This is a genomic window from Humitalea rosea (assembly GCF_003253705.1).
Taxonomy (GTDB): Bacteria; Pseudomonadota; Alphaproteobacteria; order Acetobacterales; family Acetobacteraceae; genus Humitalea; species Humitalea rosea.
Map to the genome: position 1 here is coordinate 1 of NZ_QKYU01000024.1, position 55,856 is coordinate 55,856.

60 protein-coding genes and 1 tRNA gene (1 of these 61 running past the window's edge) are annotated in these 55,856 nt (G+C 67.6%); 26 read left to right on the top strand and 35 right to left on the bottom strand.

The features are described from left to right. Positions 1–89: 89 nt before the first annotated feature. Positions 90–467 (bottom strand): hypothetical protein, encoded by a 378-nt coding sequence (locus C8P66_RS18240; protein WP_111399724.1) that lies wholly within the window; start codon positions 465–467, stop codon positions 90–92. 326 nt (positions 468–793) lie between these two features. Here C8P66_RS18240 and C8P66_RS24480 point away from each other — a divergent pair, with 326 nt between their 5' ends. Beyond that, positions 794–3,688 (top strand): SEC-C metal-binding domain-containing protein, encoded by a 2,895-nt coding sequence (locus C8P66_RS24480; protein ID WP_245903659.1) that lies wholly within the window; start codon positions 794–796, stop codon positions 3,686–3,688. Positions 3,689–3,914: 226 nt separating this feature from the next. Here the strand turns inward: C8P66_RS24480 and C8P66_RS18250 are convergent, their stop codons facing one another. The 17 genes from C8P66_RS18250 to C8P66_RS18330 form a co-directional block, all read right to left on the bottom strand. Then, positions 3,915–4,868, bottom strand: coding sequence for a phage tail tube protein (locus tag C8P66_RS18250; protein WP_111399725.1), 954 nt, complete (start codon positions 4,866–4,868; stop codon positions 3,915–3,917). A gap of 21 nt (positions 4,869–4,889) precedes the next feature. Continuing rightward, on the bottom strand, positions 4,890–5,336 hold the full coding sequence (locus C8P66_RS18255) for a hypothetical protein (RefSeq protein WP_111399726.1): 447 nt from the start codon (positions 5,334–5,336) through the stop codon (positions 4,890–4,892). Continuing rightward, entirely contained in the window at positions 5,333–6,058 is a 726-nt protein-coding gene (locus C8P66_RS18260) for a DUF6441 family protein (RefSeq protein ID WP_111399727.1), read from the bottom strand. The genes C8P66_RS18255 and C8P66_RS18260 overlap by 4 nt, the downstream gene beginning before the upstream one ends. Before the next feature lie 3 nt (positions 6,059–6,061). Further along, positions 6,062–6,361: a hypothetical protein gene (locus C8P66_RS18265; RefSeq protein ID WP_111399728.1), complete on the bottom strand. Its 300-nt coding sequence runs from the start codon at positions 6,359–6,361 to the stop codon at positions 6,062–6,064. 10 nt (positions 6,362–6,371) lie between these two features. Then, on the bottom strand, positions 6,372–6,680 hold the full coding sequence (locus C8P66_RS18270; RefSeq protein WP_111399729.1) for a head-tail joining protein: 309 nt from the start codon (positions 6,678–6,680) through the stop codon (positions 6,372–6,374). Continuing rightward, positions 6,677–7,315, bottom strand: a complete 639-nt coding sequence (locus C8P66_RS18275) for a structural protein (protein ID WP_111399730.1) — start codon at positions 7,313–7,315, stop codon at positions 6,677–6,679. Before C8P66_RS18275 ends, C8P66_RS18270 begins: the two co-directional genes overlap by 4 nt. Next, positions 7,312–7,659, bottom strand: a complete 348-nt coding sequence (locus tag C8P66_RS18280) for a DUF2190 family protein (protein WP_111399731.1) — start codon at positions 7,657–7,659, stop codon at positions 7,312–7,314. Before C8P66_RS18280 ends, C8P66_RS18275 begins: the two co-directional genes overlap by 4 nt. Positions 7,660–7,741: 82 nt before the next feature. Continuing rightward, positions 7,742–9,817 (bottom strand): prohead protease/major capsid protein fusion protein, encoded by a 2,076-nt coding sequence (locus C8P66_RS18285; protein WP_111399732.1) that lies wholly within the window; start codon positions 9,815–9,817, stop codon positions 7,742–7,744. Between the two features lie 25 nt (positions 9,818–9,842). After that, complete coding sequence (locus C8P66_RS18290; RefSeq protein ID WP_111399733.1) at positions 9,843–11,336, bottom strand: ubiquitin-activating E1 FCCH domain-containing protein; 1,494 nt, start codon at positions 11,334–11,336, stop codon at positions 9,843–9,845. Next, positions 11,333–12,826 (bottom strand): phage portal protein, encoded by a 1,494-nt coding sequence (locus tag C8P66_RS18295; protein WP_111399734.1) that lies wholly within the window; start codon positions 12,824–12,826, stop codon positions 11,333–11,335. The genes C8P66_RS18290 and C8P66_RS18295 overlap by 4 nt, the downstream gene beginning before the upstream one ends. Then, positions 12,826–13,062 carry a phage head-tail joining protein gene (locus tag C8P66_RS18300; protein ID WP_075822868.1) on the bottom strand — a complete coding sequence of 79 codons (237 nt, stop codon included), beginning with the start codon at positions 13,060–13,062 and terminating at the stop codon, positions 12,826–12,828. The genes C8P66_RS18295 and C8P66_RS18300 overlap by 1 nt, the downstream gene beginning before the upstream one ends. A gap of 13 nt (positions 13,063–13,075) precedes the next feature. Then, positions 13,076–14,989 carry a phage terminase large subunit family protein gene (locus C8P66_RS18305; protein WP_111399735.1) on the bottom strand — a complete coding sequence of 638 codons (1,914 nt, stop codon included), beginning with the start codon at positions 14,987–14,989 and terminating at the stop codon, positions 13,076–13,078. 25 nt (positions 14,990–15,014) lie between these two features. After that, the gene (locus C8P66_RS18310) at positions 15,015–15,530 is read right to left on the bottom strand and encodes a MerR family transcriptional regulator (RefSeq protein ID WP_111399787.1); all 516 of its coding nucleotides are present in this window, start codon (positions 15,528–15,530) and stop codon (positions 15,015–15,017) included. A 90-nt stretch (positions 15,531–15,620) separates the two neighbouring features. Beyond that, positions 15,621–16,478, bottom strand: a complete 858-nt coding sequence (locus C8P66_RS24485) for a DUF3489 domain-containing protein (RefSeq protein ID WP_245903660.1) — start codon at positions 16,476–16,478, stop codon at positions 15,621–15,623. Positions 16,479–16,573: 95 nt separating this feature from the next. Then, positions 16,574–16,810, bottom strand: coding sequence for a hypothetical protein (locus C8P66_RS18320; RefSeq protein WP_111399789.1), 237 nt, complete (start codon positions 16,808–16,810; stop codon positions 16,574–16,576). Between the two features lie 100 nt (positions 16,811–16,910). Beyond that, complete coding sequence (locus tag C8P66_RS18325) at positions 16,911–18,179, bottom strand: site-specific DNA-methyltransferase (RefSeq protein WP_111399736.1); 1,269 nt, start codon at positions 18,177–18,179, stop codon at positions 16,911–16,913. After that, positions 18,169–19,638 (bottom strand): site-specific DNA-methyltransferase, encoded by a 1,470-nt coding sequence (locus tag C8P66_RS18330; RefSeq protein ID WP_111399737.1) that lies wholly within the window; start codon positions 19,636–19,638, stop codon positions 18,169–18,171. The genes C8P66_RS18325 and C8P66_RS18330 overlap by 11 nt, the downstream gene beginning before the upstream one ends. A 361-nt stretch (positions 19,639–19,999) precedes the next feature. Here C8P66_RS18330 and C8P66_RS18335 point away from each other — a divergent pair, with 361 nt between their 5' ends. Both C8P66_RS18335 and C8P66_RS18340 read left to right on the top strand, forming a co-directional pair. Then, positions 20,000–20,323, top strand: coding sequence for a type II toxin-antitoxin system TacA family antitoxin (locus C8P66_RS18335; protein ID WP_111399738.1), 324 nt, complete (start codon positions 20,000–20,002; stop codon positions 20,321–20,323). Further along, positions 20,320–20,823: a GNAT family N-acetyltransferase gene (locus tag C8P66_RS18340; protein WP_245903661.1), complete on the top strand. Its 504-nt coding sequence runs from the start codon at positions 20,320–20,322 to the stop codon at positions 20,821–20,823. Before C8P66_RS18335 ends, C8P66_RS18340 begins: the two co-directional genes overlap by 4 nt. Positions 20,824–20,826: 3 nt before the next feature. Here C8P66_RS18340 and C8P66_RS18345 read toward each other — a convergent pair whose 3' ends face one another. Together C8P66_RS18345 and C8P66_RS18350 are read right to left on the bottom strand one after the other, a co-directional pair. Beyond that, positions 20,827–21,381 carry a DUF6456 domain-containing protein gene (locus C8P66_RS18345; RefSeq protein ID WP_111399739.1) on the bottom strand — a complete coding sequence of 185 codons (555 nt, stop codon included), beginning with the start codon at positions 21,379–21,381 and terminating at the stop codon, positions 20,827–20,829. After that, positions 21,371–21,601, bottom strand: coding sequence for a hypothetical protein (locus C8P66_RS18350; RefSeq protein WP_111399740.1), 231 nt, complete (start codon positions 21,599–21,601; stop codon positions 21,371–21,373). Before C8P66_RS18350 ends, C8P66_RS18345 begins: the two co-directional genes overlap by 11 nt. Before the next feature lie 68 nt (positions 21,602–21,669). Between C8P66_RS18350 and C8P66_RS18355 the strand changes: the two genes are divergently transcribed. Both C8P66_RS18355 and C8P66_RS18360 read left to right on the top strand, forming a co-directional pair. Continuing rightward, complete coding sequence (locus tag C8P66_RS18355) at positions 21,670–21,951, top strand: BrnT family toxin (RefSeq protein ID WP_111399741.1); 282 nt, start codon at positions 21,670–21,672, stop codon at positions 21,949–21,951. Further along, entirely contained in the window at positions 21,941–22,252 is a 312-nt protein-coding gene (locus C8P66_RS18360; protein WP_245903662.1) for a helix-turn-helix domain-containing protein, read from the top strand. The genes C8P66_RS18355 and C8P66_RS18360 overlap by 11 nt, the downstream gene beginning before the upstream one ends. Positions 22,253–22,487: 235 nt before the next feature. Here the strand turns inward: C8P66_RS18360 and C8P66_RS18365 are convergent, their stop codons facing one another. From C8P66_RS18365 to C8P66_RS18420, 13 genes are all read right to left on the bottom strand, one after another. Next, entirely contained in the window at positions 22,488–24,788 is a 2,301-nt protein-coding gene (locus tag C8P66_RS18365) for a bifunctional DNA primase/polymerase (protein WP_158537299.1), read from the bottom strand. A gap of 17 nt (positions 24,789–24,805) precedes the next feature. Then, entirely contained in the window at positions 24,806–25,429 is a 624-nt protein-coding gene (locus C8P66_RS23635; protein ID WP_146422949.1) for a hypothetical protein, read from the bottom strand. After that, on the bottom strand, positions 25,426–25,650 hold the full coding sequence (locus C8P66_RS18375; protein ID WP_111399745.1) for a DUF6511 domain-containing protein: 225 nt from the start codon (positions 25,648–25,650) through the stop codon (positions 25,426–25,428). Before C8P66_RS18375 ends, C8P66_RS23635 begins: the two co-directional genes overlap by 4 nt. A 125-nt stretch (positions 25,651–25,775) precedes the next feature. After that, a complete protein-coding gene (locus C8P66_RS18380; protein WP_111399746.1) occupies positions 25,776–27,359 on the bottom strand; it encodes a DEAD/DEAH box helicase in 1,584 nt (527 codons plus the stop codon). Then, the gene (locus C8P66_RS18385) at positions 27,356–28,522 is read right to left on the bottom strand and encodes a PD-(D/E)XK nuclease family protein (RefSeq protein WP_245903663.1); all 1,167 of its coding nucleotides are present in this window, start codon (positions 28,520–28,522) and stop codon (positions 27,356–27,358) included. The genes C8P66_RS18380 and C8P66_RS18385 overlap by 4 nt, the downstream gene beginning before the upstream one ends. Further along, positions 28,515–29,054, bottom strand: a complete 540-nt coding sequence (locus C8P66_RS18390) for a DUF669 domain-containing protein (RefSeq protein ID WP_111399748.1) — start codon at positions 29,052–29,054, stop codon at positions 28,515–28,517. Before C8P66_RS18390 ends, C8P66_RS18385 begins: the two co-directional genes overlap by 8 nt. A 3-nt stretch (positions 29,055–29,057) precedes the next feature. Beyond that, positions 29,058–29,849, bottom strand: coding sequence for an ATP-binding protein (locus C8P66_RS18395; protein WP_111399749.1), 792 nt, complete (start codon positions 29,847–29,849; stop codon positions 29,058–29,060). Next, the gene (locus tag C8P66_RS18400) at positions 29,849–30,037 is read right to left on the bottom strand and encodes a hypothetical protein (RefSeq protein ID WP_111399750.1); all 189 of its coding nucleotides are present in this window, start codon (positions 30,035–30,037) and stop codon (positions 29,849–29,851) included. The genes C8P66_RS18395 and C8P66_RS18400 overlap by 1 nt, the downstream gene beginning before the upstream one ends. Next, the gene (locus C8P66_RS18405) at positions 30,037–30,546 is read right to left on the bottom strand and encodes a hypothetical protein (protein WP_158537300.1); all 510 of its coding nucleotides are present in this window, start codon (positions 30,544–30,546) and stop codon (positions 30,037–30,039) included. Before C8P66_RS18405 ends, C8P66_RS18400 begins: the two co-directional genes overlap by 1 nt. Further along, complete coding sequence (locus C8P66_RS24765; protein WP_281271359.1) at positions 30,543–30,671, bottom strand: hypothetical protein; 129 nt, start codon at positions 30,669–30,671, stop codon at positions 30,543–30,545. The genes C8P66_RS18405 and C8P66_RS24765 overlap by 4 nt, the downstream gene beginning before the upstream one ends. Next, a complete protein-coding gene (locus tag C8P66_RS18410) occupies positions 30,668–31,093 on the bottom strand; it encodes a hypothetical protein (RefSeq protein ID WP_111399752.1) in 426 nt (141 codons plus the stop codon). The genes C8P66_RS24765 and C8P66_RS18410 overlap by 4 nt, the downstream gene beginning before the upstream one ends. Positions 31,094–31,101: 8 nt before the next feature. Next, positions 31,102–31,485 (bottom strand): hypothetical protein, encoded by a 384-nt coding sequence (locus C8P66_RS18415; protein ID WP_245903664.1) that lies wholly within the window; start codon positions 31,483–31,485, stop codon positions 31,102–31,104. 41 nt (positions 31,486–31,526) lie between these two features. Continuing rightward, positions 31,527–32,135 (bottom strand): sigma factor, encoded by a 609-nt coding sequence (locus tag C8P66_RS18420; RefSeq protein WP_158537301.1) that lies wholly within the window; start codon positions 32,133–32,135, stop codon positions 31,527–31,529. 293 nt (positions 32,136–32,428) lie between these two features. Between C8P66_RS18420 and C8P66_RS18425 the strand changes: the two genes are divergently transcribed. From C8P66_RS18425 to C8P66_RS18495, 16 genes are all read left to right on the top strand, one after another. Then, positions 32,429–33,160, top strand: a complete 732-nt coding sequence (locus C8P66_RS18425) for a hypothetical protein (protein ID WP_111399754.1) — start codon at positions 32,429–32,431, stop codon at positions 33,158–33,160. After that, positions 33,157–33,444: a helix-turn-helix domain-containing protein gene (locus C8P66_RS18430; RefSeq protein ID WP_111399755.1), complete on the top strand. Its 288-nt coding sequence runs from the start codon at positions 33,157–33,159 to the stop codon at positions 33,442–33,444. Before C8P66_RS18425 ends, C8P66_RS18430 begins: the two co-directional genes overlap by 4 nt. Continuing rightward, positions 33,444–34,205, top strand: coding sequence for a hypothetical protein (locus C8P66_RS18435; protein WP_111399756.1), 762 nt, complete (start codon positions 33,444–33,446; stop codon positions 34,203–34,205). Before C8P66_RS18430 ends, C8P66_RS18435 begins: the two co-directional genes overlap by 1 nt. A gap of 232 nt (positions 34,206–34,437) precedes the next feature. Then, positions 34,438–34,944, top strand: coding sequence for a DUF2924 domain-containing protein (locus C8P66_RS18440; RefSeq protein WP_111399757.1), 507 nt, complete (start codon positions 34,438–34,440; stop codon positions 34,942–34,944). Positions 34,945–34,970: 26 nt separating this feature from the next. Continuing rightward, positions 34,971–36,290, top strand: a complete 1,320-nt coding sequence (locus C8P66_RS18445; protein WP_245903666.1) for a recombinase family protein — start codon at positions 34,971–34,973, stop codon at positions 36,288–36,290. Further along, entirely contained in the window at positions 36,287–36,685 is a 399-nt protein-coding gene (locus C8P66_RS18450; RefSeq protein WP_111399759.1) for a hypothetical protein, read from the top strand. The genes C8P66_RS18445 and C8P66_RS18450 overlap by 4 nt, the downstream gene beginning before the upstream one ends. Positions 36,686–37,086: 401 nt before the next feature. After that, positions 37,087–38,238, top strand: coding sequence for a cysteine desulfurase family protein (locus C8P66_RS18455; RefSeq protein WP_158537302.1), 1,152 nt, complete (start codon positions 37,087–37,089; stop codon positions 38,236–38,238). Further along, entirely contained in the window at positions 38,235–39,356 is a 1,122-nt protein-coding gene (dndC, locus tag C8P66_RS18460) for a DNA phosphorothioation system sulfurtransferase DndC (RefSeq protein WP_111399761.1), read from the top strand. Before C8P66_RS18455 ends, dndC begins: the two co-directional genes overlap by 4 nt. Beyond that, positions 39,353–41,599, top strand: coding sequence for an AAA family ATPase (locus tag C8P66_RS18465; RefSeq protein WP_111399762.1), 2,247 nt, complete (start codon positions 39,353–39,355; stop codon positions 41,597–41,599). Before dndC ends, C8P66_RS18465 begins: the two co-directional genes overlap by 4 nt. A gap of 81 nt (positions 41,600–41,680) precedes the next feature. Next, positions 41,681–42,115, top strand: coding sequence for a DndE family protein (locus tag C8P66_RS24825; protein ID WP_111399763.1), 435 nt, complete (start codon positions 41,681–41,683; stop codon positions 42,113–42,115). 52 nt (positions 42,116–42,167) lie between these two features. Further along, positions 42,168–42,386, top strand: a complete 219-nt coding sequence (locus C8P66_RS24830; RefSeq protein WP_111399764.1) for a DNA modification system-associated small protein — start codon at positions 42,168–42,170, stop codon at positions 42,384–42,386. Further along, positions 42,383–44,407 (top strand): AAA family ATPase, encoded by a 2,025-nt coding sequence (locus tag C8P66_RS18480; protein WP_111399765.1) that lies wholly within the window; start codon positions 42,383–42,385, stop codon positions 44,405–44,407. Before C8P66_RS24830 ends, C8P66_RS18480 begins: the two co-directional genes overlap by 4 nt. Position 44,408: 1 nt before the next feature. Next, positions 44,409–45,905: an FtsK/SpoIIIE domain-containing protein gene (locus tag C8P66_RS18485; RefSeq protein WP_146422951.1), complete on the top strand. Its 1,497-nt coding sequence runs from the start codon at positions 44,409–44,411 to the stop codon at positions 45,903–45,905. After that, on the top strand, positions 45,902–47,035 hold the full coding sequence (locus C8P66_RS18490; protein WP_158537303.1) for an AAA family ATPase: 1,134 nt from the start codon (positions 45,902–45,904) through the stop codon (positions 47,033–47,035). Before C8P66_RS18485 ends, C8P66_RS18490 begins: the two co-directional genes overlap by 4 nt. Positions 47,036–47,070: 35 nt before the next feature. Next, positions 47,071–47,946: a hypothetical protein gene (locus tag C8P66_RS23640; RefSeq protein ID WP_146422953.1), complete on the top strand. Its 876-nt coding sequence runs from the start codon at positions 47,071–47,073 to the stop codon at positions 47,944–47,946. A 214-nt stretch (positions 47,947–48,160) separates the two neighbouring features. After that, a complete protein-coding gene (locus tag C8P66_RS18495) occupies positions 48,161–50,116 on the top strand; it encodes a DNA phosphorothioation-associated putative methyltransferase (protein ID WP_158537304.1) in 1,956 nt (651 codons plus the stop codon). 303 nt (positions 50,117–50,419) lie between these two features. Here C8P66_RS18495 and C8P66_RS18500 read toward each other — a convergent pair. Further along, positions 50,420–50,509 (bottom strand) — tRNA-Ser (locus C8P66_RS18500). Between the two features lie 197 nt (positions 50,510–50,706). Between C8P66_RS18500 and C8P66_RS24490 the strand changes: the two genes are divergently transcribed. Next, positions 50,707–50,949 carry a transposase family protein gene (locus C8P66_RS24490; RefSeq protein ID WP_281271360.1) on the top strand — a complete coding sequence of 81 codons (243 nt, stop codon included), beginning with the start codon at positions 50,707–50,709 and terminating at the stop codon, positions 50,947–50,949. Then, complete coding sequence (locus C8P66_RS18510; protein ID WP_111399770.1) at positions 50,943–51,356, top strand: hypothetical protein; 414 nt, start codon at positions 50,943–50,945, stop codon at positions 51,354–51,356. The genes C8P66_RS24490 and C8P66_RS18510 overlap by 7 nt, the downstream gene beginning before the upstream one ends. A gap of 15 nt (positions 51,357–51,371) precedes the next feature. Here C8P66_RS18510 and C8P66_RS18515 read toward each other — a convergent pair whose 3' ends face one another. After that, entirely contained in the window at positions 51,372–51,860 is a 489-nt protein-coding gene (locus C8P66_RS18515; protein WP_111399771.1) for a hypothetical protein, read from the bottom strand. A gap of 508 nt (positions 51,861–52,368) precedes the next feature. Here C8P66_RS18515 and C8P66_RS18520 point away from each other — a divergent pair. The 3 genes from C8P66_RS18520 to C8P66_RS18530 form a co-directional block, all read left to right on the top strand. Then, the gene (locus C8P66_RS18520) at positions 52,369–53,709 is read left to right on the top strand and encodes an O-antigen ligase family protein (RefSeq protein ID WP_158537305.1); all 1,341 of its coding nucleotides are present in this window, start codon (positions 52,369–52,371) and stop codon (positions 53,707–53,709) included. Between the two features lie 11 nt (positions 53,710–53,720). Continuing rightward, a complete protein-coding gene (locus tag C8P66_RS18525) occupies positions 53,721–54,977 on the top strand; it encodes a lipopolysaccharide biosynthesis protein (protein WP_111399773.1) in 1,257 nt (418 codons plus the stop codon). Positions 54,978–55,116: 139 nt separating this feature from the next. Then, on the top strand, positions 55,117–55,856 hold the 5' portion of the coding sequence (locus C8P66_RS18530; protein WP_146422957.1) for a glycosyltransferase family protein. It continues 739 nt past the right edge of the window; 740 of the gene's 1,479 nt are visible here — the first part of the coding sequence; it begins with the start codon at positions 55,117–55,119; the stop codon falls past the right edge of the window.

The window sequence follows — 55,856 nt, forward strand, 5'->3', positions numbered from 1 at the left end:
GCGGGGGCGCGCAGCGCCCGCCTTGAACCGAACCGGGATCCCGGCAAGCATCAAAAGGCAGAACGACCATTGACCAGCAAGACAGTCGCTTAGCCGTTTCCCTCCAGGGCCACGGCAGCGACCGGGCCGGTGGCGCGGTCCCAGAAGGCGGCCGCCATCTCATCCATGTCCATCAGGCGCTCGACGGCCTCGGGGGAGAGCGGCAGCGGCTTGCCGGCTGCGTCGCCAATGCCCTCCCAGGCGGTGACGGCGTGGCGGGCGAGCGCCTTGACCAGGAAGGCGAATGCCAGGCCGCGCGCCATGTCGGGGTCGAGGTCGGTTTCCCCGGCCCGCAGTGCGCCGAGGCGGCGCGCGGATCCGGCCTGGGCGGCGGCCATGACGGCAGTGGTGACGGGGCGGATTTCCACGCGGACGCCGCGGGGAAGGTCGAGCCAGTACGGCTCGGTCGGGAGGTCGAGGGTGAGCATTGGGGGTCTCCATTTCGATGGTTCTTGGTGCCGATGCGGTCAGCCAGAAGCGGCAGTTGCAATCGCTTCAAGGCCGAGGCCTGCCATCGGCGCGGCGCTGCGTGATGGTCAGCAGCGCAGCACGAAGGCAAGAAATCCGGCTTTCGAGCCATTTCGGAATGTCGGCTCACGCTGAGGTTCGCTTGAAGAGTGGCGCGGAGACGACGGGCTATTCTTCGGGCAGGAACGTGCCAGGCGATCCACAGTCACGTCCTTGTCCGTGATCGACATGGCGTAACCGCCCATCTATTCAGAAGAAAACCATCTGTCTGATCACGAGGTACGCTGTGGCCAACGATTCCGAGGCCGCCAAATCGAGCGGCGCGAAAAATTTTGTTGAGGACGTCGCAGTCGTCGACGAGCGTCAACTTGTCCGTATTGAGGCCGTCCATCGCGGCTTTCTTTATCAGCACATCTATGGAGCGATCTGCCTTCTTCTGGCCGGGGCAAACGGCGTCGACCGGGTCATCGTGGAGCGCGATGAGGATGTGGAGATCGTGCTCCCGCATCGGCGGGTCTACATCCAGATCAAGACGCGGATCGGCAGTCTGAGCTTTGGAGATATCGAAGGCGCCCTTCAGCGCTTCGATGAGATCAGGCGCGAGCATGGCAAGGGCGCGCGAGATGGCGACGCGGGCTTCTTGATCGTATCTAACGCGGCGCCGTCGGGGCCGCTTCTGAAGAAGTTCGCCTCTGACGACTGGCCGAAGGACGTTCAGTTGCACTGGCCCGACGGTCCGGCACCAACGGACTCGTTCCTACCCGTGCCTCCGAAAAGTATCGGCGACGCAATCAGCACCTGCTCCACGCTCGCGGGCAAGTTGCCCTTCGCCTTGTTGAAGCCGGAGACGCTCACGTGGAAGCTCGCAAGCATCGTGATGTTCGCGTCGGCGGGAAGTCCGCCACGGCAGGATCATAGCTTCTCCCGCGAGGAGTTGACGGCGCTCTTCGAACAACTGGTCGTCCAGATGCAGGAGCTGCCAGCTCCGCCGCCAGTATACAGGGCGCAGATCGATGAGCCGGCGCTGCTTGGTGACCAGTGCGTCCGCATCGTCTCGGGCCTGTCGGGTGCCGGAAAGACGGCTTGGGTCGCAGAGGCGGCCCTGCATGCCCCACTTCCGGTAACGTACATCGACGTCGTCGACACGCCTGGACCGGCTCTCGCATCGGCTGTCACACGCGAGGTCGCCGCCAGAATATTCGGGCGGTCGGGCGGGAAGCTCGGTGAAATCCTGCTTCCTGGTGCCAGCGGCCTCGACACGCTCGGCGCGCTCAGCGTCAAGCTCGGTGAGGAGGGCGTCTATGTCCATGTTGTGATCGACAACGCGCACAGGGTCCCGGCATCCGACATCGAGGCGATCGTCGCCCGCGCGCCGCACCTCCGCTTCCTACTGCTCGCGCAGCCGGGTGCGGAGGTCATCGCTATGGAAGCAAGGCTGGCTGTCACGGCCGAGACATTGCATGGATGGGACGAGGATACGATCGCAGCAGCGCTGCACGACGCGGGATGCCAAGCCGATTTCGGCGACTGCCAGCGCCTGTCGCGCCTGACGGGTGGCTTGCCGTTCTACGTCCTCAACGCCGCCACGGTCGCTGCCCGGGAATACGGTGGATCGGTCCGAGCCTTCTGTGCGGATGTGGAGGCGCAGACCCACGTCGTGGAGACCGCACAGGAGATCATCCTGAAGCGCGCATTCGAGGGACTATCGGCGGAGGCCCGCGAGACGATCGCGATCCTGAGCTTGGCCGACGTCGCGCTTTCGCGGGACGAGGCCATGAAGCTTCTTCAAGGCGCTTCCGACATCGATGCCCGCGCGGGTGCCGCAAGATTGCGAGCCCTGCCGGCGACGGGTGCGCTCGAGCTTTTCGGCAATTCCGCTCTCAAGGTCCACGACGCCGTGCGCATGCTCGGACTCGCGGATCTTGCAGGGCGGGGCGGCGCGGCCGAGAGCAAAGCGAAGGCCGCCCTTCGCGAGGTGATCATCGTCTCGATCCGCAAGGATTGGAGCATAGCAAAACTGGGTCTTCTCATCCGCCTCTTCGGGCAGCTGGGAGACGCGAGGATCCTCGTCGGGTTCGCGACAGACGAATTGTTCCACGAGATGGGTGTTTGGCCGGAGATCGAGCCATTCTTGGTCGACATCGCAGCGAGCGCGGAAGCGGATCCTGAAACGCGTCTCTGGGCGCTGGATGGGCTCGTGTTCAACGACCTCAGGGAAGGGGCGTTCGAACCCGCCCGCGGTCGCATCGACGAGATGCAGGTCCTGGTCGAGGCAAACGGACTCGGCGAGGACGAGTGGTTGGCCTGGGGCATGAAACGCATGCTCCTCCGGTCGATGCTGGGGGACGCGAAAGGCGTCAATGAGATGCTCGGGATGGTCGAGCGGCGCATTTCGGCGAAAGCCGAGCATATGCGTGTGTTCCGCTACAACCGGGCGCTCGCCCTCTTCAAGCTCGGTGACAACACCACTGCCGTCGCCGCGGCTTCCGAACTGATCGAGGAGTATTACGGGGAGCTCGGTATCACCCCCGGAGATGTGATGGGGCGCAGTGCCGGGGAGCTGCGCCGGCAACTGCCCACAGTTCGGGACATCACCAATACGCTGAAGCATCTGGCCGACACACTCGACCTGCTAGCGCAGGCTGCCGGCAGGATGAGCCAGCGCTCTGTGTTGGCACGCATCCATGCGATGAAGTTCTATGAGCTCGCCCACGCGTTCGACTCGCTGGTGCGGGTTGGTCTCGATCTGGTCGACGAGCTTGTCTGGGTGAACGACTTCATCGGCGCCCGGCAGGTTCTTGAGCGGAGCATCTTCCCGATCATGCAGGGAGTTGGGCTCGCTTCACGCGTCATAGAGACTCGGGCGCTCTATGCGGTGGTCCTCGCCTATTGCGGCGACCACCAGGCCGCAGCCGATGAAGTGGCGCGTCTGCGGCCGTTTGAGGAGGCGATGGCACCGGGGCATCGTGAGGCGTTTCAGAACCAGAAGCGGCTCATCGAGAATGTGCGGCGGTTCGGCGGGCCGCGCCAGCAGGAGGTCAATATTCCCGCATCCCTGCAGGCGCTATTCGATCAGCGTCGTGGCGCGCCGAGGGTCGTCGAGCCGCGTAGGAAGGTCGGGCGCAACGAGCGCTGCCCGTGTGGCTCGGGCAAGAAATACAAGCAGTGCCACGGACGGTGACCGTCGCCCCAATTCATCCCTGAGCCATCGTGGCGGTCAGAATGTCTGCTACTGCCCGTCTAACGATCATAAACCGTCGGTTGCCTGACGGCCAAATCATGTTGTCGCGTGTGAGCCTAAACGGCCTGTCTCCTCAAGCCGCATCCAGGAGTGGAGCGGACGTCCGCTTGACTCGCGTGCGATAGTCGATTCTCGACCAAAGCGAACTCAATTAGGGCGATGGACGTCACGCATACTCCGTCCCCGCCTGCTGGTTCCGCAGCACCGCCGTCATCATCCGCGTTGCCGTGGCGTTGAACGCGGCCCTGAAATCGAAGCTGGCCTCCACGCCCGCCGGCCCTTCGATCGGCGTCTTGGCCAGCGCCAGATAGACCTCGTGCAGCGTGATGGTGAGGCTGCGGTTGGCGTCGATCGTGAAGGCCAGGGCGAATTCCGCCGAGGTGCCAGCCTGCGCCTGGGCCAGCAGCGTGGTGTTCTCGAAGCGCACGGTGATCTGGCCGGTGCAGCGGGCGATGCCAGGATCCACGCCCTCGACGCGACGATCGGCACGGATGGTCCGCACCGCCTCCATGCCGTTGGCGTAGGTGAGCCGCGCCCCGGTGACCTGCGCCAGCGCGGAACCGCTCCGCGTGATGGAGCCCTGCGCTTTGTTGAAGGCGGTATAGGCCGCGCTGGTCGGCGTGCCGCCTGACGTGGCGCCCGTGCGCACCGACCCTTGGCCGAGCAGCCCGAAGGTGGCCGTCGCGGCACCGGTCGGCGTGAAGTCCATCTCCAGCGTGTCGGCGCGCACGCCCGTGCACACGTCGAAGGACGGCACGTCCGGATAGCCGATCTCCATGGCGTTGGAGGGCAGCGACGCCGCCCCGGATGCGAAGGTGTGGGTGAAGTTGGTCGTGCCCGTGGTGGTCGGCGCGCCAAACAGAAGCCGCAGCCAGTGGCCGATGTTGATCAGATCGATCGGCACCACGGCCTGCCCGGCGACCGTCACCGTGTCGAGGAAGGGCGCCGCGGGATCCCGGTTGCTGCCGACGCCGATCACGTCGGCATCGAGCAGCGGCTGCTCGGCGCCGAGATCGCAGGACAGGAAGGGCATGCGCCGCCAATTGCCGCCTGGCGCGGTGCCGTAGGTGGATTCGGGAAAGGTCAGCAGGCGGCAATTCGCGCCGATGGCACGGGGCATGGGCGTTCTCCTGGACGGGGATCAGGCCAGCGGCGAGCCGGCGACAGTGAACCAGAGGGTGACGGTCATGGCGGCAGCGCGAGCCGCGGCAGCACCCTCGAACTCGACATCCTCGAAGGACGCACTGCCGGGCTGCGCCCACTCGACGGCGCCGCCCAGCGTGCGATTGGCGGCGATCGCCGCGGAAACATCGACCAGCAGCGCGTCGAGCAGGGTGTTGCGTGCGGCCGGGGTGGCGCCGGCGACGGTGATCTCGACCTCGGCGCGATGCTCGACCTGCCAGGCCAGCGGGGAGAGGATCGGGGTCTCCTCCACCGTCTCACCGTCGCGGACGACCACCAGGCCACCGGCGGGGATGCGCTGCGGGATTGTCTCGCCGCGCAGCACCAGCGGTGCCGGGTTCCTGGCCGCCAGCGACGTGAGCAGCCGGCTGTGCAGCGCGGCGATGGCCGTCTCCCGCGCGCTCATGCGGCCCTCCCGCTCTCACGTTCCCAGGCCGCCACGAAGCGGCCCGGAAGGCGGCGCAGCCCACGCTCAGCCGCACCCCGCACGTCGAGCCGCTTGGCGAGCTTCACCTGCGGCAGGAGCAGGAACATCGGCACCATCCCCTGTTCCAGCAGGCCGCGCGCCCAGGCCTCGCGCCCCTTGCGGTTGCCGGTGCCGACCTCGGTGACGCCGCCCGCCACCAATCGCGTCCGACGCCGCCGCCCGGTCTGCTCGCCTTGGCGCAGCGGCAGACACCACACGAAGCCCCGGCCTGACTTGAAGGGGCGCAGGAAGGCCTGGCCGGAGGCGACCATCTGCGCCGGCGTCACCCGCATGCCCTTCTCACCGCGACCGCGCCGTCCTCGGGCCGCGTTGAAGCCGGTCGGGATGGCCAGGAACTTGCCGCCACCCTTCGCGCGGATCAGCGCGCCGCGCTCGAAGGCATCGATGACGTTCGGCACCTTGGTGAACACCAGCCCCGCCGGCCGCAGCGATTGCCCGGACCGCGGGAAGATCATCGACCGCCAGGCATTGGCGATGCCGCGCGCGTTGCCCGAGAAGGCGGTGGTGACCTGCCGGCGGAGCTCGGCCTTCACCTGCTCGGTCTCGGCGCGGATCGCGGTCATCGCGGCGCGCTCGCCCGCGCGCACCTCGTCCGCCAGCAGCTTCCGCAGGTCCCCGACGATGCTGGCGCCGAGCCGCATGGATCAGCGTCCGCCAAATTTGCGGCTGAGGATCCGCAGCAGCAGGTCGTGCAGAGCCGCATAGCCGAGCGTCCCCGCCAACCACGCCACCGCGAACAACCACCAGCCATCGAGCTCGAAGGCATGGGCGATCAGCCAGGCGCCGGTGCCGAGGCTGCCGCCGGCCAGCGCGTGCAGCAGATAGGCGCGGGTCAGCAGTGGCCGGTCGGTGGTCGAGAAACGCGCCATCGCCCCAAGCGCGCCGAGCGCGCCGGCGAGCAACGCCTCGCCGACGATGCCGCCGATGCGTTCGGGGTCGATCATGGCGGTGCTCCTATCGGCGGCAGAAGACGCGCCAGGCGATGCCGGCGGCGTCAGGCTCGGCGTGCTGGACGGTCAGGGTGTCGGCGCCGAGCGTGAAAGTGTCGCCCGCCTCGACGATGGGCAGCACGGCGATGGCCACCGTCAGGACATCGCTGGCCTGGATCACGCTGGTGCCGAAGGCGTCGCCCAGCCGATCCGGCGCCGAGCGGACCACGCGGAGCAGGACCGGAGCCCCGGACCCGCCCGCGCGGTAGGTCGCATCAGCGCCGATGTTCGGATCCGCGGCCAGCGCATCCATGGCCGCGGCGAAGGCGCTCACGCTGGCAGCCGCAGCCGCCAGGCGAGCACGCCGACCACCGCCGCCACGATGACCGCGATGGCAACAGCCGGCGCCAGCGCGCCCAGCGCCTGGATGGCTGGTGCCGCCTGCGCCACCGCGGTGGCGATGCCCGCTGCGCCCACGAGGACCGCACCACGCCCGGTGCCGGTGACGGCCGCCACCTCGCGCAGGGTCACCGGCGGCGCCGGCGGCACCCCTGCGAGCGTCAGCGCGCGGTCGATAACCGCGGTCGGATAGCTCAGCCCCGCGCATTCATGATGGATGATGGCCTCGACCAGCGGCCGGAGGTGATCGTGCCGATTCAGATCGATCGCATCATCCGGCCCGACGCCGATACGCCGCGCCACTACGGCAACATAGGCCGCGGTATCGTTCTCCACCTTGGGCGCCCAGCGCTCGATGATCGCGCGCGGCGTGCGCAGCTTGTGCCGGTCCTGATAGGTAACCAGCAGCGCCGCCAGCGCGCGGATGCCGAACTCGTGGCTCGTGAAGCGGCAGAAGCGCCCGTCCGAGGGTGGCTCGGCCAGGCCCTGCCACGCATTGGCGGGGACGTGCTCGATGTTCCCCGGGTTGCGGTTGCGATAGCCCCGCGTGGCCGTCGGATCGGCGCTCATGTGCCGGACGCTGGAACGCGCAGCAGCACGGCGCGCACGGTGGTGTCCGCAACCAGCGCCGCCACGGTGGCGAGGCCCACCTGGAAGTTGCCGGTGGCGGTGGTGGTGAGGCGGCGGTTCGTGTTGTCCCAGAAGAGGCGAGCACCGGCGGTGATCGCCAGCGCCGGCTCCTTGGTGATGTCGAAGACGCCTTTGGTCTGGCATTCGATGACGGCGTTCTGCACGCCATCGATGGCGGCCACGCCGAAGAGCGCGCCGACCAAAACACCCTGGCCGGAGGTGACGCCGCCCGCATAGGGGACTGCGAGCGCCAGGCTGTCGCCCGGCTGCACATAGTTGCGCATGGGGATGAGGTCTCCACAAACGCAGAAGCCGCCCGATGGGGCGGCCTCTGCATGGGTTCACGATGGAAGGGAGGAGCCGGGATCAGGTGCCCGGATTGAACCAGGCGCCGCGCCAGTCGATGGCGCCGACGCCGAAGTCGAAGATCACGCTGACCTCCACGCCGTCGACGCCCTGGACATTGCCGGTGGTGACCTGCGGCCCCTCGGCGCCATTGAGGTAGCCGTAGACGTAGACCGGCGCGGCCATCGGATCCGAGAAGAGGTACCAGCGGTTGGCCGGGATCAGCGGCTCGACCAGCGGCTGCACGAAGCCGGCGTAGACGTTCGCGTTGCTGGTCTGGGTCGCCTGGACGGACACCGTGAGCTGCCGCGCGGCAAGCTCCTGGTTCGGCCCGACCAGCAGGCGCATCTGCGCACCCACCGCGATCGGCAGGCCGTCGAGGGTCTTCTGACGCATCACCGCGGCACGGCCGAGCGCCAGGTTCGGCAGGTCGAGCGCGGTGCCCGCACCCGCCTTGTTGGCTCGCGCGGCCGCCGTCCCGAAGACCGCGGCCGCGCCGGTGGTGAGCGTGGGGCCGTCGCCACCCGCGCTATTCACCAGCGCATAGGCCGTCGCATTCTCGAAGTCGGCGACACGCCGGCCGATCATGGAGGCGAAGTCAGTGAAGGCGCCCAGATCGTCATTCACCAGCATCTGGCGCGTGACGCGGATGCGCCGGGCGAAGGTCTGCAGGAACACGAGCTCCTGGCTCTCCGACATGGTGCCGGCCTGGACCTCGCCATTCTCCGACAGCGGCAGCAGCGTCGGGAAGTCGCCGACCCGCAGATGGCGGTGCGGCTTGAAGTCCCGAAAATCGCGGCGGAGGAACAGCGTGCGGTAGGTGGGCGCTGCCGGCGCGTAGGCAGCCAGCAGCATCTTGTTGGCCGCGGCCGAGAGCAGCGCGGGGAAGTCGCTGGTGGTGTGGAAGGCGCGCTCGGCCAGGATGGTCGGGTTGCGCGGGACGTTCCGCTCGCCCCGGGCGCGGAGCAGTTCCCCGATCATGTCGGAGGGCCGCCAGCCCAGGAACTCTGTGTGGCGGCCGGTCGCCGGCGCCTGGTAGCCGGGCATCGTGCGGGCGGCGAGCGCCTCGGCCATGGCGTCGAGGAGCTGCGACGGGTCCTCGTTGGATGGGCCGGTGTCGGGGCGCGCCGGCAGGGAGGGACGCGCGGCGCCGCTGGTGAAGGCCTCCCACAGCCGACCGCGCAGCACCTCGGGAGAGACGCGGTCGCGGATGGCGCCCTCCCGCATGGTGTCGAGCATGTCGGCGGTCACCAGGCCGCGGGCGGCGGCCAGCACCGGCTCATAGCCGGCGATGCGCTCGACCGCGGCACGCTCCGCCTCAGCCCGGATGGCATCGAGGTCCGGCGCGGGCGGTGCGGCGCGGGTGGGTTCCGGCGGGGCGGTGGCGGTCACAGCGTTCTCCTGGTGCGGGGTGGTGGGCGGCGCAGGCGGCGCCGGCGCGGGATCCGGCAAAGCCGGCGTCGTCTCGGGCATGGGTGGTTCCTCGGGGATGGTCAGGGCGGGTTCGATGGCGGTGGCGGGGGCGCCCTGGTCCCCCTCGCCACGCACGACGGCAGCCGCGTCCACCGGGACGGGCACGATCGAGATCTCGTAGGGCTCCCAATCCACGGCGCGGTGGATGGTCTGGCCGGTGGCGGCATCGGGCCGGGGCTCGTAGCGATGGACGCGGTAGCCAACGCTCACCGACTGCAGCGTGCCGTCGGCGACCCGCTGCCAGACCGGCTCCACGTCGTCGGCGCCGCTGAATTGCAGCGTGGCGTAGCCGCGGCCGGCGTCGAGCCGGGCGGCGGTGACGCGGCCCAGCACGTCGCGCGTGCCGGCACGGCGATGCGTGTCCAGCACCGGCGCGCGGCCGGAGCGGAGCGCGTCCATGCGCACCGCTGAGGGCGCCATGTCGAGCTCTTCGAGGATTGGCCCATAGGGCGGCACGAAGTTGCGGGCGCGCGCGCCGGTGCTCCACACCACCTCGACGGTGCGAGCTGCGCGATTGACGCTGACCGGTGCGGCCAGGGCGCGGCACGCCACGATCGACTGCCCAGCGGTGGGAAGTCGATCGGGCGCGGAGGATACCCCGCCCGGTTCGATTGGTTCGGTCATGAGATGTGCTCCTGGCGTGGCGCCGCTACGGCGCGGCGAAGCCCTGCGCGTTGACGTAGACCTGCGCGCCGGTGGTGATGCAGGCGACGTTCATCGCCGTGGCCGCGGTGCCGCGCAGCGGCGTCGGGAAGGTGATCTCGACCGGCGCCGGCATCGCCGCCGCCAGCAACTGCCGCCAGATCACCGTCGCGCCGTCCTTGATCACCACTTCGGTCGCGATCGTCGCGTGCGCATTGCGGATGTCGATCGAGGTCACGTAGTTCCGGATGCCAGCAGCGGCGGCCGCCCTGAGCACCACGTCGGTGGTGTTGATGATCCCGCCCGCGGCGGCGGCGTATTGCCAGTCCGCCTCTGGGATGGCGTAGGGCTTGGTGACCAGCGCGCCGATCAGCGTCGCGAGAAGGTCCACGCCGCGCGCCGTGGTGACGGCGACCGGGTTGGCCGAGTAGCCCGTCGCCGCCAGCACCGGTACCGCGCCGCTGGTGTTGCGGGCCTGGCCACCCACCGGGGTGACGCTCGGCGGGATGGTGCTGAGCACGTTCACGCCCAGCCCCTGGCCAGCAACGGACTGGCCGCGACCCGCCGTGATCTCGGTGGTGAGCTCGGCGTAGTCCGCGATGGTGACGAACTGGACCTTGATGTCGGTGTTCGAGACCGGCGCGAGGTTGCGCGAGATCGAGGCCCAGCCAGTGTTGAGATAAGCGCCGGTGAAGGTCGACCCCACCAGGTCAAAGCTGTTCGCGTCGATGACCGTGATCGTGAATGTCCCGTTCGCCCCCGGCACGCCCGAGACATCGGCGACCGTCACCACATCGTTCGTGGCAAAGCCATGCGCCGCGCGGGTGATGCGCACCGCGCCGGAGCCGTTGTTCGCCACCGCGGAGATACCGCTGATGAACTGGCGGTTCCGCACGCGGATCCGGAAGCGATAGAGCGCATTGGGCTCCGGAATCTGCTGGTGGCGGACATAGGAGTTGGAACGCGCTGCGGTGGTGTCGAGCAGGCGGCCGTGGAAGTAGCATTCGTCGTTGGTCGGCTCGAGCTCCAGCACCGACCAGCCCGCGGGCGCGGTGGTGGGAATGGTGCTGCCGGAGGTGCTGCCGAGGCGCGGCGCGCCCTCGCTCTGGACTTCGTAGTTCGCGAGCGTGGCGCTGGCGCCATCCAGCCGCCAGGCCGCCACGCTGCGGCCGTCCGGCTGGGCGGTGGTGGGATCGATGCTGACCAGCTCGAGCCAGACCGACTGACCGACGATGCGCTGACTCATGTTCACCGCCACCATGACCCGGAGCGGGATGGTGAAGGTGGTGCGGCTGGTGAGCGTCAACTCGTCATCGAGCGTGGTGCCGGTGGAGATGGTGACCGCGCCATCCGCCACGGTGTGGGTGATGCCGCCGCCGGTGGCCCCGATCTCCCACCGCGCCGGGTTGATCTCGGTGCCGTTGAAGCTGTCGCGGAACTTCTTCTGCATGCTCTTGATCTTGAGCATGTCGTCGGTCCAGTCGTAGGCGCCTGCGATCATTGGGATGCTCCTGGATTGGGGGCAGCGCCCGCATCCGCACGCGGCGAAGCAGCGCCGGTGGCTGCAATCTCGATGGCAGCGAGCTGAGCTGCGTCCTGCGCGGCACCGGACTTCGCGACGCGGCGCGGATCGCTGTCGAGCGAGAGGCCCGCCTCGTCGAGCAGGGCATTCGCCTCGCGGATCATCTCGACGACCTGGCGGAAGTCGTAGCCGAAGGCGCCGACCGCCTCGGGCTGCGGCACGAAGCCGGCGCGGACCTGGGCGATGAGCGCGGTGGTGTCCTTGAGCGGGTCGATCATCTCGTGGGCCGGCGGGACGTGCGACAGACCGTCGGGCACCTCTGCGCCCCACAGCCCAAGCAGCGCACCCTGGGCGTGGAAACGATCGGCGACGGGCCGCACCAGCATCGGGATCAGCATTCCGTACTGCACCTGCTCGCAGAGGCGCCGGAACTCGATCTTGCCGGCACGGAGCGAGGAGTAGTTCGCCTGGGTGAGATCGCCCGCGACCTGGTCGTAGGTCAGGCCCGTGCCCACCGCAGAGGCTTCCAGCGCGCGGCGGGCAAAGGCCGCGTGGCTCCCACCACCACTCGGATTCACCACCTCCACGGATCCCATGCCGCGCCGGTACAGGATCATCCCTGGCTCGAAGCTTTCCACCGTGCGGCCCTGGGCATCGCGCAGCAGGCCCGATGCGGCGCCGGTCATGGCGTCATCGCCATCCTCGGACACAACCGCGGCCAGGCAGGCCTCGATCTTGGCCTTCATCAGGAGCGCAGCCTCGTAATCGCCGAGATCCCGGAGGCGAGTCAGCACCGGCGCCAGCCACGAGACATCGCGCAGCTGGCCCGGCCGGCGCTTGCGGTAGATATGCAGCACGTCGCGGGCCGGGACGCGCTGGCTGCTCAGCCAAGTGGCGCCGCCCGGCAGAACCCAGGATGCGCCGGGATGCACGCGGTGCAGCCAATAGCCCACCGGCTCGCCCGCCTCGCCCAGGCCGATGCCCTGCAGGGTGGGGACGCCGTCGATGACGCCCTGCCGTGCCGCATCGAGGTGGTCGCTTTCCAGCACCTGCAGCCGCAGGCCGATTGGGTTCGCCGTCGTGATGTCGGCCGGCAGCAGGCGGACGAAGCATTCGCCGCTTTCCACCACGGCCCGCATCACCAGCGCCTGGAGGCCATAGAGGTCGAGCCTTCCCTCGGCGTCGCAGGCCGTGCTGTCGGACCAGCGGCGCCAGGCCTCGGCGTGGGGCTTGTCCGGCCAGCGGGTGGTGATGCCGGCCCCCACCGCGTTCCCGGTCCAGAGATCGACGATGCGGGCGGCGTAGGGGTCGTTGCGGACTGCATCGCGGGCGCGGCGCGCCACCGTGGGCGCCGCGGCGCCAACCTCGGCCGTGGCACTGCTGCCGGAGGCCGCCCAGTTCGAGGCGCGGCTGTCGTGGGCGGCGGCATAGCCACGCAGGGCGTCCCAGGCATCGCGGAGACGCCCCATCACTTGCTGCCCTCGCGGGAGAAGCTGGCGAAGGTGACGCTGGGGCGGCGCGCAGCGGTGTTCTCGGCAGCATGCAGGACGGAGAGCGCACGGCCGAGCTCGTCGAGCGAGCGGTATTCCACGGTGCGGCCGTCGAAGGTCACGCGCGTCGTGCCGCCGGTGAAGGCGGCGGCCAGCACGGCGGCGCGGGTGCCGGCAGGCTGCGCCAGCGCCCAGGCGAGGACGGTCGGGTCCATGATGGTCCTCCTCTCAGCGAAGCCAGCCATTGCGCGGTGCGAGCCAACCACGCGGGCGCTGGGTGTCGGGCGCAGGCGCCGATCCGACCTGCGGCGCCGGCGATGCGTCTGCGACATTCCCAGCGGCGGGAATGTCGCTCGGCCGGAGGGGAGCGTCCGCCGCCTCATCCCTCAGCCGTGCCCAGAATTGCTCGCCATACCGATCGGCGCCGAGCAGCCAGAGCGCGGCGCGCGCCAGCACCGCGCAGTCCAGCGCCTCGTTCCGTTCCCGCAGCTTGGCCCATTCCTGACGGGCGAAGCCGCGGCGGTCCTTCGTCGTGCGCAGCTGCCCGGCGACCAGCTGCTTGACCCATTCGACGTCGATCGCGCGCGGCAGATGCACCCAACCGGGTGGAAGCTCCTCCGCGTCGCCGCGGCCGAGCCAGAGGCGGCGATAGAGATCGGCCTTCCAGGTCGAGACGGACACGGTCCAGAGTTTCAGGCCACGGCGCAGCTTCTGACCGTTCACCAGCGCATCCACTGACGTCGGGCCCTGGACGGGCTGCGCCCGGTTCCAGCCGTCGATGCCCTTGGTCGGCGCGATGCGGGGATCCCGCAGGCGGCGCAGATGGCCATAGACGGCGGCGGTGTCGCGGCCGCCGGTGTCGACACAGAGTCGGGCAATGCGCATGGCGCCACCGCCCTGGCGTGGCCAGTCGCGCGCCAGCACCCGGGCCAGTTCGTCCCAAGGTTCCCGATCGCGCGGGCTGCCGGTGATGACGACGTGATCGACCAGCCACGAGGAAAAGCCCTCTGCCCAGCCCCAGACGTCGCATTCCAGGCGATCATCCTGCACGTCGACGCCGGCGGTGAGCACGAGGGCGCCGGGCGGGACCGCGCCCATCGGAAAGTCCTCGCGGCGCTCGACCAGGCGCTCCCAATCCGGCGCCTCGCCCTGCTCCTGCCAGGTCTCGCCCAGCACGGTGTTCTTGAAGGTCTTGATGTCCTCGGGCTTGCCCTGGGCCGCCTCCCAATCGCGGGCGATCTGCTCCCAAGAGAGCCACCCCACCGGTGAGTAGAGCGCCGAGATGTGGAAGCCGATGGTGTGCGGATCCTGGCCCTCCGCCGTCGCGCGCCACTCGCCACTGCCGAGCATGGCGGTCTTGTCGTGCTCCTGCATCGGGTGGTCGCAGGCCGAGCAGTGGTACCGCGCCGTCTCCGGCGCGCCCTTCTCCCAGAGCAGCCGCTCGAAGCGCATCCACTGCATCTCCCCGCATTCCGGGCACGGCACGAAGAAACGCCGCTGGTCGGAGGCGAGATACTCCCGCTCGATGCGGCTGCGGCCGGCGATGGTGGGCGTGGAAACCAGGAAGGCCTTGCGCCGCCAGCCGAAGGTGCGGGCGCGGGCCTCGGCCAGAGCAATCGGATCACCCTCGCCCGCGACATCGCCGGGATAGGCGTCCACCTCGTCGAGAAACAGAAACCGCGCCGTCATCGAACGCAGCCCGACGGCGCTGTTCGCACCCGTCAGCACCAGGATGCCGCCAGGGAATTCTTTCGACAGCATGGTGTTGCCGCTGTCGCGCGCGCGGGCCGGCGCAACCCGCTCCCGCAGCGCGGGCGTCTCCTCCAGCAGCGGATCAATGCGCTGGCGCGAGAAGCGCTTGGCCAGTTCCACGGTCGGCTGCACCGCCAGGGCGGGCGCCGGCACATGGTGCATGATGTAGCCGAGCCAGTTGTTGCCGCTCTCCGTCGCGCCGACCTGCGCGCCCTTCATGAACACCACGCGGCGGGCGGGATGCACCGCCGACAGCGCATCCATTACGTCCTTGAGGTAGGGCGTGCGGCTGGTGCGCCAGGGGCCTGGTTCCGCTGAGGCGCGGCTGCCGAGCATGCGATGGCGCTCGGCCCATTCAGAGACGGTGAGCTGCGGCGGCGGGCGCAGCATGGCGCCAACGCGGCGGCGCACATGCTCACGGCTGCGAAGACCGCTCCCCTCCGAGGCCTGCTGGATCGAAGCGATCGGCCGCCTCCGTCAGCAGGTCGTTGATGTGGCTCTGCAGGATGGTCTGCAGCAGATGCGGATCGACGCTGATCTCGGCGGCGATCAGGCCCGACACGCGTGCAGGCCAGTTCAGCAGCGAGTCGCGCATGGTGCTGCCGATCTCGTCGAGCGCGGCGTTGGCTTCGGTGACATCGACCAGGCGACGCTTGGTCTCGTCGAGCGAAAGGCGCTGCGCCTCCACCTTCAGGGCAAGCTGCGCGACCTTCAGCCGGGCGAAGGGCGTGCCGTCGGCGCCGGCACCGCTGGCCAGGGGCGAGCGGTTGGGATCGGCGGTCTCGGTCAGGCGGCGGCGGGTCTTGTCGATGTCCCAGCTACCGTCGGGCTCGCGGGCGATGCGACCCGCGCGCTCGGCCTTGTGGATGGCGGTGTCGCTGACGCCGAGGCGACGGGCGGCCTCGCGCGTGGAGGCGGTCAGTTCCGGCATGGCGGCGACCTCCCGCCGCACGTGATGGTCATCACGAGCAAGGGCCCGCTACCTGCCGGCGGCGGGCCCTCGACGTGTCCGGCTCCGTGGTCAGGCCGGCAGGTGGTAAATGGTGAAGGAGCCCTTCGCGCCCGTCTTGTTCGGGCCGACCATCCGCTCGCGCGACTTCACCTCGACCGCGTGGCCCTTCTTCTTCAGCCCGGCGAAGAAGCCGCGGACGGTGTGCTGCGCCCAGCCCGTCGCTTCGGCGATCTGCGCGACCGTGGCACCCTCGGGGCGGCGCAGCATGGCGATCACCTGCTCCTGCTTCGTGCCCTCCCGCGGCTTGCGTGGCGCTCCGGCCTCGCGCGCGGCGCGGGCCGGCTTACCAGCGAGCAGGGTGCGCAGCGCCTCCATCGGGGCATCGAGCGCGGCGATCATGTCCGTGGCGCGGTTGGCCTCGTCGTCCCAGGCGGCGAGGACCGCCGCGGCGGCGTCGCGCAGGCTGGTCCGCGGCGCGGCGGCGCGTGCCGCGAGGACCTGGTCGAGCAGGGCGATTTCCTCCGCCAGGGGCGCGCCATGGGCGGGTTCGGCTTCTTCCGCGGGGGTATCCCCCTCGGCGGCGTCGTCCGCGCCCGTGGGCGCCGTGTCGGGCACGCTGGCCTCGATGCCCGAGCAGTCGGGCTCGCCGGCCCCCACGTCGCCCTCGTTCGGGTCGATGCCGATGGCGCGCAGCCCCTCGTCGGTGATCCGCGCCACGATCCAGGTGCCGTCCTCGTCCTGCCGCCAGCCGAGCCCGACATGCTCCCGCGGCGCGTTGATCTCGGTGAGCAGGTTGTTCTTGATCAGGCTGCGGAACACCGCGTTGCGGGCCGCGGCCGGCAGGGTCTTCGGCGCGCGGGCGAGGCCCATCTCATGCTGCGCGGCGGCGCTGAGGATCGCGTGCTGGCTGTCGGAAAGCTTGGTCATCGTGGTGGTCTCCGGTTCCGGGTGCCGGACATCGGCCCCTACTGCCGGGAGCCCCGCCGGCCTCGCCGGTCGGGGCGGTGCGGGGGCAGCCCGCTTCAGCAGGCGTATTCGCCGCGGCGGAAATGCTGGTCCGCGATATCCTTCAGCTTCGCGGTGGCATCCGAAAGCCAGGCCGCTTCGCCCCAGAGCACCGTCTCGGGGTCCGCGCCGAAATGGTCCGCGCTGGCCTGGGTGAGTTCCGCGAGGAGGGCGTCGAATTCGGCCTTCTTCGCGAGGAAGGCGGCCAAGCTGCATTCCTGGTTGCGGGCGGCGCGGGCTTCGCGGTCGGACATCGTGGTCTCCGTCGTGGTGCAGGGCGGGGTGCTCTGCGTGTGACGGACCATTCGCGCTGTGGCGCGCACGAGCCAAGCAAGATGCAGCGGCGCGGAATTGCTAAGTTTCGGCGGTCTGGATCACATCATGATCGACGACGCCACGCGCCGCGGCGACATCGGCGAAGATGCGATCATCACCTTCCAGCACTGCGGCCTCGCCGGTGGTCTCCTGCCACCGCCGCACGATGACATCGGCATAGGCCGGATCGATCTCCAGCAGCACGGCACGCCGCCCCGTGCGTTCGGCGGCGATCATCGTGGTGCCTGAGCCGCCGAAGCAGTCCAGCACCGTGTCGCGCGGCTTGCTGCTGTTGCGGATGGCCCGCTCCACCAGCGACACCGGCTTCATGGTGGGATGCAGGTCGTTCCGCGCCGGCTTGTCGAAGTGCCAGACGTTCCCTTGGTCGCGAGCGCCGCACCAGTAGTGCTGCGCGCCGGCCTTCCATCCGTAGAGCATCGCCTCGAACTGCTGGTGGTAGTCGGCGCGGCCAAGGGCGAAGGTGTTCTTCGCCCAGATGATAGTGCTCGACCACTTGCCGCCCGCCTCCTGCCAGACGCGATGCAGCGTCGGCCATTCGGACGAGGACATGCAGACGTAGCAGGCGCCCTTCGTGACCGAGAGCAGGTTGGCCAGCGCGGGACGAAGGAACTCGGGAAAGCCGCCGCCGAGCGCGTCATTGGCGATGGTCATCTTCGCCGCGGTACCGCCCTCGTAGGCGACATTATAGGGCGGATCCACGAAGCCCATGTCGGCCAGGTGGCCGGCGCCGAGCGCGCGCTGTACGTCCGTCAGCTTCGTCGCGTCGCCGCACAGCAGGCGGTGCTCGCCGCAGCGCCACAGGTCGCCGGTGCGCGTGACGGGCTCCGCGGGCAGCGGCGGTGCGTCATCGGCATCATCGCCAAGGCCGGCATCGGCAGCCGCCAGCAACCGGTCGAGCTCCATGCCGGAGAAGCCGAGTACATCCAGGTCGACCACCGCCTCGTCGCGGATCCGCGCGATCTCAGCGGCCAGCAGCGCCTCGTCCCAGCCGGAGTTCAGGGCAATCTGGTTGTCGGCTAGGCGGAGCGCCCGCGCCTGCGCGGGGGAGAGATGGCCGAGCCGCAGCACCGGCACGGAGGCGAGCCCGAGCTGCTTCGCCGCCATGACGCGGCCGTGGCCGGCGATCAGCACGCCTTCGGCATCGACCAGAACCGGGTTCACGAAGCCGAACTCAGCGATGGACGCGGCGATCTGCGCCACCTGCGACGGCGAATGCGTGCGCGCGTTCTCGGCATAGGGGACCAGCGCTGCGACCGGCAGAGTCGAGACGACGAGATCAGGCTGCATTGCCGGTGACCTCCGTTCGCGCCGCGGCGACGGCATCGTAGTCGCGGCCATCGTCGGCCAGCGTAACCGGCAGATCGGGATGCAGCATCCGCCAGCGGGCGATCGCCAGGTCGACATAAGCGGGCGCCAGCTCGATCGCGCGCACGCGGCGTCCGGTGCGCTGACCTGCCAGGATGGTGGTGCCCGAGCCGTCGAAGGGCTCGAACACGACGTCGCCATCGTCCGTGTAGGTGCGCATGAGGAATTCCGGCAGCACGACCGGGAACACCGCGGGGTGCTCCGTCTCGATGCCCCGGCCCTTGTGGCGGGTCAGGCGCAGCACGTTGTCGGGGATCCGGAAGTCCTGCACCGGCAGGCCGGCATGCTGGTATTCCGAGATGGTCCCGTCGGCCGCGCGCAGGCCGCTGCCCTTGTTCGGCGTGCCGGCCCATTTGCAGGGGACGATCTTGTTCGCCTGCCGGGCCTGACGATTGAAGTGGAAGACCAACTCGAAGGCGGGTGCGAGGCGACCATTCCAATCGCCGGGCAAGCCGGGGCCCTGGTCCCAGGTGTAGAGCCCGAAGCGGCGCCAGCCGCGGGCGCGCATCCAGTCGAGCCAGCCCGACCAGTAGGGGATCCATTCGCTGTCGCGGTGGATCAGGCCGAGGTTCACCAGCACCTGGCCATCCGGTCGCATGGCCGCGTCGAGGTGCTGGAACACGCCGTGCATCAGGGCATCCCAATCCGTGACGCCGCCGGTGGTGTAGTCGCGCTGGTTTCCGTAGGGCGGCGACGTGAACAGCAGCGCGCAGCGGTCCTCGCCCATGACGCGCGCCACGCTGGCCGCGTCGGTGCTGTCGCCGCAGAGCAGCCGATGCTCGCCCAGCAGCCAGAGGTCGCCGGGCCGGGTTACGGCCTGGCGCGGCGGCTCCGGATCAGCATCGGCAGGATCCTCCGCCGGCGCATCCTCGGTGACCGCCGCGCCTGCCGCACCGCCCCCCTCGGCGGGATCCGCAGACAGAGCCTCGGGCGCGTCGCCGTCGGACACGGCATCTCCAGCCGCCGCGAGGATGTCCGCGAGCTCACCCGCCGAGAAGCCGAGCGCGCCGAGGTCGATGTCCTGCGCCGCCTGCACCGCGGCGAGCGCATCACGCAGCAGCGCCTGGTCCCAGGTCGCGTTCTCCGCGATGCGATTGTCGGCGAGGCGCAGCGCCTCCTTCTGCGCCGCGGACAGGTGCCGCAGCACGATCACCGGCACCTTGGCCATGCCGAGCGCGGACGCCGCCTCGAGGCGACCGTGGCCGGCGATCAGCACACCATCCTCATCCACCAGCAGCGGGTTGGTGAAGCCGAAGGCCAGCATGCTGGCCTTGATTTGTTGCAGCTGCTCGGCGCTGTGGACGCGGGCATTGCCGGCATGCGGGCGCAGCTCCGCCACCGGACGCAGCACAATCTTCGCCGCCATCCAGGGGAGCGTCATGGTGCCATCCGGTTTGCAGGGGGTTTGCGGGGCAACGGCGCGGCGCCGGTTTGCAGCTAACAATTTGAAGCCGCGGGGTAAGGCTGCAAACCGCAACCCATATTTTCGGCCTGGCGCTAGCGATGTTGCGCGCTTCCGCCCCCCGCATACAGCGGGGCCAGGAAGGAACCATCGGCTCGAGAGCCACTGTGGCTGATCAGCGGGCCGGTGGCTCGGGAGCCACTCGGCTGCGGTCGCAATTCAACGACTATCGAGACACTATCCCTTCTGGTTCCGGTGCCGCAATCCGGTTTCAGCGACGCCGAGACTGCGTGGTGGACAATGTCCATACAGAGTCGTAGAACCAGCCTCGGAGGCCACCATGCCAACACCTGCCAAGCGCATCACCACCCCGACCCGCCGCCCGGCGAAGGACCAGCCTGCCATCACCGTCGGCGCAATCAACATACGCGTCCGGCCCGAGGATCGTGCCCTGATCGACGAGGCCGCCGTGCTCTCGGGGAAGTCGCGTTCCGAGTTCATGCTGGAGGCTGCGCGCCGCGCTGCGACCGACGCCATTCTCGACCGCACGCTGTTCCGCACCCAGCCGGCTGCGTACGCCAAGTTCCAGGCGCTGCTCGACGCGCCGCCCAACCCGAACGGCCGGCTTCGCAAGCTGCTGGAGACCGCGCCACCGTGGGAGTGAGTGCCGACGGGCTGAGCGCCCCGGCGCCGCTCGAAGACAAGCACGACCTGGCGTTGTTCGATAGCGGCGAGGCCTCGCTTGACGACTGGCTGCGGCGGCGTGCACGGGCGAATCAGCTGGCCGGCGCGTCACGGACCTTCGTGGTGTGCCGCGCAGGCTTCGTGGTGGGGTTCTACTGCTTGGCGGCTGGGGCTGTGGCCGTGACCGCCGCTCCAGGGCGGGTGAAGCGCAACATGCCCGACCCGATCCCGATGGCGATGCTGGGCCGACTGGCTGTGGACCGCAGCCTGCATGGTCAGGGCATCGGGCGGGCGCTACTGCGGGATGCGGTCTTGCGCGTGCTGCAGGCCAGCGAAGTGCTGGCGGTGCGCGGGGTGTTGGTGCAGGCCCTGAACGCAGACGCTCAGCGCTTCTACCAGGCCTGCGGCTTCATACCGTCACCGATCGACCCGATGACGCTGATGGCCACGATGACGGACCTGAAGGCCGCTTTGGGCTGAGGCTTACGCGGCACGCTCCCGCGGTTGCAGGCCATAGTGGGCGGCCAGCACACCGAGCGCGGTGAGCAGGATGCCCTGCGCCTGGACGTGATGGACCGGACGGCCCGACCACCCCTGCCGCATCGCCCATTCCCGCAGGGAACACTCGAGGCCGAGCACGTGCCACAGGCAGCTTCCGCCGGCACTGTCCGCGCCACCGAAAAGCTCCAGGGCCGCGGCCAACCGACGCCGCGCCGCAGCCTGGCGTTCGCTCAGCAGATCGCCTCCGCCACCCTGGATACGCAGCAGCTGCGTCGTGCGCATGCCGTCCAACGCTGCGAGGCGGAAGGTCACACGGAACATTGCCCCGGCCTCGTGCATCTGCGGCGTGATGCTGCCATTGGCCAGCATCAGCCCAAGCGTATCGACGGCACGACGATGCGCAATGGGTGAGCCCGTGTCCGGATCCGCGTCGCGGACCGGCTCGGAGAAGCCGCCGTGTTGCAGACGCCACTTCGACGGCTTCGCCAAATCGTCGTGTTTCGGCTTCGACACCTTGGTCTTGCGCTTACCGGCCATGGTGGTTCTCCCCGTTGCGGCGCCCCCAGCGCCGGTTGGCTTCGTTGGTGATGGCCTGGCGGAGCCAGTCGTCAGTGATGTCGGCGACGGGCAGAGCGGCCACGCCGTGCCGATGCCAGGCAGCCGCACGCATGGCGTTCACCTCGCTGTCGTTGGTCGGGCTGCGCGTGCCGCGGTCGAGGCAGGACCGGGGCGGCAGCGGTGCGCCGTGCATGCTCATGCGCGAACTCCCGCTGCTCGCTGGAGAAAGCCCTTGGGTTTTGTCGTCCTCTGGCCTACATAGAGGCCGTGGAATTCGAGTGGGATGACGCCAAGAGCGACGCCTGCTTCGCCGAGCGCGGTTTCGACTTCGCCTATGCGGTGCAGGTGTTCCTCGACCCGGATCGGCTGGTCGAAGTCGACAACCGCTTCGATTACGGCGAGCAGCGCTATCGCGTGCTCGGCCAGATCGAGGGGCGGCTGTTCCTGGTGGTCTACACGCCGCGGAGCGACGCGTTCCGGATGATCTCGGCCCGCAAGGCCAACGCCAAGGAGGTGGCTCGCTATGGGTACAGTTCGCGTGACGCTTGACGCCGCCAAGCCGCTCAAGGGCCGGATTGACCCGCGGCGGGTCGATGCGACGACCGAGACCGACATCCAGCGCCACGCCGCCGAGGACGATGCAGCGTCGGCGCAGGACGCGGCGGCATACACGCGCCGGGTGCGTCGGCGGACGGGGCTGACGCAAGCCGCCTTTGCCGCGCGAATTGGCGTGCCATTGGACACCGTGCGGAACTGGGAGCAGGGCAAGCGCCTGCCGGCCGGACCGGCCAAGGCGCTGCTAAAGATCCTGGACCGCGCACCGGAGGCTGCGCTGTCGGCGCTGGCCTGACCTGGCGTGGTCCTGCGCCGACTGGCGCCTCGTGCGCGTGCGCGCGGACGTCCCCTGGGGAGGAGGAGAAACTTCAATAATAATAATACTTCAATGGGTCTCTCTCCTGGCCCTAGGGCGCCCGCGCATCTGCATTCGCCTGCGCGCGTGAAAGATTGAATTATTGAAGATCTCGCGGAGACCGGCCCTGCACCTGGGGTTCCGAGCGCGAGATACCTCATGCGGGCGAGATACTTCATGGCACACTCCTTCCAACGAGCGCCGTCCCGGTGGGCGTGGTCGCGGTGTAGTAGGCGGTCGGCCTCGTCGTCCCGGGCTCGACGTCCATGACCACGAGGCCTGCCTCGATGAGCGAGGCGATGATTTCCTCGCGCTCCCGGCGCGACAGGAACTGCGAGCGCCTGGTGATGTCGCTGCGCGACTGGCGTCCGCCGTCGCGGATGATCGCGAGCAGCCGCTTGTGCTTCGCCTCCGTGTCATTGTCGGAGACCCTGCGCTCGGCCTCGCGCAGCAGCGTGGCGATGCAGTGCTCGACCAGGCCGCTGGCCCAGGTCACGTCCTGCGCCTGGGTGACGGGCCTGGAAGGATCACGGCTGATCGCCGCCAGCATGGCCAGCTTTGCGGTGTTCTCCGCGTAGCGGCCGAACAGCGCGGTGGCGTAGGTGCCGCGGTGGGAGCGTAACAGGGCGGTCGCCTCTCGCCGCACACTGGCCATGGCAACGTCGGCGTCCGCGGTCAGCGGCACTGTGTAGGCGTGGATCGGCGCAGAGGATTCCATTGCGTCGGCGATATTTCCGCCATGGCTGTGACCTGGCACGCCGCGCGCGATCCCCTGCAAGGCCGACACCAACGGAGGCGGCGGGTCCATCGGCGCCGGCGTCTCATTGCGCTCCGGGTAGTCGTCGTCGGTCAGGAACACCAGGAAGCGCGCGATGGAGCCGTCCGCCAGAGCGCCGCCTTCCAGCGCCGACCAGAACGGACCTGGCACGGTGACGCCCCAGATGCAGGCGCAGGGCTGCTCGATGGTCACGCGCGGCCGCGCCTTCTGGTCGGCGTATTCGGCGCCGATGTAGGGCTCAGCCGCCGAGGTGTAGAGCTTCGTCAGCTCTGACCAGATAGCCGCCTTATGGGCCGGCGCGCGCTGGTTCAGGACCAGCTTCAGGAACTGGCCAAATTCGTCCACCTGGAACAGTCGGGCGGGATGGCGCTGCAGCGACGTGAGCAGTCCCGCCGAGGAGGCGAGATCCTCGCCGCCGAGGTAGCGATCGAGGCCCGCGGCATAGATCGCGCGCTTCGCGCATCGCCGGGCATGGTCTTTCCCGCCGCCGCTGTCGGCGATGCCGATGGCGTAGACGTTGCTGCGCAGGTCAGTCGGCGTGCGGTACCGGCGGCCGGCGATGGCGCCGACCAGGCAGATGGCGGCACCCAGCGAGAGGAACGGCTGCGGGCTGACGGCGCTGGCCGTGGCGTAGTTGAGGAACAGCTTCAGCGTGCCGTCCACCTTCAGCAGCTCGGGCGGGACGCGATAGGGCTTCGGCGGCGGCGCGATCGGCAGCGGCGCGACCGCGACCTTCGCCAGAAGGCCCGCCGCGGGATGCGGCTGTGCCGCCTGCTCGGCCATCGTGCCGTTCAGCGTCAGAGCGGGATCCGGCACCCAGCCGCGCTGCTCGGCCAGCCAGTAGATCTTCCCCGCGCCGACGCTGTGCGGTCGCAGCGAGGCCCAGCGCCGCTCGGGGGTGTCGGATCGACCCGACTGGCCCGACTTCCCGGATCGCCGAGACCAGTCGAGCCAGAGGTCGCGCCCCTCCTCGCCGATCGCGGCCTTGATGGCGGCGCCGACGGTGATCCACTCGTTGCCCGGCAGGTCATTGTTCGGCAGCCAGTCCAGCGCCGCAACGATGGCGTCCCGCGTGCCCTTCGGGTCGCTGGGGCCGCGCCAAGTGCTGGTGGGCGCGTCTGCGAGGATCGAGTTGACCCGGACCTCGTCGGGGACGAGCTGCCAGGCGGCCTCCAGGAAAGCCGCGCAACTGGCCTCATCCACCACCGGCAGCCGCGACAGCGGCAGCTCCACCAGGCTGTCCTCCGGCCACTCGTAGGGGCGACCAGTGTCGGGGTGGATGGCATAGGCGACGAATTGCTGGCCGCGCGCCAGGAGTTCGAGGGGATGGCGCTTGCGGCCTGCGAAGGGTGTGGCGGCCCGATAGACGAGCAGCCGCTTGGGGGCGCGGCCGATGCGCAGGCAGGGGGTGTCTCCGAGCATGGAGGCGGCGAGTCCGGCGATCTGGATGGCCAGCGCGCCGTCCAGGATGTCGATGTCGATGCCCACCACCGCGCCGGTGGCGATGCCGACGCCGCAGCCCGGCCAGCGGCGCCAGATGTCCACCTCGAAGGGCTTCGTCGGCCGGTCGCAGTGACGCGCCCAGTCGGGATAGGGCGACCATTCCCCGCCAGTGAACCGCCCCGGCACCTTCGTGCCCGGCATGATGGGGATGACCGAATAACCGTTGTCGGCCAGGCGCTCGCCGCAATCGGCCATGAAGGAGGGGGCATCGGTCATTCGCTGCCACGCTCCTGTGCGGCGATCGCTGCGTCGCAGGCCCGCTCCAGGCGCAGGATCTCGGGATCGAGCGCCGCAATCTGCTCGGCGGCGCGCTGGAGCGCGCGGCGTGCAGCTTCAAGCTCCGTATGGATGTTGCGGACCGGGCCGATGATGTCCGTGTCAAGCTTGGAGAAGTACTGCGCAGGCTTGGCCCACGGCCCCCGCGAGCCGTGTGGCGCACGCTGTGCGGGCGTGGCCCGCGTCTTGAGGCCGGCGCTTACCTTTTCCACATCCCAGCGGCCATTCGGTTCCCGCGCGATGCGGCCGGATCGCTCTGCTTTCTGCAGGGAGGTATGGGAACAGCCGAGGCGTCGAGCAAGCTCGCGCGTCGAGGCGATGCCGCTTCCACCGACAGGGCGGGGAGCATCATCTGCGGCGCCGGTCTGATCTGGCGCGACATCAGTTTTGACGCGACGCTCGCGCGCAGGCTTTCCCGACAGACCTCGCTGGACGTTCTCCACGTCCCAGGTGCCGTCATCTTCCCGCGCGATGCGCCCAGCGCGTTCGGCGTTCTGGATGGCGGTGTGCGAGAGACCGAGCCGGCGCGCGACCTCTCGGGCCGAGGTGACGCCACTCATGGGCGACCACCTGCAGCAAGCGGCGGCGCCGGATGCCGTCCCTGATCCAGCAGGCGAGCAAGCTCATCCTGGTAGGCGGTGATGATCACCTCCAGCAGCGTCAGCCATTCCGCCTCCGTCAGCACGGCGAGATCGGTTTTCCCGATGCTCTCCAGGTACTCGCCCGCCATGGGGCTGGCCGCCGCGATGGCTGCGATCTCGTGCTCGTCGGGATCAACCACGCCCCACCTCCTGCAGAGCGCGCTCATGCAGCGCATGGAACAGGCCGGCAGGGGCTCGGAGGTCCGCACGCGCGGATCGAACCAACCGAAGCCGCGGGCGGTACGGAGGCGACATGCGGCGCATCTCACACGAACCTCGCGGCGGCGATCTCGGTGTACTGGCCCGCGGGCCGCACCTGGATCGCGATGGGACGGCGCAGCTGATCCAGCTGTTCGAGCGCCTCATCCACCGTCGTCGGGGGCGGCAGATTGCCGGCGCGGCGCCGCCACCAGCCGACCGCCTTGTCCCGCGGGAAGCCGGTATGCTCGAAGCAAACCCACTCGCTGTGCCGCGCCAGGCCGCATTCGTAGGTGACGCGCAGCGAGGCTGGCTTCCCTGGCTTGTCGTGCCGGGCATAGGTGATGCCGGTCACATCGCACCACGCCGCCTGGATCTGCGTCGAGAGCAGCGCGTTCGACGCCGCCTGCGGCGCCACCTTCACGACCGGCGGCGGGAACTCATGGTCACACTCGATGCAGTGCCGCGCGCTGGCGTGGTTGATGGTCTGGCATTCCGGGCAGACCTTGATCGGTGCCTCGCCGTCGCCGGCGGGTTCCTTCTTTCGTCCATCCACCGTGTCGATCGGACCGTGCCGCGCCGTGTTGCCGGCGAAGTCGAGCACCAGGCAGTCATCCTTGCCCTCGGCCAGGCGCGTGCCGCGACCCACCATCTGGACGTAGAGGCCCACACTCTTCGTGGGGCGCAGCAGCGCGATGAGATCGGTGCCGGGCGCGTCGAAGCCGGTGGTGAGGACATTGGCGTTGGTGACGCACCGCAGCCGCCCCGCCTTGAAGGCCGCCAGGATGCCGTCGCGCTCCGGCCCGGGCGTATCACCGGTCACGGTCTCGGCGGAGATGCCATGCTCGCGGATGGCATCGCGGACATGGCGCGCATGGGCCACGCCGGAGCAGAAGACCAGCCAGGAGCCGCGCCCCTCACCGTGCTGGACGATCTCGGCCACGGCGGCGCGGGTCACATCGTCGCGGTCGACCGCCGCCTCGAGGTCCTTGGCGATGAACTCGCCGCCACGCGTGCCGACGCCACCGACGTCGAGCTGCGTCGACGTCTGCTTGGGCACGACGGGGCAGAGATAGCCCTGCTGGATCATCTCCAGCACCGGCACCTGGAAAGCGATGTCGGTGAAGAGCCGATCCTTGCCTTCGTGGAGCATTCCGCTGTCCAGGCGATACGGTGTCGCCGTGAAGCCCACGACCTTCAACAGCCCTGCGTTGATCTCGTTCAACTGCGCCAGGAAGGAGCGGTACATGCCGCTGTCGCCGCGGCCGAGCAGGTGTGCTTCGTCGATCAGCACGAGGTCGCAGCGCTGCACCTGCCGCGCGTGGCGGTGGATGGACTGGATACCAGCGAACAGGATCTGCGCATGAATGTCGCGGCGGGACAGCCCGGCCGAGTAGATGCCGGCCGGCGCTTCCGGCCAGGCGCGCAGCAGCGCCATGAAGTTCTGCTGGATCAGCTCCTTCACGTGGGTGAGGATCAACACGCGGGTGTCGCCGTAGGCAGCGATGGCCTCACGCGTGAAGCCGGCGATGCACAGGCTCTTGCCCGTGCCGGTCGGCATCACGACCAGCGGATTGCCGCTGCTGGCCGAGAAGTAGTCGTACAGCGCCTCGACGGCGGCGCGCTGATAGGGGCGGAGCGCTAGGGTCACGCGGCCACTCCCATCGCCGCAGCATCCACCTTGCTGAGCCAGCGCCCGCCCGTCTTGCAACCGGTGCAGATCAGCTCGGCGATGTGCGGCCCCTTGCCGGGCCCGACCCGATAGATCGTGGCGCGACAGATCCGGCACGGCAGGTGCGCGACGATGTCGGGCGGCGCCGCGGCGGGCACGCCGTCACGCCATTCGGTGCCGTCCGGCAGTCGATAGCTGACCCAGTCCTCGCCGGCGTCGACCTGCTCGGCGGCCACGAAATCCGGCAGGTACAGATGCGCCGCGCATCCTGCCTCCTGCTCGCGCCGGCCGATAGGGGCGTGGTGGCGCGCGCAATGCCAGTCACCACCCGGGGCGGGCGAGGCATGGAGGCAGGACCGGCAGTGCCGCTCCGGTGCCGCACCGGCATGGCAGACGGCGTGGTGGTCGCAAAAGCGGCACTGCCACCAGGCCGGGTCCTGGCTAATGCGGGCCGGCGGCCGGGCGGCACCGATGATGCGCTCGGCCTTGGCCAGGATGCGCAGCCCGGACTCGGCGTCGTGCCGGATACGCTCCTGGTAGAGCTCGTCCGTGTCCTTGCAGACCGCCAGATAGAAGGCTCGATCGAGGCCGGCGAGCTGCATGTAGGCCTGCATCTGCGCCCAGTGCAGCGGCTTGGAGGCGGCGACGCCATCGGCCTTCAGCTTGGCAAAGGACTTGGCGCTGTGGGTCTTGAATTCGCAGACGTGCCAGGTGCTCGGCGCCTCGGGCAGACCGATCGCCACTGCGTCCATGCTGCCGCCGAAGTGGCCGGAGGCATCGCGCAGGTTCCACTGACGCCCCGTCGCGGGATCCAGGTCCAGGACGGTGACGCCGACGCGGCGCAGGTCGGCGACGAAGCGGGCCTCGGCCAGATTGCCGGTGTCGAACAGCCGCAGCAGCCGTCCGGTGTGCCGGGCGCGGGTGGCCCACCGGAAGGAGTACCAGATGGCCCGCTCGCATTCGGTGCCGATCAGCGAGGCGCCGAGATGCGCGCGATAGCCGCTATCCGCTGCCGCCTCATAGGCCGCGTAGATGGCGGTGATGGTGGGACATGCGGGCGAAGGAAGGACAGCCATGACCTGATCCTGGTTCGAGGGAGAGAGGCCAGCAGGCGCGCGGCCTGCCGGCTGGTGATCAGGCATTGCGGCGCCAGGGCGGGGTGGCCACGGCGCTGGTGCGGGTGGCCGGCGGAGGTGCCGCGGCGGCTGGACGGGGCCCCGGGGTAGCCGGGCGCGGGGTGGTGCCGGCGGCGGTGCTAGTGTTGGCCGCCGAGTAGCCGGCGACCTTGTTCCGCGCCTCACGGTAGACGCCGTATTTGTCGTTGCCCGCGGGTTCGACCCTCAGCGTGATGATCAGCGGCTTGAAGTGCAGCTGCTCGCTGTCGCTGACATGCACCTGGCCGACCGCGTGGCAGATGGCCGACAGCGTGCGCTGCGCGATCTCGACCGTCTGCTCGTTGCGGTTCACCAGATTCAGCTGGTCGAAGATCTTCCGGCGCGCGGAGGGGCCTTCCAGCACCTCGAACACCAGCTTGAGCAGCTGCCCATCGCCCGCCTTGGTCGGCAGCATCTCGCTCTCGATCAGATGCGCGAGGTACTTGCCGGGCGGCAGCACCTCGAGCGGGACAGCGGGGGCGACTTCCGTCGCGTCAAAGGTTCCATTCAGGGATGCCATGGGTCAGCTCCGGGCTTCGGTGGTGGAGGCGGGGGCGGCGCTGGGCGGCGTCGCGTAGAAGGGGATGCCGGCGGCGAGCTCGGGCCAGGACAGCGGCAGCGTCTCGGCCAGCCCGAAGCGGTTTTTCGCGAGGAAGGCCGGCCGCTCGGCGGTGTGCAGCAGGCGATCACCGCCGCTGACGCCGCGGACCACCTTCTTGTTGAAGCCGACGTCCGACTTCAGCGTGCTGACGCGGTAGTTCGCGAAGAGCACGGCATCGACATGCTCCTGCACCAGGGCCGATGCGCTGCGATGGAGCTTCGGCTGGTACCGGTCGTAGGGTTCCGTCTCGGGGCTGTCGAAACGCTTGATCTCGGCGTGGGCGATGAGGATCACGCCCATGCCGCGCTCCTCACGCAGCGCGTTCACGCCGTCGAGGAAGCCGCGCCAGGTATCCAGTGCCGCCAAGTAGCCCTTGCCGTAGCCGAAGGACTCGATGTCCGGCTGGCTGTGCGTCTGCGCCGTGTGCTGCCACACCAGCGGCTCCAGCCAGTCGAGGCTGTCCACCACCAGCGTCTCGAAGTCATGCGGCTCGAAGTAGAGCGCGGCCAAAGCCTCCATGATCTCATCGAAGCTGCGCAGCAGCCCGAAGGTCGTCGCCTCGATCCGCCCGAGCCCATCCTCGGTCTGCAGAATGACGGGCCGAGGCGAGGCTGCGGCAAACTCTGTCTTGCCGACACCGGCGACGCCGTAGAGCAGCAGCCTCGGTGGGGAGAGGCTGGTGCTGCTGCGCAGGGATGCGAGGGAGATCGCCATCAGTTCGCCTCCTGCTTCGCGGCGCGCGGCTTGGCCTTGATGACATCAACCTTGATGTCGCCACCTGCGCGCGCGACGACTTCGGTGAAGCTGTCGAGCGTCGGCTCGAAGGCGGCGACGTCCTTCGCGCGGGCGACGGCATCACCCTGCAGCGGGATGACGACCTGGATGCGGAGTTCGTGCGCCATCACGCGGCGTCCTTCTGTTCGAGGGTGTAGGAGGGGCGGCCGGTGGCGACGGTGCGCGCCGGCTCGAAGACCGCGCGGATGCGCGGCGGCCAGGCCGTGAAGCGGCTTTCCGGCACGCGGATCTCGGTGGTGACGTAGTCCGCGGGATCCTCGCCCCACGCCACGATGGTGGCGACCGCCACGGCCAGCTTCGGCTGGTCCCACGCCGCCTTTTTCGGGAGGTCGGCGACGACTTCGAAGGCGTCATCGGCGATGCGGACGCGGCCGGTGTCCTTGCCCTCGGCGCGACGGGCCGCGGCGGCGGGACCGCCGTAGCGGGCATGCAGCGAGTCGTGCAGCAGGTCGGCGAGGTACTTGGCGTCGGCCTTCAGCGCCCCGACCTCTTCCAGCAGCAGCGCCAGATGATCGACGGGCAGGCGGGCGGCCTGCGCGGCGTCCATCTCGCGCAGCTGCGCCAGAGTGGTTCGGTTGGTCATGGTGGTCCTTCTGGTCGAGGGGATGGTGCTCATCGGACGGTCGCCAGTTCGGCGAGCCAGAGGAGCGCGATGAAGCCGCCGGCGAGCAGCGCGCCGCCGGCCAGGTTGCGGACCGCTTCGCCGATGGCGTGCACGCTGCGGGCGGTGCGCGGGCTCACAGCGTCGCCTCGGCGATGGCGTCGGCCGGCGGCAACGCGCCTTCCTCGGCCTGGCGCGCGCGACGAGTACGACTGCGATCGGAATCCGGGTCCGCGCACCGTGCGCTGCGGCCGACGATCTCCAGCCAGACGTGCAGGGGCAGCACCACGAAGGGCGCTGCGCGGTCGCGCCAGAGGAACAGGGCGTCGTTTCCACCGAGCCAGCGCTCCAGCGTCTTGAAGCCGTCGCCCTCGGCGCGAGCCTTGACCTCTGCCTTCACCGGCTCCGAGCCGCGGACGTACAGGTCAACGTCGGCGCCGTTGCCGCGGTACCGGACGGCGCCGGACAGCGGCACACGCTCGGCGTGGATGCCGCACTTCAGGTGGGTTTCGACGATGGCGCGCTCACGGCGCAGGCCTTTGTCGCGGGATGGCTTCCCCATGGCTGGCCTCACGCCGCCTGCTTGAGAGCAGCGGGGACCGGCATGGCCGCGCCGCGGAGGGCGCGCGGCCGAGGTCGCACGATCAGCAGGTAGGCGAAGCGCTCCTCGCCGAGCCGGCGCTGCACCAGATGCACCCAGCCGGCCTCGGCCAGTTGCAGAACACGGTCGGCGACAGCGCCGAGATCGCGGCAGCGATCCGGGCTAAGCACCTGCGTCTGGGGTGCCCGATCCCGAGCCAGCATGCCGATGTGATAGGTGATGGTATCGCCGGGCACCGCATCGGCCAGGCGGTCGCAGAGATCGTTCTCGCTCACGACGATGGTCGTCGGTACGTTGGCCTTCGACACCTGGGCGGGTGGCAGCAAATGGGTGGTGAGGTGCACGAGGTGCATCGGTCGGCTCTCCCTGGAACGCATGGTTCGGCTCTTGTTCTCTACGGATCGGTGGGTGGGTTTTTCTCAGCCGGCGCAGTGAGCTGGGCGCGCGCGCTGCCGCGCCTCGGGCGAAGGCCCGTCGCGTGCAGCCAGCAGCGGAGATCGGCGACCGAGCGGTAGAAGGTCGGGCGGGACTGGGTGCTGGCCCGCTGCGCGCTCGGCACATCCCCCTCGGCGGCCAGCAGCCGCAGGATGGATTGCGGCGCGGTCGGCAGTTCCTCGGCCACGCGCTGGAGGTCGAGTTCCAGGCACGGATCGCTGTGATCCTGCTGGGTCGCTGAGCAGCCGTTAGGGAACGCATCCACTTCGAGCGGGAGAAAGACCGGCTGCGGCAGGTCGCGCTGGATGCGCGCGTGGTCGGCGACGACATGCCGGGCGACGAACCCGACAAAGGTCGACCACGCGCCGCGCTCCGGGTCGAAGTGCCGGCTGCGTTGCAGCATGGCGACCAGGATGTCCTGGCACAGGTCCTCCCGGTCGGGGGCGGAGAGTTGCAGCCGGCGCGCCCCCCGGGCGGCCCGGTGCCGGGCGGTGGAGAGGGCCTGGCGCAATTGTGGCTGGTCCCAGGCGGGTCGGTCGGCGGGGTCCGAAGTGCGTTGTGTGATCATGTCTAGCTCCGGCATCGCGCTGGTTGCGTCGATGAGCGGACCGGACCACGAGGCGCTGCGGCCGATTGACCAACAAAGGCGATAAATGCCGGCCAGGATTGTGCCGGCATATTCTTGGCCGGCAGGAAAACCAGAGGTTTCCGAGGACTACGCCGGGTCCGGGCGCCGCGTGGGATTTCGGTGCGAAGATTTAATGACTGGCACTTGTTCGCGATGCTGGACTCAGCACGGGTGAGGAACATAAAAGGAACACACGCCTTAACCCCTCACGTCATCAACCGAGGCTTGCCGCAATGCCGGTATCCCTGACCTATGCCCACCACCCGCAGACCGGCGTCCCGCATCGGCTCACGGCCGAGGCTGTCTGGGCTGTCGCCGCCCAATTGCGCCGCGTCGTCGCGCGGAGGGACAGCGCCTGGGCGTTGGATGCGGGAGCGCTGGCTGCTACGGCGAGCGTGCTCGAGGTCAACAGCCGGCAGATCACCGCCGAGTGGGACTTCGCCCATGCAGTGCATGATGAGGACGGCCGCGCTGTGCTGGGCATCTGCGAGACCGACCCCGCGGCACCGGGGCTGGCGCTGGTGTCGGTCAATGCGGGCATGATGGCCAACCGGCCAGAATTGGCGCTCAGCACGGCAGCGCATGAGGTTGGCCACATCGTGTTCGACGTGCCATCCGCCGTAGAGCAGCCCGCACGGCGCTATCGGTCGGTGACGGCCGACCCTGGCTGCCTCGATCGGGCCACGTTGCTGTCCGAGCGACGTGCCAATGAATTCATGGGGGCGCTGCTGGTGCCGCCTTCGCCACTGCATCTTCGCATGGTCGCGCATGCGCGGGCCGAGAAGCTGCTGATGGTGCATGCGCCACATCGGGGACGCCCCGGATTCCGTGTCCTCGCCCGCGACACGCCCGAGGAAGCCCTGGCGGGTGTCGTGGCGGCGCTGGCCGGTGATTTCGGCGTCTCGGACAGATTCATCGCCGTGCGACTGCAACGCTACGGCTTGATTGAAGGAGCAGGGCTGTGAGCTTTGGCAGGATCATCCGGGAGCGCCGGACCGCGCTTGGGATCGGCATGACCGACATGGCCGATCGGCTGGGGATCTCAGCGGCCTATTGGTCGCGGATCGAACGCGACATGGAGAGCCCGCCGCGGGATCAGCTCATCGAGCGCGCTGCCGCGATCCTCGGCCTGTGCCTGGATGATGTGTTTGTCGAGGCGCAGCGCCTGCCACCTGACATGCGCACGGATATGGCGAAGGTGGTACGTGCCTATCGTCGGCTGCGCGCGATCGATCGGACGGAGAGGTGATGGCCAAACCTTTCCCCCGCAAGCCGTTCTACGGGCTGGCCGAGCTTTGCGAGCGCTGGTCGCTCTCGGAAGCCGACATTGCCGCCTATGCCTTGGAGAGCGAGTTGACCCTGTCGATCGCGGTTGGTGGGCTGCGTGTCGAAACCAGCGAAGTCGAGGAGGATGCCGACGGGCGGCCGTTCAGCATTCCGACCGGAACGCGCTGGATCGTCGGAACCATGGACATCCGCAGCGTCGATGCCTGGTCCGTGTTGCTGAATGGCTCGCAGGCCATCGGGCGGTTCTGCGGCTTGCAGGGGGAGGTGCTTGATCTCCCGGACCAGGATGATGAGCGCGGCACGATCCTGGTCGACCGCCAGTCGCTGGTGGTGCGCCGGGCCGAGATGGAGCGGTTCCAGGAGGCGCAGGGGATCGGCGGTGCCCAATCTGCGATCGCTGCCGTGGCAGGCGCGAACGGGCGGGAGAAGTCACGCGGTGCTCCGCCCAAATTCGATTGGGAAGGCTGCTGGTGCGAGATCGCGAAGACCATTTACGACCCGGGACCACCGGCGACGCAGGCTGAATGGCTGCGGATGATCCAAGACTGGTTTGCCGATCAGTTGGGACCCGACAATGTGCCCTGCGACAGCTCGATCAAGGCGCGTCTGAGCCGGATTTGGCCGACCGTGAAGCCGAATATCGGACGACCGTCGGCACTGACGGCGGTGCATGGCGCCGCGCCGAGCCGGCCGGCTGAGAAGGTGCGGGTGGCGAGGCGGTAGAGAATAGGCAGGACAATGCGTGCTGGATCCCGATGCCCCTGCCGAACCCAATCAATGGCCACCTTCCGCCGCACCTGCGTGAGGTGTGCACCATCCTTGCCGCGGGATTGGTGCGGCTGCGCAGCCGCGCTGCCGAGGAAGCTGCGCGCGAGGACGCCGACCGCGGAGAGCCTGACCTACACTTCCTGGCACCCCAGCGCCTGCATGCGAACCGGACCAACCGGAGACCCGCATGAAACGCGCCACCAAATCCAAAGCTGGCACCCCGCCGGCGCGGACCATCCCCGCCATCCCGCCGGCCGACGTGCTAGGCCGGCTCGCCGCGCTGAAGACCACCCCCACGCCTGACCTGAAGCAGCAGTGGCGGGAGCTTTTTGCGACCGAACCGCCGCCCTACAACCGGCGCTTCCTGGAGAGCCGGCTGGCTTATCGCATTCAAGAGCTCGCCTATGGCGGCCTGAAGCCCGAGACGATCCAGCGCCTCGAGGCCCTCGGTGAACAGCTCGACGGCGGTAATCCCGTCCTCCGGCGCATCCGCGGCGACGACAAGCCGATCACCGGCACGCGGCTGATCCGCGAGTACCAGGGAGTCGAGTACAGCGTCACTGTGCTGCACGACGGCTACGAGTATCAGGGGCGCCCCTACCAGTCGCTCTCCTCCATCGCGCGCGCCATCACCGGCACGCGCTGGAATGGCTGGCTGTTCTTTGGCCTGAAGAACCGGAGGGGCACGGCATGAAGCGCAAGCCAGCCGCCGACGCCGCCATGCCGGCCACGGTGAGGAAGATCCGCGCCGCGGTGTACACGCGCAAGTCGAGCGAGGAAGGGCTCGACATGGAGTTCAACTCGCTGGATGCGCAGCGCGAGGCTTGTGAGGCCTACATCACCAGCCAGCGGTCGGAGGGATGGGTGCTCATCCGCGATCGCTACGACGATGGCGGCGTGTCCGGCGGCACGCTGGAACGACCTTCACTGCGGCGCCTCCTGGCCGACATTGAGCGCGGGCTGATCGATGTGGTGGTGGTCTACAAGATCGACCGGCTGTCACGCGCGCTGATGGACTTCGCCAAGCTGGTGGAGGTGTTCGACGCGAACAGCGTGACCTTCGTCTCCGTCACGCAGTCGTTCAACACGACCACCAGCATGGGTCGGCTGACGCTGAACATCCTCCTCAGCTTCGCGCAGTTCGAACGGGAGGTCATCGGCGAGCGCATCCGCGACAAGGTGGCGGCGTCACGGGCGCGCGGAATCTGGATGGGGGGCTTCGTGCCACTCGGCTACGACGCCAAGGACCGCAAGCTGCTGGTGAACGAGGCGGAGGCGGCACTGGTGCGCCGGATCTTCGAAGGCTTCGTCGAGACGGAATCCGGTACGAAGCTGGTCACCATGCTCCGGGCCGAAGGCGCCACCACGAAGCGCGGCCGCGCCTTCACCAAGAGCGACGTGTATCGGGTGCTCAGCAACCGGACCTATCTCGGCGAGGCGATGCACAAAGGGAAGTCGCACCCGGGCGAGCACGCTGCCATCGTGCCCCAGGCGATGTGGGACGCGGCGCACGCCCTGCTGTCGATCAGCCCGAAGACACGCGCCAACCGCACGCGGTGCCAGACGCCTTCGCTGCTGCGCGGGCTGATCTTCGGCAGCGACGGGCGTGCGATGTCGCCCACCCATGCGCGGGGGCGCCGCGGGCAGCAGTACCGCTACTATGTCAGCCAGTCGGTGCTGAAGGGTAGCGCCGCGGACGGCCCGGCCATCGCGCGCATTTCCGCCGCCGAGATCGAGGGCGCGGTCATCGCGCAGGTCCGTGGGCTGCTGCGCCAGCCGGAGGTGGTGCTCGGGGCCTGGCGCGCGGCACGGGCCTCGGCGCCGGATATGACGGAGGGCGAAGCCCGGCTGGCGCTGGAGCGGCTGGACCCGCTTTGGGAGGAGCTCTTCCCCGCGGAGCAGGCGCGGATTATCCGCCTCCTGGTCGACCGGGTGGACATCGGGGTAGGCGGCGCTGACGTGCGGCTGAAGCTGGAGGGACTGGCCAGCCTGGCGCGCGACCTGGCCACGCCACCCGAATCCGCGAGGGCCGCAGCATGACCGGCGCCGCGCAGATGCTGACCGTTCGGGTGCCTCTGGCGGTCCGGAAGCCGCGGGGCGGGCGGAAGCTGATGATCGCGCCGGGCGGCACCACGAACCGGGGCCCCTCGGCTGCGGACACCACGCTGGTGAAGGCGCTGGCCCGGGCGTTCCGGTGGCGGCGAATGCTTGAAGCGGGGCGCTATGGCACGATCGACGAACTGGCGGCGGCGGAGAAGATCAATTCGTCCTACGTCTCCCGTCTGCTGCGCCTGACGCTGCTGGCGCCGAAGATCGTCGAGGCGATCTTGGATGGGCGGCAGCATCCAGGGATGACGCTGCCGGGGCTTATGGAGCGGCTAATGGCAGAGTGGACGGAGCAGCTTCAGGCATTCTCCGAAAAGCGAGTAGGCTGAAACCGCGTGAACAGCGAGTTGGCTTATCTCACCACTCGTGCGGCACCGCCTGGCTTGCGGGAGGGGCCAAAGTCGCCGGGACACAGATCAATTCAAGCTTGCCGCTGACACTATAGCGGCGTCCGAGACTGGAGCCGGGCGCGCTGAAGGCAGGATAGTCGTCCTAACGCGCGATGATCCAGGGCTGTTGAAGGTTGTGCGACTGCAACTGCTGCCTCCGGAGATAGCCGGAACGCTTTGGACGATCGGCAGCGGGGGGCTCCTTCTTCCCCAGCTGTCACCGCCTATTCACAGAAGCCCAGCCGGGACGCTTCTCCGGCCTAACAGATCGCACTATAGATTGCCGCTAGCATCCGCGGCGTCGGCTATGTTGGGGTGTGCGCCCGTGGGAGGCCAATATCTTGCCGAATCAAGGACCTATATATTTCGACCATCAGGCGCATGCACCCATCGACCCTCGTGTCGCCGACCGTCTGGCCAGTGCCTTCCGGGAATACGACGCGAATCCCCACTCGGCCCACCAGCCGGGCGATATTGCACGGCGCGCTGTCGAGGAGGCGCGCCTCCAGGTGGGTGAGCTGATTGGCGCTGAGTCTGCAGAGATCCTCTTTACTTCAGGTGCTACCGAATCGAACAACCTTGCCATCGGCGGCCTGCGAGACTGGCTTGCCGCGTCTCACTTCCCCCGTGTGCTGGTCTCCGCCGGTGAGCACCCCTCGGTCATGGCCGCCGCCGCGGCTTTCTCCGCCAGTGTAGAGACGGTGCCCCTGCTTTCGTCCGGCGTCGTCGACCTGGGCCAGCTGGAGCGGATGCTGGGCGGAGCCGCAGGCCTTGTTTCGATAGCGGCGGCCAACCACGAGATCGGCACGATCCAGCCGATCGCCGAGATATCCCGAATCACCCGTTCTGCAGGGGCGCTTTTCCACTCCGACCTCGCCCAGGCCGCGGGAAAACTTCCTATCGACGCTGCACTACTCGATCTTGCCAGCATCTCATCGCACAAGATGTGCGGCCCAGTGGGCATCGGCGCGCTCTTCATCCGCCGCTCGCTCCGCCGGCACCTGCGGCCGATCCTTCATGGCGGGGGCCAAGAGGCGAACCTACGGCCCGGCACCCTTCCGGCGCCGCTCTGCGTCGCGTTCGGCGAGGCCTGCCGCTTCGCTCGCGACGAGATGGGAGGGGAGACAGATCGGGTCACGAGGCTCCGCGACGGGCTGCTTTTGCGGCTGACCGACCTCGGCGGCGTCTCAGTCAACGGCGGTCCCGCTCGTCTTCCCGGCAACATAAACATCTCGTTCGATGGCGTAGATGGCGAGGCACTCGTGCTCAGATTGCGCCCAAGCGTCGCCCTCTCCACCGGATCGGCCTGCACGTCCGCGTCGCTCGAGCCATCACACGTCCTCGCCGCCATCGGCGTGACTGGCGAGCGCGCGGAAGGGGCCGTGCGGATCAGCCTCGGGCGGTCAACCACGCCAGAGGAGGTACTGGCGGCCGGCGACGCCATAGCCGAGGCAGTCACGACGCTGCGCTCCACGCGCCGGAGGGTCGCGTGACCACAAGCGCACTGCCCGCCACCGCCGAGGCGCCGCTCGACGAGCGGATCGCCGCAATCCTCGACGAGCTTCGGGACGAATACCGCCAGCCCCACGACTCGCCCTGGATCATCGGGTTCTCCGGCGGGAAGGACAGCACGCTCCTCGCACAATTGGTCTTTGAGATGCTACTCGCCCTGCCTCCGCGGCAGCGGGTAAGGCCTGTGCACGTTGTCGCGAATGACACGCTCGTCGAGTCCCCGGTGATCGCTCGGCACCTCGACGCGGTGCTAGATCGCATCGCGCGTTCCATCGAGCCGCTGCGGCTACCTGTCACCGTCGCGCGCACGGTGCCCGACGTCGACCAGACCTTCTGGGTTAATCTGATCGGACGCGGCTATCCGTCCCCCAGCCGAATGTTCCGTTGGTGCACTGACCGAATGAAGATCGCGCCCACGTCTCGCTATATCCGCGAGCAGGTCGACGCCGCCGGACGTGTGATCATGCTGCTCGGTGTCCGGGCCGCGGAATCGGCACAGCGGGCCGTCAGCGTATTTCGTTACCAGAACGCGGGCGAGCGGCTGAACCCGCACAACACCCTCCATGGCTGCATGATATACAAACCAATCGTCGACCTAACCACCGAGGAGGTTTGGCAGGTTCTACTGCAGTCGGCGCCGCCATGGGGCGGAAGTCATCGCGAGCTCGTCACCATCTACCGCAACGCCGCCGGGGGCGAGTGTCCGCTGGTGACCGATCGCGAGGAGGCCCCCTCCTGCGGGACTAAGTCATCGCGCTTCGGATGCTGGACGTGCACTGTAGTGGAGAAGGACCGCAGCGCGGAGGCCTTCGTCGATGCCGGTCATGAGAACCTGGAGCCACTGCTCGCGCTACGCGACTGGTTGAAGGAAATCAGAGAGGACAACCGCCGGCGGTCACCGCGCCGACGCAATGGCCAGCTGAACTTCGTGGGGGAGGGGCGCCTCATCCCCGGCCCCTTCACCCTCGACGCGCGCCGCGAGATCCTCGTCCGATTGCTTGAGACGCAGGAGGAAGTCGGTTTCCAGCTCATCAGCCTCGAGGAAATCGAGGCGATCCATCGGCTTTGGGTCGCGGACTCAATAGGAACCGGCGCGTGAACTACGTCCCCGAGCTAAGCCATTTCGCGGTCGAGACCCCGGGAAATCGAAAGATCGTTGCCACGCTGATGGCGATCCGCGCGGCGACGGGGGGCGCCGGAAATAGGCGTCCGCTGTTCTCGGCAATGGATAGCCTCCTGTCCGGTGCGGAGCAGCCCGAGAGAGAAAGTTCCGTCGTCGACCTTCCCTCCGCCGCAGGCGGTGAGGCCGTCCGGCTAACACGCCTACGGCTGCGGAACTGGAAGTCGTTCGAGCGGGCGGACCTGCTCCTTCCGGACGGTGGGAGGAGGCGTCCAATCGTGGTTGTCGGAGGTGCAAACGGGTTCGGGAAGAGCAGTATCCTTGAGGCCTTCGCTCTCGGGCTGTTCGGCCGGCGCGCGATCAGCGACGTCGGCTTCCTGATGCATGCGACCGGCGGCCGGTTCGGCCAGCGCCGCGGCTACCGGAAGCTTCTCGAGCGCACTCTTCACCGCTCGTCCAAGGCGTGCCTCGAGGGAATGTGCAGCGTCTTCATGGACTTCGACACCGCGGATGGCCCCGTCTCCCTCGAGCGAAAGTGGTACTTCGACGAGAAGGGCGAGCTCGTCGAGGACGAGGAGGAGCTCTTGGTCAGAGTCGGCGACGACCGGCACCTGCTCGTGACGCCCGGCGGCGTCCTTGCCCGCGACTGGTACCAGGAGGAAATTGAGCGCCGAATAATGCCTGCAAGCTTGGCGCCCTTCTTCGTATTCGACGGCGAGCAGGTCGAGCGATGGGCGGAGCGTCGGCTGTCCGACCAGGTGCGTTCCGCCGTTGCGCGGATGCTCGGCCTCGACGACCTGCGTGGGCTCGCGGATGATCTCCGCGCCTATGCTCGCGACCGTGAACGTGACTTTGTCGGCGACCGGACTGTCGACCTCACGGGAACGCAGGCTGAGCTGGACCAGCTTGATGCGGAAATAGCTGGGAACTCGGCACGCCTCGCCGGCATCGATGCCGTCCTAACGGATCGCCGCGCCGAGCGGGACGCTGCACTCGCCCGCATCTCATCGCTCTCGGCAGGGTCCCATGCCGATCTCCAAGCGTTCCTCGAGACCGAGCACAGGCTTACTTCCGAGCGTCAGCGCGTCGAGCGGGTCCTTGCGGACGTGATCGGCGAGCATGGTCCTCTACTCCTCGCAGGCCAGCGGCTGGCGGGACGCACGGCGGAGGCTATCGAGGCCGAGCTGGGGGCGGATCTGGCGGAACTCGAGCCGGATGTGGTGGACGCACTCTGGGCGCGATTCGTTTCAGTCGATCCGCCGCTGGCTGAGGACCAGATCGCGACGCTCAGGTGCCGCTTCGTGGAGGCACTTCGGCCGATGGAAGGCGTCCACTATAAAGATGCGCACCAGCACCTCGACAGACATGCGCGGCGCGTTGTGGCCGCGCGTCTCCGCGCCGCCTTCACGAATGGCCGGACGCAGGTTGAGGAGGCATCTGGATCGCTTAGGGGGGCCGTTCAGGGGCTCGCCGAAGCCCAGCAAGCGGCACTGGAGCAAGAACGGCGCTCGTCCGAGCGGGCAGACGCCCAGCGGGATCTTGCGCAGCTTAGCGCGGCCATCGAAGCCGCCGAGGGCGAGCGCGGTTCGCTCCGCGGTATCATCGAGGCGCTCAGGTCAAAAATGGAGCCCTTGCGGGCAGAGGTGGTCCGCCAGGCGTTCCTTCTGCGCGAGGCCGAGCCCCGCATGCATGGCGCGGGCGTGGCGCGCTCCCTGGCCGCGTCGCTCGACGCGCAAATGGCCGCGATCGCCGACGTGGAGTACAGCCGGTTCGGCGAAGCGGTCACCCGGAGCTTCCGGGCCCTGGCGCACAAGAACCAAGTGTCGCGGATTAAGATCGGTCCAGACGGCACGGTCGCCATCTACGACCAAGCTGGGTCCGACGTGACCGACTACCGTCTTTCGGCCGGAGAGAGCCAGCTCTTCGCTATGGCGCTCATCGCTGCGGTGGGCAGCATAGTGGGCGACCGACTGCCGCTCGTTGTGGACACCCCGCTCAGCAGGCTGGACACGCGGCACCGCGAGAGCGTCCTGGCGATGCTAGGCGGACGGCGATCCCAGACCATCCTGCTGACGCAGCCGGAGGAGGTTGCCGCCCACCACCTGCAGCAGCTTGAGCCGGTCCTCGCGGGAGCCGTTCACCTCGTCCATTCGGTGGATCCAGGCACGGGCGTGGGTGTGAGCCGGTTCTCACCGGGTTACGATCCCGTCCTCGTACCTTAATCAAATCGATAAAAGCATGGTTGATGGCTTGATCAGACTTAATCTGGAAGCGCACTGTTCAGCGGCAAAGGGGAACATGGTATGAATACGGCGGCCGCTGTGGCAGCACCGATCGGGATCTCCGACGTGGGAAGACTCGACTTCCGCACGTCGCGATCGGGGGAAACCGCGACAGCGTCCCTGCAGCGTGCACTTGGCCTCCAGTACAGATATCAGCCTGCCCGGCTCGCAATCGGCCGCTCGCTAGGTCTAGACACGCGGCCGGCACCCATCGCTAGTGTGGATGGCAAGGCCATAAGGGGTGAGACGCTGTTCGGGCAGGGTGCCGACGGGATCGGGCTCTGGATGAGCCTTATCGTGGAGCACGCAGGCCGTGGACCGCTGCCCCGGCGCGAGCTGCAGGAACTTGTCGCCGCGCACTGGGCACGGGGCGCCGGACTCCTTTGGGATAACCTACGCAGCTCGGCTAACGCGGCGGCCGACCTGGCGGCGCAGCTGTTGCGAACGCCCCGGTGAGCCGTGAGACACCGCGCCCCTGTCAGCCGAGTCCAGTAGCTGGAGATCCGATGTGGCGGTAAACCTTGCGACCGAGTACCGCGACGTCGTGGAGGACGTAGCCCGCAAAACCGGGGTCTCAGCAGACCTGATTGTCGACCTCCTCAACCTTGAGCGCAGGCATCAGAACCTGCACGGCTGGGGCGCCCGGCCCGCCCTACGGAGGGACATCAGCGCGATTCTAGACCGGGCGCTCTCGGCCAGTCAGGCCGGGAAGGAAGCTGACCGGTGAGATTCACTAAGATCGAGCTCGAGAATATCTTCGCCTATGAGGGATTAGTGCCGTTCGATTTCCCCGAGGAGAACGGGGATCGTAACATCGTCCTCATTTGGGGGCGTAACGGGATGGGTAAGACCAGCTTCCTGCGTGCCATCAAGCTCCTATTCGTAGGAATCCGTCCGGAGAAAAGCAGAACGGTCGGCTTTCCGCCAACAGTCTTGCCTGAGCGGCAGTTCGTGGCCGGCGACGGCGCCAGATGGTCCGGCCTCATCAACCGGCAGGCCGCGCGGCGAGCGGCGCGCGACGGCACCACGCCAACGGCCAGGGTCATGGCCTCGTGGACAACGGAAAACGGCCAATCCATCACTGTAGAGCGCCGCTGGATCCTGAAGCCTGGCAGCTTCGACGAGAATGCCGTCATATACGTTGGGGGCGAGCGTCTTACCGGAGACGTAGCAAAGGATCGTATCGGCGACCTTATGCCGTCGGAGTTTGTGGATTTTTTCTTCTTCGACGGCGAGGACATAAAGGAGCTGGCCGAGAGTGAGGCTAGGCATCAGGCGGAGTTCGACCGGCTGCTTCGGATTACATTCATTACGGAGCTCGCTACCGAGCTAAAGGTGATCGGGTCGGAACGACGCCGGCGTGATATGGGCGAGAAGCTCCTGCACGACTACACGATCGTAGAGGCGGATCTCGTGAAGGCGAAGGGCGACAGCAAATCCGCCCAGCAATCCATCGCGGGGATCGAGGAGGCGCTCGCGCTCGACGCAGTGCAACTCCAGCGCCTCAACGTGCGCCGAGAGAACCTCAGCACTGGCGCATCAGAGGCGCAGCGCGCCGAACTGGAGGCGCGGCGCAAGCAGATCGGAGAGGACATCCAGGAAATCACAAGCCGGATCGCGAGCAAAGTTCCTCCGACAGCACCTGTGGTCGCCAACTTGGCGCTAGTACGGGCTGCCCTGGCGGCCACGCAGCAGCGTGTGCAAAGCTTTAGTGCGGCAGAGGAGCGGTTTCTTGCCCGGATCGCCGGTCGCATGCCAAGCTGGCTTGCTGAGGAGGCGGCTCTCGGGACGCAGGTTGCAGAGAACCTTGCCGAGCGGCTGCTCGACCGGATGAGGGGAGAACTGCCACGCGGTGCAGGTGGCCCCTTCGCCTCGCTGGATCCTCTGAGGGCTGAGCGCCTACAGGCTATGCTTGCGCGCTGGGCCGCGGCCGGGAACGATATTCATCGGGCGCAGGCCAGCGAACTCGAGGCGCTTCGCCGGCTGCAGCGTGAGTTGCAGACCGCCGAGGAAGCGCTCATGCAGATTGAAGTCGGCTCCCAAGCCAACCTAGAACAGTACAAGGGCGTGGTCCGGGCGATTGCCGAAATCGAGGACCAGCAGAGTGAGCGCGCCGTTCGCAAGGGGCAGCAGCTCGAGAAGCGGAAGGATGCGGAAGCGCGGATTGCCGCGCTGCAGGCCAAGCTATCCGTCCTTTCCGAGTCGCAAGAGGCTGCCGCCCGTGAGCGGGACGAAGCCAAATTCATCAGTAAGGTAGAGTTCGCGCTTAACGAGCTAGGCGAAGCGCTCCGCCGCTCGATCAGGGTGCGCCTCGAGGAGAGGCTCAACGCTCGTTTCCGCGAACTCGTCATGCATCCGCTGGTCGATAGGCTGACGATAGACGACGTTTACACCATGACCTACTTCGACGCACAGGGGCGTGAGGTTGGCCGGTCCAGCCTGTCGAGCGGCCTTAAGCAGCTTGCGGCCACTGCGCTCCTCTGGTCGCTCAAGGACGTTTCTGAACTCGACATGCCTGTGATCATCGACACGCCGCTGGGCCGGATCGACCGCGAGAACCAGGACAACATGCTGCATACATACTATCCGAGACTGGCCCGCCAAGTAATCATCCTGCCGACAAACTCCGAGATCGACAGGCGCCGGTTCGACCTCATCCGGGATCGGGTCGCCGAGCAGTTTAAAATTGTGAACGATAGCGGTGACAGTGCGCGCGCAGAGCGCGGTGGCACGCTGGTGCAGGCCTGACATGGTCGACCGTGTTTACCTCAGCGTCGAGGAGCGGGGCTTGCTCAACAAGATCCTCGCGGACGGTCTGGGGCAAAGGGGCCAAAGGGATCCCCAATGGTCGGCCGCTCGGATCGCACTGGCGCGATCGCTCCAGATCACCGAAGCACCGGACTTGAAACGCTTTGCTGAGCAGTCCGGCGTGACAGGCGGATCAGAAATTCACGCTAGACAGCTCACTGGGGAGGGCGCCGAGCAGGACGAAGACTACACTGACGTCTACCGTGCCTTACTCTCCGTCTATACCGGAACTGATCTTTTCGCGGACGAGGGCGAATTCCACCGACACCTCCAGGCCCATCTGCGGCGCGGCATCCGCGATATCACCGAAGAGTGGAAGGAGGACAGTTCCTTCGCGGATTACCTGTTGCGTGAATTGTTCTTCGACCGGGGAGAGGCCGCCACTGCAGGCGAGATGGCCCCCGAACTCGCGGAGCGCGTGTCGCGGATCCTAGGACAGATCGGAGTGGGAGCACGCGTGGTTGAGACGCGCGAGGGCCCGCGCATCAGTAGGTTCGAGCTGGAGCTGGCCGAGCTCGAGGATTTGGACCGGCTCCGGAAGGGGCTAGGCAAGATCGCCTTTGCCCTTGGTTGGGGCGAGAACGCTGTGACCTCGTCGCTTGCGCCGGGCGAACGTCGCGTCTACCTCTCCATCCCGAGGCCGGCGGCCACGTGGCGGACCGTGGACTGGTCACAGGTGCGCGACGCACTCGGTAGCCCCGCCGCTAAGGCAATGGCCCTTCCCGGCTGCATGGGAACCGATGTTCTCGGAGCGCCGTTCGTGTTCGACCTTGCCGAGGCGCCTCACCTCTTCGTCGGCGGCACGACGGGAAGTGGCAAGAGCATGTGTCTCCACGCGCTGCTGCTGTCGATGCTGACAGGTCCCACCCCGCCCGAGCTGCTCCTGATCGATCCCAAGGCTGTCGAGTTCAATGCTTACGCCGGCAACCGGAACGTGCGCGGTGGCAAGCCGGTGACCAGCGCCGATGACGCGATGGGTGCGCTCGATGAGCTTGTGGCCGAGATGGGCGCGCGCCAGGAAGTGATGAGCGCGCTCGACGTCCGCAATATCGCCGAGGCTAATGCGCGCGGTGCTGGACTGCGCCGGATCGTCGCCGTCATAGATGAGCTGGGCGATCTCTTCATGACCAAGCGCGAGATCGAGGTCCCGCTGATCCGCCTGGCGCAGAAGGCGCGGTCCTCCGGCATCCACCTGGTCCTCGCCACGCAGCGGCCCGAGGCCGCGACCTTCCCGGGCCTCCTGCGGTCCAACGTGCCGAGCCGGATCGCGTTGACTGTCCAGAAGGCTTCCGAGTCCAGGATTATCCTGGACGAGGGGGGAGCGGAGTCATTGCTCATGCGTGGCGACATGCTGATCCGCTTGGCAGGACGTCCAACCGAGCGTGCGCACGGATGCCGCGTCACAACCCAGGACATCCAGGAGGCGCTTGCCCGATGACGAGCCTCTCGATCACGCAATGGCAGCCGCTCCATCTCTGGCTAGACGAGATCGGTCCGTTCCAACAAGGCGTCGAGCACTTCGAGCTGTTCGGACTCGACCAATCTGGGAGCCGCGCACCTGCCAACATGTACATGCTGCTGGCGCCCAACGGAAAGGGGAAGACGACAGCACTGAACTCGATCTTCGGACTGTTTGGACTAATTAACGAGACACCCATTGGCCGCTTCACCGACCCGTTAGAGACCGGCCGGGCCCAGCTCGACATCCGCGCCACGTGGTCGATCGATGGCGTGGAGCGAACCGTACTTCTCTCGCTATGGACTGGCACGGAGACACCGATCCGAAGCTGGACTAAGGATCAAATCACTGAAGATGCAGAGGCGGAAGTCTGGGCAAGGCTTGGCCTGGGGCGCAACCCAACGGGAACCTTTCCTTTAGATGGCAGCAACGATCTTGGCGCCATACTTCTCCGCGCGATCCAGTTGGGATGGAACGAGCAGCCGACGGCACTAGGGGGTGTCTCCCAAGATCTTCCAACTGTTCTGCTCTTCCCCGCGGATCGGACGATCGTTGCCCCAACTGACGAGCGCGTGGTTCGGCGCCCACAAAATTTCGGCTACCAACCGGCCCAGAGGTTCGGTTCCGATGGAGCGGATTGGGGCAACTCGATCGACAATTTACTAATATGGCTAGAGTGGATTGATGATGGCCGAATTGAAGAGCTGATCGAATTTCTCAATTTGAACCTCTTCCGCGACGAGAAGGCAAAATCCATCCGGCGCCCGATTCGACGCGAACTCTTGACCTTCATTGAGACGTCTACCGGGAGCCACCCGCTTTCTGGGCTGAGCCAGGGCGAGCGGGCGCTACTACAATTCTACGTCCGTACCATTTCTCATATGACCCGAAACACAATCATCCTTATCGACGAGCTAGAGAACCACCTCCATCCGCGCTGGATGCAGCGGATGGTTGCCGCCCTAAAGACGATGGTCCGTCAGCCGGGTCGCCACGTGACGACGATCTTCACCACACACAACATGGAACTGATGGGGACATTCCGGCACGACTGGCCGGAGGATGGGCTCAGCAAGGGTGGATACATGATCGAGCACGAGATGAATTGATGCCTAGTTTATCAGCCATTGGCGACCCAGAGAGCGTGAAGTATCGGTACAGCAAACGAACCATCTTCCTGGTCGAGGGCTCTGGTGACAAGAACGCGTTTGAAGCGATAGTCGGCGCCGGCTACGAGGCTGATATCGAATTTCAAATCGCCTCCGCCGGTGCGGGTCAAGGCGGCTGCAAGGCCGTACGCGACCGTGTTACGGAGTTGCGCCCTGGGAACAAGCGAATTTTTGGCCTGCTCGATGGCGAGGTGGCCGCGTCGGTCGGCGCCACTCAGGCGCTGCTGTACTGCACTGAGACCATTTTCACTGTTCCAGCAACAGACGGCCTTATATTCCTCGGTGTCCACGAGCTTGAGAACGTTTACTTCGAGAACGCGGACGTGCCCGCGATCATCTCTAGTCTTCGCTCAGCGGCAAGTCTCCACCGTCACCCCCCCGCTCAAGTAGCGCAGAGCCTTGACAACAACGTCAGCCGCTTCATTCGAGCCTCAGTGTACAAATACACGTCGGCGTATTTTCACAGCCGCGGCGAGATGCGTGGGATCCTCAACACCAAGATTTTTGGGCACGCTCCATCGGCGGAGGTCAGAAAAATCGTCGTGGCGGCCGTCACTTCGGGTGGAAAGATTGATTGGAAAACGTTCGTGGCGCAGCTGATCCAGACGGGGCGTAGTGCCCGGGGCGCGTTACGAGGGGTTGCCTCTTCACCAACAGCCAGGCGCAGCTGGCTCCTTCGGATAGCAGATGGCAAGGAACTGCTGGCGAAGTTGAGGCAGCTGCACGGAAACCTCGGCGATGAAGTGGAGGGCGCGCTCCTTCGCGATGTATGCAAGGGGGGGTATCCGAACGCATTCCGGACGGCATTGTTTCGTGTTGCTGACGTTACACCGAGCACCTTCGCCAGCTGACCTGCTTCAAACTTGATGCATCGCGCTCCACGGGAGGGCATTCTCGGGGGCGACACGGATGAGATGCTTGCAGGCGCTCGCGCCAGCCCACCGCTCCTCTTGACCAGAACACTCGCTGGTGATGTCGAGGAGGCCCCGGGCGGCCAAGTGTCGCGATATTGAGACAGCCCATGACAACGCCAAGTTCCGCCGGACCAATTTCGCTCCTGCCGCCATGACCGCTCCGGCACGCCAGTTGGGAAAGCGTGTTGGAAATGCGCTGTATCTGCACGCGTCGGCACTCTGCGTGGCTGAACCGCATGTACGCGAGCGCATCGAGAAGGCCGACGCAGCCTCTGATCATCCACCCTGGAATGTTGCCAAGGTGCAGGCCACGGCCGTCTCCCTCCTGCTGTACGAGTCCTTCGACGACGCCGCGTTCCCGGCTCTGCTTGCTGCCACCCGCGTCAATCTTGAGGATGGTCAGACCTCGAAGACCGATTACCGCAGCCGCGCAAATCCACCGATCCTTCACCGCAAGGAGACCTTACTCCAGCCCGATGACCCCCGCCGCCCTCCATTCGCGGCGATAACGCGACTGGCAGAGGAGCACAATCTTTTCAGCGAACCTCATCGCATTGGGACCCGGAAAGCATGGTTGGAGCGTGTCGAGGCTGCCGGGCTTGTAGTCCGAGGCCCGAAGCTTCGCCGACTGGAAACGTCACTCGTCGATGTAGTTCGTCACCGAACGGCCATCGCTCGCCGCGACTTGTCTCAGCCCGTTCAGTTACTCGTCAATCATCGAATCCTCACGGAGATCGACACTGTGCTCGACTACGGGTGCGGCCAGGGCGACGATGTAGCTGCACTGGCTGCGAATGGCTTCCAGGCGCATGGGTGGGATCCTCACTATGCGCCGGACGGCCTGCGGCGGCCGGCTGACGTGGTCAACCTTGGCTTCGTGCTGAACGTCATCGAGGATCGGCATGAACGCGCTGAAACCCTCACTGCCGCTTATAGATTTGCGAGGCGGGCTCTTTGCGTCGCCGTGATGCCGATCGGCAAATATAGCTTCGGCGCCCTTCGGCCCCATGGAGATGGCTACCTTACTGCACGCGAGACCTTCCAGAAGTACTTCGCTCAGCAGGAGCTGCGTGACTTCATCGCCGAAACCGTCGGCGAAGCGCCGGTTGCGTTTGCCCCAGGTATCTTTGTCGTATTCCGGGATAAGGATCTGGAGCAGGAGGTCCTGTTCAGGCGTCAGATCCGCGATATCACGAGGCACTCCGGCTGGCATGCCCCAGACCGCCCTCGCCGGGCGGTCAATGCCCGCCCTGATCTCGCCGAGCGAATCAGCGCCGAGTTGCAAATGCTTTGGGCAGCCATCATCGACCGTGGCCGCATCCTCGATATCGAGGAGATCCCCGATGCCCTCCGCGAGCGGCTACGGGCTGCCAACGTGTCGGCAGCGCGGGCCATTGACCTATGCCTCTCCGTTTCACTCAACCGTGCGGGGCTTGCCGCGGCCGCCGCAGCCCGCAAGGAAGACCTTCTGATTCACCTTGCTCTCACCTTGTTTCCTGGCGCACCACGCTACACGACCTTGCCGCGTCCGATGCAAAGAGATCTCCGCGCCTTTTTTGGCAGCCACGCCGTGGCGATCCAAGAGGCGAATACGCTGCTGTTCTCTGTCGGAAAGCCGGAGGTAGTGCGTCATGCAGTGAATGCCGCCGTTGAGGGCGGGCTGGGTGGCATGCGGGACGTCGGCACGTTCCGCTTCTATGCACCCGCCCTGAACCGTCTGGGCGCTGTGCTACGGGTGCTCGTGGGCTGCGCCGGCATTCTACGTGGAGGTACAGAAGGAGCGGATTTCATCGACATTAAGCTGGATGGCCGGCGGTTTACCTTCCTTGCCTGCAAAGATGCAACAGCTCGCTTGCCCATCTGCTCCGAACGCACCCGCGTAGACCTTACTCGGCTTAGGGTTTCGGTCGACCAACCTGATGGCATGGTCTTGTATCTCATAGGGTGCTTCTTGCCACGAGACGCACCCGGGGCAGCCGATCAAATCGCTTTTGACCGCAAGCTTGTGGCGGCTGGAATCGCTGACGAGGAGGGGCGGGGACCACGCTATGCCGAGCTGAACGAAATACTGCGGCTGCGTCGAGCGAAGGCGGGACCAATCAGCTGATGCGATCACACGTTCCTTCGTCCCGTGCCGTACCAAAGTGTTTGCACTCGAGTTACGGATTTCGGGCAAGTGGGGTTCGAACCAGGACAAGCGCCAACCTCGCTGAAACCCGCCTTTGACCTGGGTTTTTGAGTTCCGTACCAAAACGCCCAAGTCAGGAGGTCCGGAGAGAAAGGGCCTCCGGAGAGCGATTTTCCGCCTTCTCCGCGTCCGGCCAGTCAACAGGTCTGCTCCGAAAACCCCAGGAAACCTGCCACTCAGCGCGGCGGTCGGCCAAGTGGAGAGTGCGGCTCGTACATGAACTGGCGGACGGGGTGGGATTCGAACCCACGATACGCTTTCGCGTATACACACTTTCCAGGCGTGCGCCTTCGACCGCTCGGCCACCCGTCCAATGCGCCCCTATTAGGCAAGGCATCGCGACCCCGCAACCCGCGCTGTCACCAGTTCGCAACCCACCCGGCTCGCGCCATGCTCCATCCTAAGCAAAACTGGGGAGCATCACGCAGGGCAATCGCCTGACCCCCTCATGCTTTGAGCGGCGCGGGCTGGTGTGATTCATGTCTGTCTCCGAAGGTTGGGAGGCAGGGATGGCGGATGTGTGTGGCCAGCGATCGTTGATCGGGCATTTCTCGGCGCTGGACGAGCCACGGCAGCCCGGCAAGGTGCTGTATCCCTTGCCCGAGATCATGCTCCTGGTGCTGTGCGCGACACTGTCGGGGGCCGAGGACTTCGTCGAGGTCCGCTTTTGGGGGCGCGAGAAGCTCCCCTTAGCCTGTCGGCCCGGGCCATCGCGGACCTCGCCAGAGCACACGCCAATATCCGCTTGGTGAAGGCCGAGGACAGCGCCGTGGAGGTGCAGCGTCTGGTCGCCACCTGCGGTGGGGCCCTTACCGTATTCAATGGTCGGGCGGGGCTAGAACTGACCGACTGCCTGCGTGCCGGCTGCGCCGGGATGATCCCGGCGCCGGAATGTGCCGACGTCCAGATTCGGGTCTATGGGGCCGCCGCGGTGGGTGACTGGGCCGCCGCCGAGGCGCTTTACGCCCGAATCCTGCCGATGATCGCCTTCGCCATGCAGGGCGTGGCGATGTTCCTCTGCTATGGGAAACGGATGACCGCCTGGCGCATGGGCTTGCCCGAAGGGGTGGAGCGCTCGCCCGCCTTGGCTCCAACTCCCTTCGGGCTTGCCTGCGCCCGGCGATTTACCGAGGCGCTAGGGCCCTATCCCGGCGCCTGAGGCCGCCGCTTTTCGCTACTTCCGGCGGCCGCGGCCATTGCCCGGTCCGTCGTTCGGGTCCGAATCGGTAACGCCGGTGCCACGGCGGCCCCGACCATTGCCGGGTCCGTCATTAGGATCGGAGTCGGTGACGCCGGTGCCACGCTGGCCGCGGCCGTTGCCCGGCCCGTCGTTCGGGTCCGAATCGGTAACGCCGGTACCACGGCGGCCCCGACCATTGCCGGGCCCGTCGTTCGGGTCGGAGTCGGTGACGCCGGTGCCGCGGCGGCCCCGACCATTGCCCGCGCCATCGTTGGGGTCGGAATCGGTGACGCCGGTGCCACGACGGCCCCGGCCATTGCCGGGGCCGTCATTGGGGTCGGAATCCGTAACACCGGTCCCCCGGCCGCCCTTCGTCCCCTGGGCTGCAGCGGGTAGGGCGGGTGCCAGCACCGTCGTCGCCGCGGCCAAATTCAGCATCAGGATGCGACGTTTCAGGCGGGACTTATCGGCGGGATCGGTCATGGCGTTTCCTCTGCGCTTGGCGGACATCCGGATCGTCTCGCAGCCTGATGCATTGCTGCAAGAGCTTAGGGCTTGAACCTTAACGAGTTCCTTATATGTTCTCATCACGACATCGGGTTACCGTGACTCATGCCAAAAAATCTACCCGCCTGGCGCCGCGATGCGCCCTCCAAAACACGCCAGACGCGGCGTGAATCTCGCCGGCGCCCGTGCCTCCGCCGTTCCGGGACGGCGGTGCCGCGGGACGTGCTGCCTGCCGAACCGGAGCTGCCGCCAGCGCTCCGGGAAGCCCTTTGGGCCTTCATCCTGGGCTTGCCGGCCGCCTGGACGATGGCCGAGGCGGCGCTTTGGCTCGGCGGCTGAGGCGCTCGGCGGAGGGTGGCAAGGCCATGAAACGGCTTGCGATTCCAGGGTTGCGCTTGTGGTGGCCAGGATATCCGCCTTATTCTGCCAGTGCCTTACGCGTGACGACACCCGTTCCGCGCCGTCGTCGATCGCGGGCCAGCCGATGCCTCTCATCCATCTTTCCGCCACAGGCCAAGGCCAGATCGCGGAGCCTCCCGCGCGGCTGAAGGTGGTGCTGGCGCCGACGCCGGGGCCGATGTCCCAGGCGTTCACGGTCTTCGGTGCCCTGTTCTACAGCGCCGCGATCCTGGTGCTGGATTCCGCCGGTGCGCCGGATGATGTCGACCTGGGCGCCTTTGATCCGCTCAACACGCTGTTCCATGCCATCATCCTGACCGGCAGCGCGATCTATGCGCTGCGGCATTGGCGCCGCATCCTGGGCCTGCTTGCCGGGACCGCCCCTTTCCTGCTGCTGCTCGGCTTCACTTTGGCCTCCGTGCTGTGGTCGCAGTCGTTCGAGCATACCCTGCGTCGCAGCATCGGTTTCGGCGCGCTCATCGTCTTCACGCTCTACGCCTATGATCGCCACGGTTTGCGCGGCTTCATGCGCCTCGCCCTGCTCGGCGCGCTCCTCGGTGCGGGGGCGAGCCTGTTGGAAGTCCTCCTGCGCCCGACGATCGGCTTCGACACCGGCGAGTACGCCAATGCCGTCCGCGGCATCTATGGCGTCAAGAACTCCTTCGGCGCCGCTTTGCTCGATGGCATGCTGGCAATGAGCTTCCTGCTCCTGCATCAGGTACGGGTGCGTCTGCGCGATATCGCGATCATCCTGTTCCTGCTCGCGATGCTGGTGCTGTCGCGCTCCACCACTTCGCTGCTGCTCTCGATGGCGGTCGCCGGGGTGACGTTGGGGATCTTGCTGATCCGTCGCGGTGGCGGCTGGCTCGGCGTGCTGATGCTGGCGGCAAGCCTCGGCTTCGGGCTTGCGACCATCGGGTTCGGCTTCTTCGGGCTTGAAGGGATCTTCGAGCTTATCGGCAAGGACCAGACGCTGACCGGACGCGTCTTCATCTGGCAGGCCGTCCATCGCATGATCGACGAACGGCCCTGGCTCGGCTGGGGCTTCTCCGCCTTCTGGATCCAGGGGGCGCGACCGGCCGAACAGATCTGGCAGGATCTGCAATGGCTCGTCCCGCATGCCCACAACGCCTTCCTCGACATCGCCCTGCAATTGGGCTGGATCGGCGTCACGCTGATCGCCCTTGTCGCCTGTGCCACGCTCCTGCGCGTGCTAAGGGCGCTCGGCGGCCCCAAGCGGCAGGTCGCGATCTGGGGCCTCATCTTCCTCATCACCGCCACGCTCTATGGCTATGGCGAGGCCGCGATCTACCGCGTCAACCTGACGATGGTGCTGTGGATCATGCTGTGGCTCGATCTTGCCCCTATCCGCTCCGGCGGCGACCGGCTCCATGCCGGGATCAGAACGGCCGGACGCATGGCTTGAGGCGGCGGGCGGTGCGCCTGCTTGAGGGCCGGCGCCTTGGCGCGGTCGTCGGCGTGCTGAACCAGGGGGTCATCAGCCTCGCCAACCTCGGTATCGGGCTGGCCGTGCTGCGGCTCGGCACCAAGGCGGAGTTCGGCGTCTATAGCCTGGGCTACATGGCGGTGATCATCGCCACCGGCTTCGCGGCAGGCTTGTTCGGTGCGCAGCTCACCGCCCGCGTCTATCATCGCGCGCCCACGGAGCGGCCCCGCTTCGCCGCGGCGCTGCTGCTCGGGCAGACGGTGGCGTCCGCGCTGCTGTGCCTGGTCATGCTCGCGGCCGCGCTGGCCGCCGGTCTCGCGACCCCGCCCGGCAGCGGCACCGCCACGCAGCAGACGGTCTTCCTCAGCATCCTCGCCGCGCCCATGGCGATGACGCTGGATTTCCTGCGCTACCACCGGCTGGTGCTGCATCGCCCGGCGGAGGCGCTCGGGCTCGACATTGTCAATGGCCTTGGCTGGGCCGGGTTCTTCGTGGCCGGGCTGGCGCTCGGCATGCCGGTGCATGTCGCGGGTCTCGGCGGCTTCGGCATTGCCTGCGCCGTCACCAGCCTGCTGGGCCTGTGGGGCGCGCGCCTGCCTCTTGCGGCGGCGCGGCGCCAATGCGGCGCGGCCTTGGCCGAGGCCTGGCAGCAGGGACGATGGGCGCTCGGCGGCGTCGCGGTCACGGTCGCGCAGAACAATGCGCATGTGTATTTGCTCGCCTGGCTCACCAGCGCCGAGACGGTCGCGGAGCTGAATGCGGCACGCATGCTGATGTCCCCCGCAGCGCTGCTGACCACAGGGGTCAATCGCACCCTGATCCCGCGTCTCGCGGTGCTGCATGCCGAGGGGCAGGGGGCTCGGCTGCGGCGGCTGGCAGGGGAGGCGGTGCTGCTCGTGCTGGTGCTGCTGGTGCTTTACGGGATCGCGCTGCTCCTCGGCTGGGATGCGGTGCGCGCGTTGGTGCTGCGTGATGCCTATGCCGGGGTTGGCGTGCTGATGGTCGGCTGGGGGCTCGTCTATGCGCTGCAGGCGCTGACGGAGAATTTGTCGGCGCAGCTCCAGGCCCGGGCGGAGTTCCGTGCGCTGACGGTGCTGAACGCGATCACAGCACTGCCGGTATTGATTGCCGTGGTGCCCTTGATCCTCTGGGCGGGGGCTGCCGGCAGTCTGATTGCCCTGGCCTGTGGTCAGGCGGTGCTGGCGGCGCTGCTGTACCGGGTCGTGACGGCATCGGCGGATCGCTGAAGGCAGCAGACCTTGCGGAGCCACAGGAGAGCGCATAAGCCAAACCGGGGTGAAACGATACGAAGCAGATCAGGGGGCTTTCTCGGTAATGCTTCGAGTGGTTTCATCGGTATGGGCACGCTCCGAGCGCGCTGCGATCTTGCTGTTGCTATCCTTCGCCGCACTGCTTCCCTGGTTTGCCGAACTGCCGCCGATGGTCGATCTGCCGCAGCACGCGGGGCAGGTTGCGGCGATGATGGATCTGCTTCTGGGCGACTTCCGCTGGTCCGGCCTGGCGCATCTGAATTTCGCCACGCCCTATCTCGTTGCCTATCTCTCCGCGGCGGCGCTGCATCTGGTCTTTCCCATCGCGACCGCGTTCAAGATCCTGCTCAGCCTCTCGTATCTCGCCACCGTGGGCGGCCTCGTCCTTCTGCGTCGCCGCCTGGGCGGCGACGCCCGGCTCGACTGGCTGTTCCTGCCAAGCTTCTTCGGTTTTCCCTACCTCTGGGGCTTCCTGCCTTTCTTGGTGGCGGCGCCGGTCTGCATCCTCATGCTTGCGGTTGGACACGCCTATGCGGAACGTGGCGGTGGGCTGCCAGGACTGCGGCTGCTTTTGATGGGCTGCCTGCTGTTCTTCAGCCACGGTCTGATGTTCCTTCTTGGCGGCGCGATCTCCGGCGGCTTCCTGTTGCCGCGGCTGTTTCGGCGGGAGCGGCCGCTGACGGCGCTTTGGCCCTTCCTCATCCTCGCGGGGATCGCCATGGTCTATTTCCTGACCGCGCCGCTGCCGGTGGATTTCGATGCCAATGGCGTCCCGAGCCATGCCTATGGCGCACATCTGCGGACCAACTGGGGCGCGACCTGGCAGCGGCTGGGGGAATTCTTCGTCTATCCGCT

Coding starts and splice junctions, on each gene's coding strand:
- C8P66_RS18495 (WP_158537304.1), top strand. CDS start 48,161: ATGACCGCTCCGGCACGCCAGTTGGGAAAGCGTGTTGGAAATGCGCTG.
- C8P66_RS18295 (WP_111399734.1), bottom strand. CDS start 12,826: ATGGGGCGTCTCCGCGATGCCTGGGACGCCCTGCGTGGCTATGCCGCC.
- C8P66_RS18410 (WP_111399752.1), bottom strand. CDS start 31,093: ATGGGGAAGCCATCCCGCGACAAAGGCCTGCGCCGTGAGCGCGCCATC.
- C8P66_RS18310 (WP_111399787.1), bottom strand. CDS start 15,530: ATGCCGGAACTGACCGCCTCCACGCGCGAGGCCGCCCGTCGCCTCGGC.
- C8P66_RS18405 (WP_158537300.1), bottom strand. CDS start 30,546: ATGAGCACCATCCCCTCGACCAGAAGGACCACCATGACCAACCGAACC.
- C8P66_RS18440 (WP_111399757.1), top strand. CDS start 34,438: ATGAAACGCGCCACCAAATCCAAAGCTGGCACCCCGCCGGCGCGGACC.
- C8P66_RS18330 (WP_111399737.1), bottom strand. CDS start 19,638: ATGACGCTCCCCTGGATGGCGGCGAAGATTGTGCTGCGTCCGGTGGCG.
- C8P66_RS18390 (WP_111399748.1), bottom strand. CDS start 29,054: ATGGCATCCCTGAATGGAACCTTTGACGCGACGGAAGTCGCCCCCGCT.
- C8P66_RS18385 (WP_245903663.1), bottom strand. CDS start 28,522: ATGCCTGATCACCAGCCGGCAGGCCGCGCGCCTGCTGGCCTCTCTCCC.
- C8P66_RS18365 (WP_158537299.1), bottom strand. CDS start 24,788: ATGGCCGATTGCGGCGAGCGCCTGGCCGACAACGGTTATTCGGTCATC.
- C8P66_RS18350 (WP_111399740.1), bottom strand. CDS start 21,601: ATGAGCATGCACGGCGCACCGCTGCCGCCCCGGTCCTGCCTCGACCGC.
- C8P66_RS18325 (WP_111399736.1), bottom strand. CDS start 18,179: ATGCAGCCTGATCTCGTCGTCTCGACTCTGCCGGTCGCAGCGCTGGTC.
- C8P66_RS18435 (WP_111399756.1), top strand. CDS start 33,444: ATGGCCAAACCTTTCCCCCGCAAGCCGTTCTACGGGCTGGCCGAGCTT.
- C8P66_RS18285 (WP_111399732.1), bottom strand. CDS start 9,817: ATGACCGAACCAATCGAACCGGGCGGGGTATCCTCCGCGCCCGATCGA.
- C8P66_RS18395 (WP_111399749.1), bottom strand. CDS start 29,849: ATGGCGATCTCCCTCGCATCCCTGCGCAGCAGCACCAGCCTCTCCCCA.
- C8P66_RS18265 (WP_111399728.1), bottom strand. CDS start 6,361: ATGATCGACCCCGAACGCATCGGCGGCATCGTCGGCGAGGCGTTGCTC.
- C8P66_RS18520 (WP_158537305.1), top strand. CDS start 52,369: ATGCCTCTCATCCATCTTTCCGCCACAGGCCAAGGCCAGATCGCGGAG.
- C8P66_RS18490 (WP_158537303.1), top strand. CDS start 45,902: ATGACGAGCCTCTCGATCACGCAATGGCAGCCGCTCCATCTCTGGCTA.
- C8P66_RS18300 (WP_075822868.1), bottom strand. CDS start 13,062: ATGGACCCGACCGTCCTCGCCTGGGCGCTGGCGCAGCCTGCCGGCACC.
- C8P66_RS18335 (WP_111399738.1), top strand. CDS start 20,000: ATGCCAACACCTGCCAAGCGCATCACCACCCCGACCCGCCGCCCGGCG.
- C8P66_RS18280 (WP_111399731.1), bottom strand. CDS start 7,659: ATGCGCAACTATGTGCAGCCGGGCGACAGCCTGGCGCTCGCAGTCCCC.
- C8P66_RS18240 (WP_111399724.1), bottom strand. CDS start 467: ATGCTCACCCTCGACCTCCCGACCGAGCCGTACTGGCTCGACCTTCCC.
- C8P66_RS18425 (WP_111399754.1), top strand. CDS start 32,429: ATGCCGGTATCCCTGACCTATGCCCACCACCCGCAGACCGGCGTCCCG.
- C8P66_RS18255 (WP_111399726.1), bottom strand. CDS start 5,336: ATGAGCGCGCGGGAGACGGCCATCGCCGCGCTGCACAGCCGGCTGCTC.
- C8P66_RS18450 (WP_111399759.1), top strand. CDS start 36,287: ATGACCGGCGCCGCGCAGATGCTGACCGTTCGGGTGCCTCTGGCGGTC.
- C8P66_RS18415 (WP_245903664.1), bottom strand. CDS start 31,485: ATGCACCTCGTGCACCTCACCACCCATTTGCTGCCACCCGCCCAGGTG.
- C8P66_RS18320 (WP_111399789.1), bottom strand. CDS start 16,810: ATGTCCGACCGCGAAGCCCGCGCCGCCCGCAACCAGGAATGCAGCTTG.
- C8P66_RS24825 (WP_111399763.1), top strand. CDS start 41,681: ATGAATACGGCGGCCGCTGTGGCAGCACCGATCGGGATCTCCGACGTG.
- C8P66_RS18305 (WP_111399735.1), bottom strand. CDS start 14,989: ATGCTGCGCCCGCCGCCGCAGCTCACCGTCTCTGAATGGGCCGAGCGC.
- C8P66_RS18250 (WP_111399725.1), bottom strand. CDS start 4,868: ATGCCCCGTGCCATCGGCGCGAATTGCCGCCTGCTGACCTTTCCCGAA.
- C8P66_RS18345 (WP_111399739.1), bottom strand. CDS start 21,381: ATGGCCGGTAAGCGCAAGACCAAGGTGTCGAAGCCGAAACACGACGAT.
- C8P66_RS18515 (WP_111399771.1), bottom strand. CDS start 51,860: ATGACCGATCCCGCCGATAAGTCCCGCCTGAAACGTCGCATCCTGATG.
- C8P66_RS24485 (WP_245903660.1), bottom strand. CDS start 16,478: ATGACCAAGCTTTCCGACAGCCAGCACGCGATCCTCAGCGCCGCCGCG.
- C8P66_RS18275 (WP_111399730.1), bottom strand. CDS start 7,315: ATGAGCGCCGATCCGACGGCCACGCGGGGCTATCGCAACCGCAACCCG.
- C8P66_RS18400 (WP_111399750.1), bottom strand. CDS start 30,037: ATGGCGCACGAACTCCGCATCCAGGTCGTCATCCCGCTGCAGGGTGAT.
- C8P66_RS18260 (WP_111399727.1), bottom strand. CDS start 6,058: ATGCGGCTCGGCGCCAGCATCGTCGGGGACCTGCGGAAGCTGCTGGCG.
- C8P66_RS18445 (WP_245903666.1), top strand. CDS start 34,971: ATGCCGGCCACGGTGAGGAAGATCCGCGCCGCGGTGTACACGCGCAAG.
- C8P66_RS18290 (WP_111399733.1), bottom strand. CDS start 11,336: ATGATCGCAGGCGCCTACGACTGGACCGACGACATGCTCAAGATCAAG.
- C8P66_RS23635 (WP_146422949.1), bottom strand. CDS start 25,429: ATGAGTGGCGTCACCTCGGCCCGAGAGGTCGCGCGCCGGCTCGGTCTC.
- C8P66_RS24490 (WP_281271360.1), top strand. CDS start 50,707: ATGGCGGATGTGTGTGGCCAGCGATCGTTGATCGGGCATTTCTCGGCG.
- C8P66_RS18485 (WP_146422951.1), top strand. CDS start 44,409: ATGGTCGACCGTGTTTACCTCAGCGTCGAGGAGCGGGGCTTGCTCAAC.
- C8P66_RS18420 (WP_158537301.1), bottom strand. CDS start 32,135: ATGATCACACAACGCACTTCGGACCCCGCCGACCGACCCGCCTGGGAC.